This is a genomic window from Wenxinia marina DSM 24838 (genome assembly GCF_000379485.1).
GTDB lineage: Bacteria > Pseudomonadota > Alphaproteobacteria > Rhodobacterales > Rhodobacteraceae > Wenxinia > Wenxinia marina.
Genome location: NZ_KB902295.1, coordinates 1 through 41,479 on the forward strand (window position 1 = coordinate 1; position 41,479 = coordinate 41,479).

Genomic DNA, 41,479 nt, shown 5'->3' on the forward strand with positions numbered 1-41,479 from the left:
AATCGAACCCACCCGAGCGGGTCGCGGCGTTGCATCGGACCTCCCGCGAGATTGTCGAGGCTGCCCGCCGCAGGCGGCGGGCGATCTCGCGCAAGCCGACACCCCGCGCCAGCAGCAGCGCGATCTCTTCACGTTCCTCAAGGCAGAGATAGCGCCGAGATGGCGGCGGCGCCGATGGCGCCAAATGCGAAGGGGGCATGCCGCCAGCCTCTCGAAACCACCGTGTTCCGACCGGCTGCGAGACACCGGCCCGCACGGCAGCTTCCTCGCTGGGAAGACCAAGAGCAATCAGGACCCAGAAGCGCTGGCGTTCAAACCGCTGCGCCACTCCGGGCCGCCCAGGAGAGCGCAGCTTTCGCCCCGTTGATCGTTCGGATTTTCGTCTGCTTGTCGTCATCGCAACCTCCTTTAACAAAGGTGTTGCGACGACCGGTTGAGACCGCCCAAGACGGCGCGCTTCGCCTGGGCCGTGATGGCCCGAAACGAGGCCTATCTGGCGAGCGCGCCGGCATGAGCTGAGACAAGATCCGCGGCAGGCGTCTGCCGCGGCCATGTGAGGATGATGATCAGCGGAACCGCAGCCAGGACACCCCGTGGTACTGTCTGGGCCTCTCAGCCCGCTCCTCTCTGATCAGGACCTCGTGCGCGGACTTCATCAAGGCCAGCGGTCATGCGAACCGCACCGAGGCCGGAGACATGACCGCACCGCTACGATCGGCACGCCGCCAAATCAGCACTTGCAGTCAGGGCCGTCCAGACATGACAGTCCCGTTAGGGCCATCCAGATAACAGTGCCCAGTTGACAGCCCATACGTGTACCCTCAACAGTTTTGAGGTTGGAGGGTGTCCACTCATGAGCACGCGGACAGATGGCGCCGTTGATCCGCCGGCCGCCCCGACCCCAGCCAATGGCATCAACGCCGAGGCGTCGGCCGGGTTCGCAGACGACGAGAACTGGATTGCCGGATTGCGATCTCGGCTGACCGCCGAAGTGGCCGTTCTCGCGATGGGGCCTGTGAATACCGGGCCATATATGCTCAGCGCCTTGTCGCCGCCCGACGCAACCCCGGGTGAAGGGTTGAGCGCGGCGCTCGATCATGCCGTCGCTCAGCGCAAGCCCATCGTGAAGAGCGGCTTTCTGGATCGCGGCGTGACCTCCTGCGCCATCGGGGTGCCGATCCTTCTCGACGGCGCGCTTCATGGCGTCGTCGCGGTGCAATTGCCGGTGCGGGCCGACCTCGACCTGCGCCGCGTCGTCGACGAGATCAGCTGGGCCCTGCCTGGCGTCCAGTTCGGCGTGCTCATGCGGCAGATGGCCGAGGGCGAATTGTCCCAGGCCAGGGCCCGGTCGGTGGTCGAGCTTCTCGCCGCGACCCTGGACGAGCCGCGCTGGACCGTCGCCGCCGCCACCGCCGTCACCGATCTGGCCAACCGGCTGGGCTGCGACCGGGTCGCGCTCGGCGTGCGCCGGCGGCTCCGGTCCAAGGTCGTCGCGCTCTCCCACTCCGGCGGCTTCTCCCGCAAGTCCGAACTCATGCAGCGCATCGCGGATGCGATGGACGAGGCGATCGACCAGGGCGGGCCGATCCTCCTGCCCGACGATGCCGCCGACAGGCTCACCCTCACGGCGGCCCATGACGCGCTCGGCGATCAAGGTGCACCGCGGGCGATCCTCACCGCGCCGCTTCGGCGCGACGGCCGGGTGACCGGCGCGCTCACGTTCGAGCGCACGGCGGCCAATCCCTTCCGGCCCGACGAGGTGGACCTCATCCAGGCGGTGGCGGGTGTGCTGGGGCCGGTGCTCGAGGAAAAGCGGCTGAACGACCGGCCGCTGCCGGTGAAGGCCGCGCAGAGTGTCGGTAACGGACTGGCGTGGACGATGGGCCCACGCAACGCTGGGCTGAAGGCAACGTTCGTCCTCTTAGCGCTAGCGGGGGTGCTGGCCTGGAACACCACCGTGCCGTTCCGGATCACGGCCGACGCCCGCGTCGAGGGCGCGATCCGGCGCGTGGTCGCCGCGCCGCTCGACGGTTACGTCTCCGCGGCTGCGGCGATCGCGGGCGACATCGTGCGCGAGGGCGACATGCTCGCCCAACTGGACGACCGGGATCTCCGGCTCGAACTGGCCCGGTGGGAGACGGTGCGCGCCCAGCGCCAACGGGAATACGAGACCGCCCTCGCCGAACGGGACCGCGCCGCCATCGGCATCGCCGCGACCCAGATCGAGCAGGCAGAGGCCGAGATCGCGCTTCTGAACGAACGCATCGCGCGGACCCAGATCCGCGCCCCCTTCGACGGCATCGTTCTGTCCGGCGATCTCGACCAGTCGGTCGGAGCGCCGGTCGCACGCGGCGAGGTCCTCTACGAGATCGCCCCGCTGGACGCCTACCGGATCGTTTTGTCGGTTGACGAACGCGACCTCGCCCTGGTGGAGCCTGAGCTGCGCGGCGAGGTGGTCCTGTCCGCCCTACCCGGCCGCGAATTCGCCATCGAGACGGGGCGCGTGACCTCGGTCGCGGGGGTCGAGGACGGCCGGAACGTGTTTCGCGTCGATGCCGAACTGGCCGAGCCCACGGACCTGCTGCGGCCCGGCATGGCGGGCGTGGCGAAGATCGGGATCGGCGAAAGGCCCTTCCCCGTGGTCTGGACCCGCGGCGTGGTCGACTGGCTGCGCCTGACCCTGTGGCGCTGGGCCCCGTGACGGAGTCGCTGCAAAGTCCCTCCTGGTACCGGGTCGCCGACCTCACCCCCCGGCTGCGCAGCCATGCGCAGGTCCACCGCGCCGTGTTCCGGAGCGAGGTCTGGTACGTCATCGAGGACCACGCGAGCGGCGCCTACCTGCGCGTGTCCGAGGCGGCCTGGCAGATCATCGGATTGATGAACGGCCGGCGCCGGATGGAGGACATCTGGCGCACCGCCGCCGAGGCGCTTGGCGATGACCTGCCCACGCAGCACGAGACGATGCAGCTTCTGATACGGTTGCATCGGGCCGACGTGCTGCACGCGGACATCCCCCCCGACATGGGCCGGCTGGTCGAACGGGGCGCACGGGATTCTCGGACCAAGCGGCTCGCCGGCCTGCGCAATCCACTGGCGATCCGGGTGCCGCTCTTCGATCCCGACGGGTTCGTGCGGGCGACCCATTGGCTCGTGCGGCCGCTCTTCGGCTGGTTCGGCCTCCTGCTCTGGCTGGGTGTCGTGGGCACCGGTCTGGTCTTGGCGCTGGCCGATATCGACGCCCTGCAGAACAACGTGGCCGACCGGGCGCTCAGCGCGGGCAACCTGCTTCTCGTCGTCGCGCTCTATCCTTTGGTCAAGGCCGTCCACGAACTCGGCCACGCCTATGCCGTCCGCCATTGGGGTGGCGAGGTCCACGAGATCGGGATCATGCTGCTGGTGTTCATGCCCGTTCCCTACGTCGACGCCTCCGCCTCTTCGGGCTTCCGGAACAAGTGGCACCGGGCGGGGGTCGCGGGCGCCGGGATCGTGGTGGAACTCTTCCTCGCCGGACTCGCGGCGATCCTCTGGACGCAGCTCGAGCCGGGATTGACGCGCGCGGCGGCGATGAACGTCATGTTGCTTGCGGGGCTGTCGACGCTGTTCTTCAATGGCAACCCGCTGCTGCGGTTCGACGGCTACTACGTCCTGGCCGATCTGGTCGAGATCCCCAATCTCGGGACGCGGTCGACACAGCACCTGAAGTATCTGGCCCAGAGATACCTCTTCGGGCTGAAGGACGCGCGCTCCCCCGCGATGGCGCGGGGCGAGGCGACCTGGTTCGTCGCCTACGGTATCCTGTCCCTGATCTACCGCTATTTCATCATGCTCGCGATCCTGCTCGTCGTCGCGAACCTGTTCTTCGAGATCGGCCTGGCGCTGGCGCTCTGGTCGGCGATCCTGCTTCTCGTCGTGCCGCTGGCCAAGGGGTTCTGGTTCGTCGTCGCCGACGGCCGGCTCGACGGGCGCAGGGGCCGGGCCGTCGCTGCCTCGGCCGGGATCGGCGCGATGTTCTTCTGGCTGATCTTCGTCCAGCCCGTGCCCTCGGCCACCATGGTGCAGGGCGTTGTGCGCGCACCCGATCAGTCGCTCGCCATCGCCGGGGCCGAGGGTTTCGTGGTCGAGCTTCTGGCCGAGCCGGGCCAGGATCTCGTGGCGGGCGCGCCGATCCTCAGGATTGAGGACCCCCTGATCGAAGCCCGGGTGGCCCTGGTCGAGAGCCAGATCGAGGAATTGCGGCTCCGCCGGATCCAGGCTCTGGCCGCCGACCGGGTGCAGGCCGATCTGATCTCGCAGGAGCTCGGTCTGGCCGAGCAGGCGCTCGCGCTCGCCGTCGAGCGGAGGGGCGAGCAGATCGTCACCGCGCCGATCGACGGCCGTCTGCTGATGCCCTCGGGCGAGGAGCTGATCGGCCGCTTCGCGCGCAAGGGCGAAACGCTGGCGTGGGTCATGGGCGACGCGCCTGGCCAGATCCGCGCCGTGATCCCCGAGGCCCGGATCGACCTCCTTCGTCTCGGCGTCGAGGACGTCCGCCTTCGCCTTGCGAGCCATCCCGACGAGGAGATCGCCGCGACGCTGAGCCGCGACCGTCCCGCGGCGGCGACCGAACTGCCGAGCCCGGCGCTGGGGCGGGCCGGCGGCGGGCCGATCCCGCTCGACCCGCGGGCGACGGATCGAGTCACGCCGGTCGGCATCGTCTTCACCGTCGATCTGACTCCCGCGGACGGCCGGCCCCTGACGGCGGTGGGGGAACGGGTCTACATCCGCTTCGACCACGGCGCGCGCCCGCTCGGCGAGCAGCTCTGGCGGGGCGTGCGGCAGGTCTTCCTGCGCGACCTCAATGTCTGAGCGCGCGCGCCGTGGCTAGCGGATGGCCGGCCTCGCCGGAAGGCGCCTTCTATCCGCGCGCGCCCGCGGCTCCCGCCCCCTCCCGGTTCGATCGCATGGTGGAGCGCGTGACGTCCCGCCCCCGCAGCGCCCTGCGGGCCCGTCCCTGGCGGACCTTCACCTGGCGGGTCCGTCTGCGACTGTCCCGCCTGGGACAGCTCGACGAGGCGGCCTTCGACGCGCATCTGACGGGGCTCGCGCACCGCCTCCGCCGCGCCCGGGCGCATCCCGGAGAGCGGCTGCTGGCCGAGGCGCTGGCCACGGTCTGCTCCGCCGCCGAGCGGACCCTCGGCATACGCCCCTACTGGACGCAGATGCTGGGGGCGCGGGCCGTCCTAAACGGCGCCGTCGCCGAGATGCAGACCGGCGAGGGCAAGACGCTGGCCCTCGCCCTCGCCGCCGGCTGCGCCGCGCTCGGCGGGCGAAAGGTGCACCTGATCACCGCCAACGACTACCTCGCCGGCCGCGACGCCGTGACGATGCGCCCGCTCTACACCCGGCTCGGCCTGACGGTGGACGCGGTGGAGGAAGGCATGGACGCCGAGAGCCGCCGCCGCGTCTTTTCCAGCGACATCGTCTATGCGTCGGGCAAGGAAGTGGCCTTTACCTTCCTGCGCGACCGGGTCGCCATGGGGTCGCGCACGGGCGATCTGGACATGCGGATGCGGGCCTTTCTCGACGACCGCGCCTTCCTCATGCCGGGGCTGCAGTTCGCGATCGTGGACGAGGCCGACAGCGTGATGATCGACGAGGCGCGTACGCCCCTGATCCTCTCGGTCCCTCCGGGCGACATCGAGGTCGAGGCCGAGACGGCGCGCGGGGCCGACCGGATCGCCGCCACGTTAACCGAGGGCCGCCACTTCCGTCTCGACCGGTCGCGACATCAGGTCGAGCTGACCGATCGAGGGCGGGCCGCCGTGGCCGACGCCGCCGACCAGTTGCCCGAGGGCTGGCGAGTCGGGCCGCTGCGCGAGGACGCCGTGCGCACCGCCCTTTCGGCCCGGCACATGCACGCGCTGGGCGAGCATTACATCCTGCGCGACGGCAAGGTGGAGATCGTTGACGAATACACCGGACGCGTCATGCCCGACCGAAGCTGGTCGGCGGGTCTGCACCAGGCCGTCGAGGCCAAGGAGGGGGTGGAGATCACCGCGCGCCGCGTCACTCTCGCGCAGATCACCTTCCAGCGCTTCTTCCGTCGCTACCTGCATGTCGGCGGCATGACCGGCACCGCGCGCGAGGCGGCCGGAGAGTTCTGGGAGGTCTACCGCCTTCCCGTCGTCTCGATTCCCACCTACCGCCGCTCCCGCCGCGAGACGTGGCGGACCCGGATCGCCGCGCAGGCCGAGACGAAATGGCGGCGCGTCGCGCGCCGGGCCGAGCGGCTGGCCCGGGCCGGCCGACCCGTCCTGATCGGCACACGCACCGTAGCAGCCTCGGATGCGGCGAGCGCGGCCCTTCAGAGACTGGGCGTGCCGCACCGCGTACTCAGCGCCGAACAGGATGCCGACGAGGCGGCGATCGTCGCCGAGGCCGGGCGCGCGGGCGCCGTGACCGTCGCCACCAACATGGCGGGGCGCGGCACCGACATCGTGCTGGACGCGCGGGCGCGGGCCGCGGGGGGTCTGCACGTCATCATGACCGAGCGCCATACCGCCCGTCGGATCGACCGGCAGTTGGCGGGCCGGGCCGGCCGCCAGGGCGATCCCGGCAGCTGGGAGGCGATCCTCTCCGCCGAGGACCCGCTGCTGATGGAGTTCGGCGGACGACTCGCCCGGCGAATGGCGCGGTTCGGCGGCGCGGCCGCCGCCCGCGCCATGTCGGCCGCCCAGGCCCGGGCCGAGACGCGTCATGCCCGCGCCCGCCGGCAGCTTCTCGAGCTTGACGAGAAGATGGCGGAGCACCTCTCCTTCACCGGAACCCCGGAATAGGAAACGGCGCCGCCGAGGCGACGCCGTTCTCAAATCCAAGAGCCGCTGCCGTTACAGCCCGTAGGTCGTCATGCTCGTCGTGCCCTCGGCCCGCCGGAACTGGCCCGACTCCGCATCATAGACCAGATAGTCGTCCGCGTCGGGCGTCGACCTGTCGGCGAGGAGCCAGGGGACATAGATCTCCGAGCGGGCGACGATGTCGAGATAGCTCGGGCTGACATTGTGCTGATCGAGGTCCGCCCCCCGCTCGTTCCATCTCGCAAACCTGTCCTTCTGCTGCGTGATCTCGCTCTTGCTGCCACTGGCCAAAGCCGTCTCGGTCCAGTCGATGACCTCCTTGGCGAGCGCCGGGTAGGCGACCGCCTCCCTTGTCGCGTTGAGCAGCGCGGCGACGGCGTGACGCATCAGCGCGTTCGCGCCTCCGCCGTTCAGGTCGAGCGCCTGCACGAGGGTCAGGTCGGCCAGCGCGGCAAACTCGGCCGGCACGTCGAAGACGTCGCCCACGCGCTGGCCGGGCTGGTAGATGAGCGCGCCGCTGTCGTCGCGCGGCCACGCCGACGCGCCCCAGCTCTGGGCGTTCGTCTTCCAGAAGCCGGGGGTGAGGCCCGCCGCGTCGCCATTGGCGACCCCGTGATGATGCGCCAGGTCGGTGTCGGTGACCACCTTCCCCTGATAGCTGGCGAATGCCGCGGCGGCGTTGCCGTAGTCCCCCACCGCGACCTTCGCGTCGACGACGCCCTCGGACGTGAAGAGCCAGGTCTCGCCAACGTCGAGCCTGCCGTCCCTGTCGGCATCGCCCGAGACGTAACGGGCGGCGAAGTCGTCGCTCACGTCGTCCGGGGTGCCGTTGTCGTCGATCACTGCGCTGGCCGGGTCGATCGTGAGTTCGACGTCTCCGGTATTGCTCAGCAGGTAGGTCCAGACGAGGTCGGTGCCGGCGAGGAAGAGCGGGCCCGGCACCGCGTTGGCGTCTTCGATCGAGGTCGGCGCCAGCACGTTCACGGCGTTGACCGCCTTGACCAGCTGGATCGACGCGGTCGGCGGTTCGATGCCCAAGATCCTGGCGATATCGCTGTCGGTTGCGACCCGACCGTCCTCGGCGTGGGCCACGGCGTTCGCGGTGTTGACGTAGCTGCCCACGCCGGCCGAGGCCGTCACCGCCCCCTGCGAGGTGAAGAGCCAGGTCTCTTCCGTGTCGAGCATGCCGTCGTCGTCGAGGTCGCCACCGACATAGACGGGCGAGAAGTCGTCCGACGCATCGGTGGTGCCGTGATCGTCGACGATGGCCGTGGCCTTGTCGACGGTCAGACCGATCTCGCCGGTATTGCCCAGCAGGTAGGTCCAGACGAGGGCCGTCCCTTCCCGCAAGGCGAGCGGGGTGTCATTGGCGTCCTCGGCCGCAGTCGGGTTCAGGGGATCGGCCGCATTGACGGCCTTCTGGAGCGAGATGCCGATGGCGGGCGGCGGGGTCAGCAACCCCCGGTAATGGGCGAGGTCGCTGTCCGTTGCCGTCCGGCCTGCCAGATCGGAGACGGTCACCACGGCCCGGTTGACGTAATCGCCCGCGGTCACGACACCGGTCGCCCGGAACAGCCAGGTCTCGCCGGCGCTGAGGAAGCCGTTGCCGTCGACGTCGCCCGAAACGTAGGTCGGGGCGAAGTCGTCCGACGGGTCCGAAACGGTCCCCGCATCGTCGACCAGCGCGTCGACGGTCAGCTCGCTCGGGCCCGTGTTCTCGACGCGGTAGGTCCAGACCGCATCGCTGCCGACGAGCAGGAGCGGCCCGGGTCCGATGTCTGCATCCTCGGACGCGGTCGGCGCGAGAGGATCGACGGCGTTAATCGCCTTTTCCAGGTCGACGGACGGCAGGGGTCCCACGACATAGCCGTAATGGTGGTTCCTGTCGCTGTCGCTGGCGGTCCGCAGATCCGCATCCGCGACCACGACTGTGGCCTCGTTGGCGTAAGCGCCCGTCGCCGCGATCCCGTCGAGACCGAAGAGCCAGGTTTCGGCGGTATCGAGCAATCCGTCCCCGTCGACGTCGCCCGAGACGTAGACCGGCGTGCGATCATCGACGGTGTCGGGGGTGCCCATGTCGTCGGTGAGCCGCGTGATGCGGACCGGGTCGCTGCCGAGGTTGTTGACCAGATAGGTCCAGCGCACCGTGCTGCCCGCCACGAGTGACGGACCGGGTCCGGTGTCGGCATCCTCCTCGTGGGTCGGGGCCAGCGGATTGACGGCGTTGATCGCCTTCTCGAGCCGCACCACCGGCGGCGGCGACGTCAGCGTCGTGCCGAAATGGTAGTTCATGTCGGTATCGCTCACGCCGCGCCCCGTCGGGGGCCGCGCGCTGACCGTGACCTCGTTGCTGTAGAGGCCCGACGTCACCTGCCGGTCGCCCACGCCCTCCGAAGTATAGAGCCAGGTCTCGCCGATATCGAGGATGCCGTTGGAGTCGATATCGCCCGAGACGTAGACCGGCGTGAAGCTGAAGGTGCCGGATTCGTCGGTGATCTTGACGTTCTTCAGCGCCTCGGAGCCCACGTTGCTGACCAGATAGGTCCAGCGCGCCGTGCCGCCCACGGCGATGCGCACGGCCTCGGCTTCGGTGTCGGCGTCCTCGGCCAGGGTCGGGAACCACGGATCGGCGGCGTTGACGGCCTTCTCGACCAGGATCGCCGGAGTGGTCTGTCCGGGCCGGCCCCGGCCCTCCGCCGGAGCGGTCGGAGTGGAGCCCGCGGCGGTCTGCAAGGGTTGACGTTGGGTGTCGTCCTCGGGCCCGCCGGCGCTGTCGAAGGCACCGCGGCCGTTGCCGGGCTGCGGATCGCGCGGTGCGCCGGTCTGGTCCTGCCAGGCCGGGTCGCGCTGGGTCACGAGGCCGATCGTGTCGATGATGTCGGCCCGATCCATGCCCGCGCCGGTCCCGCCGGCGAGGTCGATCAGGAACTCGACCACGTGGGGGGACGGCAGGCGGTTCACCGTCGGCGCGCCGAAGCGCGAGAACGGCACGATGTAGCTGTTGAACTCGCCCACCCAGTCGTACATCCGGTCGGTGCCGCTGTTGGCGATCAGGACGTCGCGCCCCGCGCCGCCGAAGCCGAAGTCGGCCGCGCCGCCGGTCGTCGCGGGCGTCAACGCGCTGTCCGACGTGTCGTTCAGCCCGCCATTCGTGCCGAGGTTGTCGTCCAGCTGGAGGTAGTCGTCGCCCCAGCCGCCGAACAGCCGGTCGTGCCCCGTGCCGCCGAAGATGGCGTCGTTGCCGTAGCCGCCGAAGATGGCGTCCTTTCCGTCCTCGATCAGCGTGCCGCCAGCGTCGAAGGTGAGGAAGTTGAGGTAGAAGTTCTCGATCCGCGGCCGCGGGTTTTCCGGGTCGTAGAAGGGCCGGTAGCTCGCCGTGATGACGTCGTAGAAGCCGTACAGGATTCCGGTCGAGGCATCGTAGGCCAACGGCGCGGCGTCGATCGGCCGGGTATCGAGGTAGAAGACCTCCAGCGCCTCGGCACCCGAGGCGGCATCGTCGCCCGCGCCGCCATGGACGAAGTCGTCGCCGAGCCCGCCGTAGAGGATGTCGTCGCCACCCTCCTGCGGCAGGATCGCGTCGACGGTGATCTTGAGCAGACCGTCGATGTCGATCACCGCGCCTGTCCAGGGACCGGGCAGAGCGATCGTCTGCTGACCCTCGGCGTCGATCCCGTTCAGCGGCTCGGCGATGCCGTTGCGGCTGACCCGGATCACGCCGTCGTCGCCGAGGAGACCGTCCTCGCCGGTGCCGCCGAAGAGCCGGTCATCGCCGATCCCGCCCTGGATCTGATCGTCGTGGCCGTTGCCGTAGACCACGTCGTTCCCGGTCATGGCGTGGATGACGTCGTCGCCGTCCTCGCCGAAGATCAGGTCGGACGCTCCGAGGTTGCCCGTCGAATTGCCCGGAGCGTAGTCGAGAAGGACCGTCGCCCGCGGAATGAGGCGCAAGGTCCCGCGCGAATGCGGATCCAGCGGATCATCCGGATCATTCCCGATGTCCGCCGCCTGATCGTAATTGTAGATCAGGTAGCCTCCGGCGGCGTTCACGAGCGTGAAGATGTTGCCGTTGTCGCCCAGAATCGTATCGGCATCGCGGCCATGGACCGCGATATCGGAGACCAGGCTGTCGGCCCCGGTGCCGAGTTCGTTGATCTCGATCTGCGGGCCCGACCCGCCGAAAACGATGTCGGACCCGTCCGGCCGCTGTCCCGGCGCCGTGAGCGTGTAGAGCGATGAGGAGCCGCCGATCAGATCGTCCTGGCCGAGGTTGCCGAAGATGACGTCGTTGCCGCCGCCGCCCTCGACGTAGTCCGAGCCGTCGGTGTCGCGCGAGAAGCTCGGCACATGGACCAGCCGGCCCTGGGCGTCGCGGCCCGCGCCGACGCGCGCCGCCAGGATTGCGCCGTCGCCCTGCACCGTGTCGTTGCCGAGCTGGGCGAATATCTTGTCGTGCGAGGCGCCGCCGGCGATGTCGTCGTCACCGTACTGCCCGTCGTTGCGCGCCTCCTGTGCCGTGTCGTGATAAAGCGCCCGTATCTCGAACCGGCTCCACGGCGTGCCGACGTGGCGCGGATCGCTGAAGCGGGTGGCGAGGTCGAGGTTCGCGCTGCCGTCGGCATCGTAGATGTTGCTCGCCGTGAGCTGGACGATACGTCCGTCCTGGCTGCGGACGTCGATATCGGCCGGCCGCTGGGTGAGACGCGCGTTGTCACCGAAGATCAGGTCCTGGGCTTCGCCGCCGTCGATCCGGTCGCCGCCGCGAAGTCCGCCTGCCGTCACCCGGTTGGCGCCGCCCATGAGCATGTCGGCCCCGTACCCGCCGAAGATCATGTCGTCGCCACCCTTGTCGATCTGCTCGGTCGAGACAGCGGTGATCACGTCGTACGAGGTGGTGCGGATGCGCAGCGGGGGTTCCGTGACATCGACGCGGCCGTGGTCGCCGAAGACGATATCGTCGCCCACGCCCGCGCGGATCGTGTCGTCGCCCACCACCATCCTGTCGCCGGAGGGTGACAGGAGCGCCCCCGAAACGGCCACGGTCAGGACCGGACCGGCGCGCAGGCGCTTTTGCGCCTCGGTCAGGCTGTCGTCGCTGTAGACGTCGAGATCGCCGAAGATGTCGACGTTGAAGCCGGAATCCCCCCAGATCTGATCGTGGCCGCCGCGGCCGAAGATCCGGTCGTTGCCGCCGCCGCCCGCGAGGTGATCGCCGAAATCGGAGCCCATGATGAGGTCGTCGTCCCCGCCGCCGAACGCGGTCACCTTGCCCACCGCCGCCCCGGCGGTGGCGAAGCCCTCGACGGTCCCGTCGGTCATCGCCGCGCCCGCTTCGACGCGGATGGTCAGCCCGTCGCCCGAAATGGCCTCGATCCGGTAGGTGCCGATCGCTCCGTCCGCGTCGCTGAGGATCACTTCCCGGCCGATGCGGAAGCCCGACGCGGCCCAGCTTTCCTCCGCCCGGATGGTGCGGTTCGCGGCATCGACCGTCAGTGCGCCGCTGACCCGAGCCGTCACGAGGATCTCGTCGCGGCCCGCCACCAGGAAGGGACCGGCCAGCGGCAGGACGAACCGGCTCTCGCGGTCCTTGTTCTTCTCCGAGGTGAAGGGCGGGAAGGGCTTCTTGCCGAAGTCGCGGCCCTGCGTGTCGTCGGGATCGCCCGAATAGAAGACGCCGTCCTGCGAGGTATCGCCATAGAGCACCAGCAGCGAGTCCGGGCCACCGCCGCCATCGACCATGATGCGGTCGCCGCCCGCCAGGCCGTCGTCGCCGATCCGGTTGCCGCCGCCGTGGATCGTGGTCAGGCGGCCGTAGATCGCGGGACGTCCCGCCTCGCCCTCGTCCGCGCCCTGCAGCGTGCCGTCGATCCGCAGGATGTCGTTGCCCTGCCCCATGAACAGGTTCAGCACCTCGATGCTGCTCTTGACCGGGTCGGTGACGTAGTTGCCGTTCGAGTCCACCCGCTGGGTGCCCCAAGAGATGCCGCCCGGCACAGTGGTCGGCTGACCGAAGGCCGCGTCCGGATTGGTCAGGTCGATGGCCATGCCGAAGCCCTTGAGCCCGGTCGAGGTCATGACGCCCGATTTGTCCTCGCGCGAACCGTCGTCGAAGATGTTCACCACGTCGATCTGCGCCATCTCGTCGGGCTGCGCGCCGATGCCGACGGGGGTGCCGGGGGTCTCGCCCGGCAGGATGATCGCCTGCACCAGCGTCCGGTCGGCCCCGCTCGATCCCCCCTCGATGCTGAGCGGTCCCTGGATCGCGGTCAGCAGATGCGGCCGCGAGGCGAAGGATCTCTTGTCCTGCAGGTTCGCAGGCAGCTCGTAGCCGTCGTTGGCCCGGACCGTGATGGTGACCTCGGCATCCCAGTTGGTCGCGTCGAAGCGGATGGCGTCGGCGACGCGAGTGACCTTGGCGGTCGCGGTCCCCGCGGTCACGCTGTCTCCCGGCACGAGGCGCAGGAACTCGCGATCCTGGTCGTCACGCTCCAGCAGCGCGATTTGGTAGATGCCGGCATTCGCCCCACTGTCGATCCGGATGCGATGCCCGGGCAGGAACCCGTCGGCGAGCCAGCTTCCGCCGTCGAGGCGAGTGATCGTGTCGCCCAGCGCCGAGTCGCCGAAGGCCAGATCGCCCAGATAGAACCCGTCGACCGACGCACGGGCGAGCTCGACCGATCCCGTCGTCTCGGCCGTCAGTCCGGCGGTCTCCAGCACCAGCCGGTCGGCGAAGACCCCCGCGATCGTCAGCGGACGCCCCTCGCCGGTGTCGTTGGCGGTGGTGCCGGAGATCGCGAGAAGGTCGCCGATCTCCCAGCCGTCGTCGAGGAACGACCCCTGGTCAGTCCGCTGGATCGTGTCGCCCGAGAAGGCGAAGCGCCCGGTCGAGACCTCGACGGTCTCGTAGACGCCCGCATCCACGTTGCGGATCAGGCGGTCCGCGCCGAGCGGGCCGATGGCCGAGACGATCTCGGTCTGGCCGTCGTCCAGCAGCGGAATCGTCACGACCTCGCCCGGCTCCGGCGCCTTGGCGAGCCGCAGCGTGTAGGTGTCGGTGGTGGTGGGCGTGACTCGGGTCTCGCCGCCGCTCTCGGTCACGACGACGCTCGGCGTGTCGTTGTCCAGGACCTTCACCGCGGCCTTCGCGGAGGCTACGTCCTCGAACGCGCCGCCGGTGGAGCTCACCGTCGCTTCGATCTGGAGCCCGCGCGGATCTTCGGGTGTGCTGTCGTCGATGGCGGTGATCTGCACCATCTGCATCGTCGCCCAATTCGTCGCATCGAAGGTGAGCGTCGTGGCCGAGAACGACAGCTGCCGCGCGGTATCGGGCGCGAGAAGCTCGGCCAGATCGACGGTGACGATCTCGCCCGGCTCGGGCGCCCGGCTGAGCGAGACCCCGATCTGATCCGTGAAGCCCCGCGGCCCCTCGAGGACGCGCGTGTCGGGGCCGGTCGGCGTCAGGATCACGTCCGCCTGATCGTTGTCGAGGACCGTGACCTCGACGTTGCGCACGGCCAGTTCGTCGTAGGTCGCCAACGCCTCGGCATCGCCGTCGGTGGCGGGCACGACCTTGACGGTGTGGCTCACCACGATCTTGCGCGTGCCTTCCGCCATGTCGTCGTCGACGGCGGAGAGCCAGACCGATTGGGCCTGGTCGTAGTTGGTGCTGTCGAACCGCAGGACGATGTCGCGGTTGGGCACGCTCTCGCCCGCGCCGTTGACCGGAACGGTGTGGAAGAAGCCGCTCGACGACTTGCCGAGCAGCACGCTGTCGCCACCGTCCGGCCGGCCGTTGCGGTCGGCGTCGACGAAGACGCGCGCCGCGCTCCTGGGATCGGAGGCGTCCTCGTCGTCGGACGAGCGGGACGCCGAAACGGTGACATAGACCACCGTTCCCGCCTTGATGGCCTGGTTCAGCGATATCTCGTAGCGGTCGAGGAAATCCCCCTCGCGGACGATGGAGGAATTGTCCTCCTCTCCGGCATCGTCGACCTCGCGGATGTCGATGGGGCCCGCGGTGGTGCCGCCGACCGTCAGCTCGACACCCTCGGCGGTCACGCCGGCATAGCTGCCGTTGCTGAGGACGCCATGGTTGATGACGCCGCTCGTGCCTTCGAGGCCGACCGACGTGATCGCCTTGGTGACGTCGCCGGCCACGTTGATCGTGTCGCTGCCGAGATTGCCGATGACCCGCACGGCAACGCCGATCGGCGTGCTCTGGACGAAGAACTCGTCGTCCCCCTCAAGCCCGTCGACCTCCAGCACCTCGACGTTCTCGAACGACACGTTGACGCCCGCGCCGAAGACGCCGTCTTCGCGGATCACGAAGGCGTCGCCGAACTCGGTGCCGAGGATCACGACCTTGTCGAAGCCCGTCCCGCCGTCGATGCTGACCGGCGCGTTCAGGTTGTAGCGGACAAGATCCTCGCCGGTGCCGGTGTTGATGATGTTGCGGCCCTCGACGGAATATTCGTCGATGATCTCCTCGAAGTTCTCGTCGGCCAGCGCGAAGGCCCGGACCACGAAGAGATCGTTGCCCGCGTCGCCTTCGAGCCGGATCTCGGCCTTGTTGGAATAGACGGTGAACGTGTCGTCGCCGTCGCCGCCCTTGGCGACCAGCGGCGACAGCGCACCCGACGTCAGGTAGCCGCGAGTCGTGCGGACCACCTCGGGCGGGGTGTCGCCCGGCGCAGCGCCGAGATGGAACGGCAGCCCGGCCGGATCGGAGGGGTCGGAGACGCCGTGCAGCTGGCCGATCTGGAAGCGGTCGCTGCCCATCCCGGCATCCAGCGTCGTGGTCGTGGAGTTGCCGTCGACGGCAAACATGTCGTCGCCGCCCAGGCCCAGCACGGACAGCCGCCCGTTGACCGCGCGGTCGTAGTTGATGCGCTGCACCGCACTCGGCCGATCGCTCGACGTCTGTGCCTGGCCGATCGCGTTGTCGAGCGACTGGTCGCCGCCGTCGGCGTCGGCGTGGAGCAGCGCGACGAAGGAGGGGCCGTCCGTCGTCCGCCCGGCGATCGAGGTGATGCGCCGCAGCAGGAACACGTCGGCGCCGTCGGATCCGGTGATCGCCAGCGTATCCGCGCCGTCGCCCGGCGCTCCGGTGTCGAGCACGTTGATCACGTAGTCGCGCTGGAGGCCGTAGGTGCCCGTCGTATTGACGACGACGACGTCGGTACCGGCCTGACCGTCGATGTCGAGCGCGTCCCGCAGGCCGTTGGCCCGGCCGGTGGTCATAGTCCGCAGGGTGTTGACGACGATCTCGTCCTCCTGCCCGCCGGTCCTGATGTAGCCTTGGGTGTCGAGCTGAAGGTCGTTGACGGTGACGAGGTCGACGTCCCGTCCGCCCCGCAGCAGGAAGCTGTCCCCGTTCTCGGTCCCGCGCGTCCTGATCTCGCCGCGCAGATCGACGTTGCTGCCGAAGCCGGGATCGGCCTCGGTCGAGGCGCGCTGACCCGTGCCCGTCCGGTCGGTGTCCACCTCCATGGTGATGGTCGTGCCCGCGATGATGCGCGAATTCGACTTCATGGCGACGTTGTCGCCGACCCACATGGCCGCCCAGAGGGCCGCGTTGACCTGGGCGAAGTCCACGCTCTCGGTCGTGTCCTGCCGGAGCAGGCGGCTGCCATCGGTGTCGAAGAGCAGGTCGTCCGCGGGGCTCGTCGTCGCGTTGGGCAGGCCGCGCGGCAGGATCGGCGTCGCCGCCTCGTCCGGGACGGTCAGTCGGACACGGCCGGTGATCGCGATGGCGCCGAGGAGTCTCATCTCGTCGGCCGTCTCGGTGATGAAAACGTCGCCCGTCGCGAAGGCATAGAGGCGGCCGCTGAACGGACCGACGATGCCGGTGTCGACGTCGAGGTCGTTGGCGAAGAGGCCGATCGAGCCGCCATTGGCGAATAGGTCGATATCGACGCCCGAGACGTCGGGCCGGACCGAGTTGGTCGCGTCGAGGATCGATCCGGATTCGGTGGCCAGGGTCACGTCGTCGGAAAGAGAGGCCACGTAGTTCAGCCGCAGGTCGCCCGCCGTCTCGCGGATGCGGATCTCGCCCGCGGCCGTGGCGGTGAGGTGGCCCGTCTGGGCCACGCCCAGCACCGTGTCGTGCAGGTTGGTCTCGACGAAGTCGGCGCGGCTGCCGATGGCGCCGGTTCCGGCCGTCATCGTGATGACGGTGCCGACCACATCCGCCGGATCCGCCGCCGAGGCGGACGCGTCGGTCGGGTCGCCGTCGAAGATTCCATCCGGAGCCGTCAGCGTCACCGTGCTCGCGGAGGAAACAACCTTGCCGATCAGCAGATCGTCGCCATCGGTGCTCCGCACCGCGTCGATCTCGGTCAGTGTGATCGCGCCGTTGGTGGCGGCATCGATGAAGTTGCCGGTCGTGCCGGTTGTGACGAGGTCGCCGATGATGTTGGTCGACGCGACGAGCGAGACACTGTTCTCGCCCGGATCGCGAAGGTCGAGACCGTCGGGGTCGATGCCCGCCAGGGTGATCCGGCTGCCGGCCTCGGCCAGCCCGACGCTCCAGGTGGTCGAGGCCAGTTCGACGGCATCGACATCGTAGCCCGACCCGCGGCCGAGCGAGGTCGAGACGCCGGACCGGTCGTCGTAGAAGAAGTTGTGGTAGGTCCCGTCGTCGCCGCTGTCGCCGTCCACCAGGACGCCCCGGCCGTTCAGGCTGGCGTTCTCTCGCAGGGCGGAGCGCATGAACAGCGTCAGCTCCCGCGCCGCCGCGATGACGCCGATGCTCACCGATGCCGACGACGCCGTCAGCGAACCGGTGCGGACGCGCAGGCCGAGATCGCCGAAGAATTCGTCGCCCGCGGCACCGTGGAACGCCTCGCTCTGGCTGTCCTGACGGACCAGATCGACACGCAGCCGCCCGGCGTCGCTGCCGACGTCTCCCTTGGTGGCCTCGACCCCGTGGAACAGCGAGACCGATTGGACCGACGTTCCGATCGCGAGGCTGGCGGCGCGCGTCAGGGTCAGGGTGTCGCCCTCGACCAAGGCCACCTGGAAGACCTCTCCGTCGGCCGCGAGGCCCGGCGATCCCACCCGGATCAGGCCGCGCTCGGCGACGCCCATCGCCGCCCAGTCGGCACCGTCGGTGCGCCGGATCGTCACCGCGCCGCTCGGTCCCGTGCCGACGACGATCTCGGTCTCGACCCGAGCCTCGGGCAGGAACTCGAAATCCTTGAAGCTGAGCGCGCGGCCGCCGTCGCCCATCGTGTTGGTCCGGATGATCGCGCCGTCCTCGATCCGGAGGTCGCCGTTCGCGACGAGGATGCGGGTCTCGCCGAACGGGTTCTCGAACGACGCCTGATCCACGTTGTCGCCGGACAGGATCACGTCCCCTGCCCCGAGCGCCCTGATGTCGATGAGGCTGTCGCCGAAGCCCTCCTTGATGGCGAGCTTCATGGCGCTGTCGGCACTGTCGCGATCGATGAGCCTCAGCCGTGCCTGGCCGGTCTCGTTAAGCATGTCGATGCGATTCACGATCAGGTCGTGATCCGACAGGTTCGTCAGCCGCACTTCATCGAAATTGCGCAGCACGCGCAGCTCGCCCCAGAACTTGGTCGCGCTCTCGTTCGTGAAGTCCTGCTCGATCCGGCCGTTGCCGATGTCCATGACGACGGAACCGGCATTCGTCGGCACGATGTTGGCCACCTCGATGACCGTCTCGCCACCCGAGGTGTAGCCGGCCGCGGTCCCGGATTCCTTGAAGACGAAATTGCCTGCCGCGTCCTTCAGCTTGACGTTGATCGCGCGCAGCACGTTGCCGTTGGAATCCACCACCAGTTCCGGCGAGGGGCCGGCGCTGATCTCGATGTCGCCGTCCCATTCGATGGTGGAGGCGATCCGGTCCTGACCGCTGTTGATGTTCGAACCGCCATTGGTGCCGGTGTCGACGCCGACATAGACCGCCATGTCGTTGTACCCGCTGAAGGTCCTCAGCTTGGTGAGGGGCACGTCGTTCGGGTGGACGTTCACGTTGCCGACGAGGCGCGGCGCGGCGAATACGGTGACGCCGGCGTCGGCGTCGACCAGGGAGTTGTTCCAGAGGGTGTTGTCGAACTCCTTGGTGCCCGCGCCGATGCCGTAGAAGACCGCCTTGCCGTCGGTCGTCATCGAGGTATTGCGCTGATCGACCTCGAAGTCGACGCCGTAGCGGCCGCGGATCAGCGTGCCGTCCACCAGCGCGTTGTTGCCCGTGACCCCCTCGACGAAGACGCCGGTCTCGATGTCGAGCTCGTTGTCGATCGTGGCGCGGGTGCCGCCGAACAGCCCGCCCGCCTCGGCGCGGGCGTAGCTGTACATGCTGGTATTGCCGCCGAGATCGGCGCTGCTGCCGAGGGCCGGCACGATGCCCAGATTGGCGGTGACGTCGACGGTGCCGGCGTCGATCTCGGCGCCCACGCCGATGACCGAAACGGTCTGGATGTCAGCGATGTTGTCGCCGTGCGCGCCGGCGCCGGCGATCAGGCCGCCGCCGTCCGCGATGGTGGTGTTCGACGTCTCGAAGTCGCTCTGCGAGAACTGACGGTAGTTGCCGGTCGCGTTGATCGTGACGTGCTGAGCCTGGACCTGGGTCGAGGGCTCGGTCGATTCGTTGCTGCCCCCCTGCGCGAGAAGCTGGTGGTTGGTGCCGCCGGCGGCGCTGGACGTCAGGCGTTGAAGTCCGCCGATCGCGGTGGTGCTGAAACTGTCGAGTTCGACGTCGCCCTCGGTGTTGGCGACGTAGATGCCGCCGCCCCCGCCGTTCGAGGCGTAGCCGAGGGCGTCGCTGTCCACGAGCGACGACAGCGTGACGTCGCCGCGCGCGGTGACGAGGTCGGAGTCGATGAAGGCCTGCGCCTCGTTCACCACCTGGACGTCGATGGAAGGGAAGGCGAAGGCCAGCGCCCCGCCGCCGCCGCCCCGCGCATCGGCCTTGGTCTGGCCGTCGAACGCGACGAAGACCGTGTCGCGCAGCGACAGACCCTCGTCGGACTGCAGGCCGAGGTCGGTGTCGTCCGTCGGATTGTCGGGAAGAAGGTCGAGATCGAGGATGAACTCGTGGCGGGCCGCGGCGGCGGAGGTCAGGTCGATCTCCACCCGGTCGAGGGTGTGCGACCCGGTCAGGTTCACCGGAACGACGGTCCCGCCCTCCAGCGTGACGGTGGTCGAGGACGAGAAGGTGACGGCGTTGCCGTCCTGATCCACGAGCCCGAACCCGTCGGCGAGAGCCTGCGATCCGGTCTGGTCGATGTAATAGGTCTTGCCCTCGGTCAGCCCGACCAACGCCTGCGACGAGGCGCGCGTCAGCGAATGCACGGTCGTCTTTTCGTTCGCGCTCGCGTCGGCGGGGATGACCGGACGGACGAGCTCCTGCGCCGTGACCGGAATGATGACGTTGCCGGCATTGTCTTCGAGCCCGACCGCCTCGTGATAGGTCGCGGCGAGGCGCAGCGAATAGGCGGTGTCGGCGATGACGTAATAGCCCCGGCCCGACACGAGGCCGCCGATCGTCTCGCCCTTGACCGCCTCGTAGATCACCAGTTCGCCAGTGGTGAAGCCGTGGCCAACGTCGAAATCGCCGTCGCCGTCCGTGTCGCGCCCGGTGAAGATCGTGTTGTTGTCCGTCTCGACCGTGTCCGGGTTGTCGCCGCCGGTCAGTTCGACCTCATTGCCGCTGAACGCGACGTCGACGAGGTTGTGGGCGAAGGTGCTGGCATGTTGCGCGGCGTTGTAGGTGACGGCCTGACCGTCGTCGAAGGGCACCGTGCCGGTCGGATCGATCTGGTTCGAACTGACGACCGAGCCCGAGAAGCTCAGCCGGTCGTCGGCCGCGTTGAAGACGGAATCCGCCGCCGCGACCCGGATCGTGTAGTCGTCGACCACCCGCACGCGATAGCTGCTGCCGTCGACGAGGCCGCCGATATCCGCGCCATCGACTGACCGGTAGACGACCGTGGCATTGTCGGTGAAGCGGTGCTTGGTCGCGAAGGTGATGGTGTCGAAATCGAGATCGACGCTGTCCGAGTTCTCGCCGGACGCCCCAATTTCGACCACCGCGCCGAGCCGGAAATCGTTGGTGCTGGTCACGCCGGCGTCGTTGGCATTGACGCTGACGACGGCGTAGAGACCGTTCGCCCCGCCCGCGTTCACGAGTTGGACGGTATCGCCGTCGCCGAGCCCGTGCCGCTCGTAGGTGACGGCGTTGGTCGACGCGCTCATGCCGACGGCTTCGGAGGGCGCGGGCAGGTTGCCGGGGATGACGTCGGCGCTGACGAGGACGTTCGACGCCTCGACCTGGCTCATGCTGCCGAGGAAGGCCTCGACGTCGTTGTTGGCCTCGGCGTTCGAGATCGCGGCGCCCACGTCGATGCCGCCGCCGCCGGAGGCCTGCGACTTCGACTTGGCCTCGCCGATGACGTTCACCGCGGTGATGCGCAGATCGCCCGAGAGGATGGCCTTCGCCCCGGCGTCGAGGAACGAGGCGGTCTCGGTATTGGTGAGGGCGTTGGTCTCCACCCCCCGGCCGCCCAGGGCCGCGGCGGAGACGACGAGGTTCTCCGTCCCCGATCCCGCCTGGCTCGTCGTCTCGACCGTGAGGTTGCGCGCGGCCACCTCGGCGTTCGCGCCGACCCAGGCCATCGAGGTGGCGTTGACCGTGGAATCGGCCAGCAGCACCGCGACGGCGAACCCGCCGCCGGAGCCCACCTCGCCCTCGCCGAAGGCGTAGTCGCGCAGCGTGTCGGACTTGACCGTCACGTCGTTGGTCACGTCGACTATGGAATTCGCGCCGAGATAGGCTTCGGCGGTCGCGTCGGCGGTCCCGTCGTCCGAGCCGACCCAGGCGGTCGCGGTGGTCCCCGCGCCGCCGCCGATCTGCACGCTGACGATCAGCATGTCGACCGTGGCTTCCCGCTTGGTCGCCTCCACCTCCACCGTCAGGCTGTCGCCCACGATCTCGGAGGAAGCGCCGGTATAGGCCGCGAGCGTGGTCTGGACCGTCGCCGTGGGCAGGAGCGCGGCGATCGCAATCGCGCCGCCCGACCCGCCGTGGGCATAGGCGAAGGCATCGCTCGATTCGGTCGCCTTGATCTCGACGTCGCCCCCGTCGCGCAGCCAAGTCGCCGCGCCGCCTGTTGTGCCGTCCGTGCGCCCGAAGATCGCCTCGGTGTAGCCGCTGATGAAGGCGTCGGCATCGCCACCGCCGCCCGCCCCGAGGGAGACCGCCGCCGCGAGCGTGTCGGTATCGGCGTCGCGGAAGGCGTCCGCCGTCACCTCGACGTCGCCGCCGGTGATCTGCGTCCCGCTGCCGATGACGGCGCTCGTGTTCCGGCTCACGTCGGTTTCGGCCAGCATCGCGGCGATGGCCACGGTGAGGCTGCCCGACACGCCGAGCACTTCGGCCTCGGCGGTGCTGTCGGCCTCGGCATGAACCCGTGTCCTGCCGGAAACGGTGAGCGTCGTCGCCTCGCTCGACGTCGCCCCGCGGGCGGCGCCGATATAGGCCGCCGTGGTGCCCGAGACATCCGCCTCGGCATTGGTCCCGACACCGGTGACGCCGAGGCTGAAGCCGAACGGACGCCCTCGGGCATAGGAATCCTCGAGCGAATCCGCCTGAACATCGACATCGTGGGCGATAATGGTCGACCCGCTCTGGATCCGGGCCGTGGTGTCGCCGCTCACCGTCGCGGGGCTGACCACCGCGGCCGCGCCGGCCGTCGCCGTCACCGCGATCGCGATGCCTTCGGAATTCGCGTAGTGGGACGACGTCGCGTGCACGTCGATCTCGCCCGTGCCGTCGCCGTTGCGAACCGCCGTCACGCTCGGCCGGGAGGTCACGCCGCTCTCGTGCCCGATGGAGGCCAGGGTGCTCCGGCTGTAGGTCGCCTCGCCACCGGCGCCGCCGCCGCCGTAGGACCCGACCGCGACGGAGACCAGATCCTGGTCCACCGTTCCGGAACTGTCGGCCGTCACCCGGACGTTGCGGCCGGTCACGTTGGCGCCGCCGGTGATCGCGCCGGTCACGGTCCCGGACACGATCGCGTCGGCCAGCATGACCGAGATCGACAGCGCGCCGAGCGATCCGCCCTGCGCTTCGGCCTTGGCGTCGCTCGTCGCGTCGGCGTCCACGAGGACGTCGCCGCTGACGGAGATCTCGCCGCCGGTGATCCTGGCGATCGTGTCGCTCTTGACCTCGGCCGAGCTTTCGACGCCCGCGCCGCTCGCGAGGATCGAGAGCGACGCCGCGACGCCCTGCGCCTTCACCACGTCCTGATCGGAATCGGCGATGACGGAGAGTGTCTGGCCCTTTGCCACGTTGGTGCCGGTCATCGTCGCCGAGACGTCGCGATCGATCTCGTTGTCGATCAGCACCACGGCCCCGGCGACGCTGACGACGCCGACGGCGACCGAGGCGCCCACGCCGATGGAGGAGAGGGACGTGGTGTCGATCGCCTTGACCGTCACGTCTCCCGTCGCCGCGATGTCGCTGGACGCTGTCTCGGCCTTGACGGTTCCACTGGCCTTGTTCTCGACCGACACGACCGCGCCGGAGACGGCGACCGAGATCAACGAGGTCGTCACCGAGATCGCCGCCGCGACCGTCACGTCGGTCATCGTCGTGAGGGAGGTCGCCGCGACGCGGACGTCGCCGCTGCGGTTGTCGGTGCCGTCAGTGTCCTCGTCCGGGCCCGTCGTCTCCACGTTGGAGCCGCTGATCTTGGCGAGGACGTCGCTGCCGACCTCGTTCTCCACGACCGCCGCGGCGGCGGAGACGGCGATGGACACGCCGGACTTGGGATTTGTGATGGCGAGCGCGAAGGACGCGGCCACGGCCACGCCGTCCACCGTCGCGGTCTCGTCGGCGAGAACCTCGACGCTGCCGCCGATGATCCGGGCTACGCTGGTGTCCGGCGCAATCTCCACCGTTCCATCGGACTCGACGATCTCTGCGGTCACGTCGTTGTCGATGTCGTTGCTCGAATACCCGCCGCCGAGCGCGACGGCGACCGAGACCTCGGCGCTGCCGGCGATGGACGCCGCCGCGCCGACCGCGATCGATTCGACCGAGGCCGTGCTGTCCGCCTCGACCTTGACCGCGTTCGTGGCATGGACGGTGCTGTCCGAGACCCGGGCGCTGATCGTATTGTCGATGTCGCTCTCGCTGACATAGACCCCGATCGAGATCGAGACCGAGCCGGTGCTGCCGACCGACACGCTGAGCGCGGCGCCGACCGCGCTGGAGAAGATGCCCGCCGCATCGATGGCCTGGATGGTCACCGAACCGGCCCTCGCCCCGCCAGAGCCGCCGGTGATGGAGCTGTCGCCCGTCACCTCGGCGGTGATCGTATTGCTGATGTCGTTGAACGCGAAGCCGCCCGCGAGCGCGACGCCCGCTCCCACCGCGCCGGTCGAGACGCTGACCGCGCCCGAGATGCCGTAGGCATAGGCGTTGATCCTTGCCGGGCGGTCCTGGGCGACGGCGCTTTGGTTCGCGGCCTTCACCTCGATCAGGTCCGCAAGGAAGGCGGAGGCCGTCTCGCCCGTGGCGGGAAGGGTCGTGGCCGTCACGGTCACATCGCCCGTCGTGGCGATGTCGCTATCCGTCACTCGGGCGATGATGCCGTTGTCGATCTCGTTGACCGAGATCGAGGCGGCGAGGCTGAAGGCCACGGAGGCGTTGCTGCCGAAGCCGAAACTGAACGTACCCGCCAGCGCGAACGTGTCGATGGAACTGTCGTCGCGGGCGAAGATCGCGACGTCGCCGCCGCCGGTGCTGGTGACACTGGTGCCGTCGAGCTCCGCCGTGGTGTCGAAGTCGATGTCACTGATCGCGATGCTGCCCGCGCCGGCGAAGCCGACGGACGTGCTCGAACCGACGTTGACGGCCACCGACACGCCGAGGACGAACGTGTCGATCTTGGCCGCGCTGAGCGCGCCGACGGTGACGTCGCCGTCGTCCGTCGTGACGGTGGTGTCCTCGACGGTGGCGCCGACCGCGGGCGTGGCGGCCCCCTCGAGACCGCGGATCTTGTTGACCGAGACGGCCACGCCGAGCGAGACGCTCGCCGTGGACTTGATGCCGACCGCGACGGCGACGCCGCCGGCATCGGCCTTGATCTCGGCAGTGTCGGTGATCGCCCCCTGGATGAGGACGCCCTTGTCGCCGCCGGTAATGGTGCTGTCGCTCACGTCGGCGAGCGACCTCATCCGGATGTCGTTGCCGGACCCGGTCCCCGCCAAGCCGACATTCGCATCCCCCGCGCCGACCGCGCCCGCCCCCGCGATGGTCAGCGCCTGGACCTTGACGCCCACGTCGGACGTGATGACGACGTCGTTGTCGGCGCCGTTGGAGGTCGTGCCGCCGGTCACCGTGGCGTTCGACACCTCGGCCTTGGAGTCGACCGTGAGGTTGTTGATCCCGATGGACAGGCCCATCGCTCCGGTATTGGAGCCCTTGGTGCCCAGAGCGATCCCGAAGCCGCCGGCATCGGCGTCGATCTCGGAGTCCTCGGTCGAGGTGATCGAGACCTGGCCCTTCACGGCGGAGACCGTGCTGCCTGCGGTCGCCCGGGCGCGCAGGGTCGTGTTGATGGTGTTGACCGAGATGGAGCCCGCACCTCCGAAGGCGAAGCCCGATCCGCTGCCGCCCGAAATCGCGAGCGCGACGCCGTAGGTGTAGTTCTCCACCTTGGCCTCGTCCTCGGCCACGATCTCGACGTCGCCGTCGGCGGTCTTCACGGTCGCATTGTCGGCCGCGGCGGTGACCTCGAAGGTCTCGGTCCCGTTCCCGATCTCGTTGACGGAGATCGCGACGCCGACCGCGGCGGAGTTGGACTTGCTCGGACCGCTAGACAACGAGAACGCAAGGGCGCCCGAAATCGACAGCACATCCGGGGTCGCCTTGGCCTTGATCGAGATGTCGCCGGTGGCGCCGTCGATCCCGGAATCCTCGACGATGGCCTGGACCTTGCCGCGGATCAGGTTGACACCGACCGAGATGGCGAGGCCGACGGCGGTCGCGCTCTGCGGCCCGTCGGTGGCCGCAGCGCCGAGGCTGGCGGCGAGCGAGAAGATGTCGCCCGTCCGCTCGGCCAGGATATCGGCGTCTCCCTCGACGTCGATCTTCGTGCCCAGCACGAGGGCGCGGGTGGCGCCCGCGATCGTGTTGGCGCTGATTGCGCCGGCAATGCCGATGCCGGTCTGGCCGCCGCTGCCGCCCTGCTGTCCGCTCGAAATGGCGATGCCGAAGGCGCCCGACACGCTAACGATCTGCGATTCGTTGAGCGAGGTGATCTCGAGGGTGCCCGCCGCCACCTCGCCCGCCGAGGTGATAGAGGCGAGCGTCGTGTCGTCGACGAAATTGAGCGCGACCGATCCGGCCGCGCCGACCGCGAGACTGGTGCGGTTGTCCGGCGGCTGATCGCCAAAGAGGATCCCGAGCGACTGTCCGTCAAGTGGATCGTCGGTCTGGGGCTCGCCGGGATCTGTCTTGGCCACCGCGCCCGCGATCGAGAAGCCCCAGATCGCCCCGTCGTTGATCGCGCGCACCGACAGTTGCTCGTCGAGATCGAAGTTCGTGGCCGTCCCGACCGTGTAGGCGCCGCCGACGACCGGGGTTTCGGTGCCGATCACCGCGCGGGTGTTGCGCGTGATATCGTTGACCGCGACCGACACGCCCACGCCAGTCGCCTCGGCGAGGAACAGGCCGCCGGTGATCCCGATCTGGGTGTCGAGCGAGCCTGCATAGAGCCGGGCGTCGCGTCCCGTGACGTTGGCAAGCGCGCCGAGCTGCACCAGCGTGTCGCTGTCCTGATAGAGCACCGAGATGGTGCCGCCGACCGCCCAGCCGCCGCTGGCCGCGGCCCCCGACTGGGCGAGGCTCAGGTTGAACAGCGCCTCCTCGGCCTTCATGTTGAAGCCGCCGCTGGCGCCGGAGTAGATCGCCGCGCGATCCTCGACGATCGCGTGCGTATCGTTGTCCATGATCTTGGCGTAGATCGTCGCGCCCACCCCGCCCCGGCCGGCGGTGTTGAAGCTGGCGCTCGGCTTGTCGACGTCGAAGGGGGTGCCGCCATCGAAGGCCAGACCGCTGCGCGTCGCATAGAGATCGTTGAGCCCGATGCCCCCCGGGCTCAGCCCGAAGATGCCGGCCATGTCGATCATCTGCATGTAGGAGGTGGCCTCGATCGAGACGACCTCCTGATCGACATAGGCGTTGTTCGGATCGGTGTGGAACGCGTCGTCCTGGTTGATCTGGGCGCCGTCCTTCACCGTGGACTTGGCGGTCGTGTTCTGGATCTGGATGTTGGCCGATCCGGCGATGGACAGGCTGTCGGAGCCCGACCCGCTCGTGGTCGCCGAGGACCAGCTGTTGAGGAACCCGGCGAGGCCGAAGGTGCCGTCGAAATACTGGGTGATCGCCTCGTAGCCTTGCGTCTTGAACAGGTCGAGCGCCTCGCCCGCGGTGGTGGGCACCCAGCTGTCGAGGGTCTGCGCGAACGGATAGGTCACGCCCGAGATGACGCGCGTGGCGCGAAGCGCGTCGAGATCCGCGCCGCCGTGCACCGTCGCGAGGGCGTCGTTGTTGGTGATCGTCAGGATGACGGCGGCGCTGATCTGGGTGTCCGCGCTCGGGTTCTGGCCGTTGTCCTCCTGGCTCTCGGTGGCGCTCTGGGCGAAGCCCTTGTTGATGTGGTTGATCTCCGCCTTGACCTCGAGATCCTCGCCGGACTTCAGAACGGCGCTGTCGTGCACGTCGGTGGTCACGTCGTGGTCGTTATAGGCGAACGCGAGAGAGACCGCCGCGGCAAGGTTGCCCTTCGACGCGCCGCCGGCGGCATCGATCGCGCCGCCGCCCGAATTGCCAAGCTTGCTGGTCAGGATCGAGAATATGTTGTTCGCCGCCGAACTGCTCAGGTTGTAGCCGTTCGGCGCATCCGACCCGTCGCTGTCCTGCGAACTCAATCCGGCCCCCGCCTCGGTGGCGGTCTCGACGTCGAGGCTGGCGGTCACGCCCACGCCGGTCGTGAAGCCGCTGTCGAGGATGTGCGCCGCTTCCAAACTGAACGCTGCTGTCTCGTCGAACTGGCCGGCCGGCCTGTCGATGTCGATGGCGATGCCCGCCAGGGCCTCGTTCTCGGTTTCGGCTAGCTGAATGGTCTGTCCGGTCCCGAAGTTCAGGCGCGATCCGCCGTCGAGGTTGAACTGGTTGGTGCCCGTGATGACGTAATACATGTTGCCATCGACGAGGCCGTCGATCTCGGCCCCCGGCTCGGCGTGGTAGAACACCGCCTGGCCCAGCCCGAACGTCTGGTCCACCCAGGTGAAGTTGGTGCCCGAGCCGGACCCTGCGCCGTTCGGCAGCACGATGGAGTTTTCGTCGTAATCGACGTCGCCCGCGGTGAAATCCTTGGTGTTGTTCGCGGTGTAGAGAGGTTCCAGCAGCGGCAGCCCGCCCAGCGGCATCCCCGTCAGCATGCTGCGGTAGCCGTAATCGGGCGAGACGCCGTTATAAGCGGTGAGGTCAACCGCCTCGCCGCGGAAGACGCTGCCCTCGAACCGCGCGAGCTGAATCCAGTGATCCTCGCGCTCGGGCGTCGCGGCATCGTCCGCTTCCTTGAGGACGTAATATTCCGCGCCGTCGACCAGGCCGCCGATGTTGTTGCCGCGGCTCGACGTGTAGGTGACCGTGTCCTCGGTCACGAGCGCGTTCTCGCCCACGTAGATCCGGTCGTTGACGATATCGACATAGCCGCGCTCGCCCGCCGCGGCCGTCGGATCGAACTCGAGCTTCACCGCCGGCGTGCCGATGTTCTTGCTGGTGACCGAACCGTAGATGTTGGTGTGGACGTCGGCGTCCGAAAGCTCGACCGACAGCGCCGCGCCCGCCGCACCGCTGGCGAAGAGGCCCGAGGTCGCGCTGGCGGTCGAATTGACCGTGCCGCCCGCCTTGAGGTTTGCCGTCTGGCCCGCCGTGACGGTCGCGCCTTCGGCGAGGGTCAGGGTCGAACTGAGCGTCGAACGCGAGACGGCGAGCGCGAGCGAGACCGCGTTCGACGAGGACGACGGGGTCAGGCCCGTATCGGTCGCGGCCGACATTCCGGCGGTGGAGGACGCGTCGGACGTGACGACGACGAAGCCGTTGTCGGACCGCAGTTCCGCCCCGGTCGCGATGTCGACGCGGGAGGTCGAGGTGGAATCCGCCCAGCCCGCGCTGAGATATTGGAATCCGGCCGACCCCTCGGCGATCGTCACCGCGTTGGCATAGACGCCGACCCCGGACGAGCCGATCAGCTTCGCGCCCGCCCCGACGTCGATCGTGGCCTCTGTCTTCTTCACGAGGACCTTGAACGGAAGCTCAATGATCGACGACACCTGGTCGAGAAGCGCCCCGGTCAGGTTCTGCGCCAGAGCGTTCGAGATCTCCAGTTGGTCGGTGAACGTCCGTTCCTCGGCCTGGGCGATCAGGTAGACGCCGCCGGAGGTGATCTGCGCGCGGTCGCCGATGTCGACCGACGCCGACTTCGACGACGGGAAGATCGGCGAGAGGTTCTCGAGGTCGGCGGTGCCGATGCGGCGGGTGCGGAACTCGACATAGGAGCCGCCGGTGCCGTCGTCGGCCGTGATCTGCACGTCGTCCGCCACCGCGATGCTCTCGACGATGACCTGCATCGACCCGCCACCGGTATCGATGCTGCCCGAGAAGGTGACGGAATCGGTCCCGCCATCCGCCGTCAGCAGATCCGCCCCCTCCACCTCGCCGTAGATGAAGAGGTCGGCGGCCCAATTGGCCGAGAGGCTGCGCACGTCGAGCGTGTCGTCCCCGTTGCGCAGGTTGATGGTGAGGCTCTCGGTCGGATTCGTGAACGTCACGTTCTCGAACGTGGGGTTGAGCGTGGCCGGGGTGGTGATCCGCATCGTGTCGGCGTCGATCGCGACCAGTTCGGCGACGTCGTTGCCGTTGCTAAGGTCGATGACGAGATTGTCGGTCGCGCCGTTGTGGGTGATCGGCTCCAGCCCGCGATAGCTCAGCTTGGCGCCGTCGAGGATGATTGCGCCGTCATGGCCGTCGATCGCCTCGAATTCCGTCGTCTCGTAATCGCCCTCGATGACGAGGCTGTCGAAGGTGCCCTTGCCGCCGACGACGGCCAGACGGTGCGAAATCGATTCGTCCCGGATGTGGAACGTGTCGTCGCCCTTGGTGCCGCGCAGGAAGTCGATGTCTTCAAAGCTGACCGTCATGCCGACGCGTTCGACCCCGTCCGTGCCGGTATAGGTCAGGACCACGTGGCCGTCGGCGCCTTTTCGGTCGACGTTGTCCACGTACCAGTCGGCGTTCAGGCGGCCGCCATCCGCAAGGTCGCCGCCGGTGATGATGAGCTTGTCGCGCCCGCCGTTGCCGTCGACCTCCAGCACCGGCAGGTGACTTGCCCGGCCGGCCTCCTCGAAGAAGCTCTTGGCGTCGATGATGATGACGTCGGCCCGCTGCCGGCCGACGACCTGGACGTGCGAATTCATCGCGACCGCGTCCCGGCCGGCGAAGGCCTGCGCGATCTGGCTCCCGGAGGAATTGAGCGCGCGCATCGCCCGCTCGGTCCCGTAGGTGATCGCGTCTATGCCGAGGATGCTCTCCTGATCGCCAAGGGCGTCCACCATCGACACGGTGAAGTCGGCCGCGAGGAGCAGCCTTGGCTCGAGCGGCTCGACGACAAGCTGTCGGCGTCCTGCGCCGGAGCGCCTGTTCCGGGAAACAATGCCCTTTGAGGGACGGGACCGCAATTTAATTGGAAAAAATGGAAACGACACGACCAACTCTCCCTTTGCCAGTCGCGCGTGCCCCAACCTATAAAAATATTCGACACGTGCGTATGTGTTGGTACGTATACCAGAAGTGCCTATTAAAAATCGAGTCCGTTTGTCGCGCGCCGGGCCGCCACGTTGCCGGGCATCTATCCACAGGAGACCCCGCATGCCAGTCCAACAGCTTTTCTACCGATCGGCGATACCGGTCAGCCCGCAGCGCCATGGAGACGTATCCGTCAAAACAGGCCACAGCTTTGCATTCGCCTCCCGCGCGAACTCGGCGCCGATCACAGCGGTGGAGTTCGGACCGGCGGCCGGCGATCATCCGATCGTCTTCGCGGGCTCCGGCGACGACGTCTTTCCCGCCGTCATCCTCGGGACCCGGGACGCCGAGAACCTGTCCGTCGACGCGGCGGGCCAGTGGAAAGGCAGCTACATCCCTGCTTTCGTCCGACGGTACCCCTTCGTCTTCACCCTCGACGAAGAGCGCAACCAGTTCACCCTGCTGATCGACGAGGAGTTCGAGGGGGTGAACAAGACCGGCCGCGGGGAGCGGCTGTTCGATTCCGACGGCGAGCAGACCTCCTACCTGAAGGGCATCCTGCGCTTCCTGCAGGATTTCCAGGCTCAGTTCGTCCGCACCCAGGCCTTCTGCCGGCGCCTCAAGGAGTTGGACCTGCTTACGCCGATGCAGGCGCAGTTTTCCTTGGCCGAAGGAGAGAAGCGGACCCTCAGCGGATTTCTTGTCGTCAACCGCGAGAAGCTCAAGGCGCTCGATCCCGAGACCGTCGCCGACCTGCTCGCCAAGGACGAGCTCGAGTGCATCTTCCTGCACCTGTCGTCGATGCGGCATTTCTCGCGGATGCTGGAGCGGACTCAGCCCGCTGCCGCGACCGGCAGCGCCACGCCCGGACCGGACGACGCGGCCGACCGGCCGGCGGACCGCGATGCAGCGCTCGACGAGGTCGAAACCGCGGGGAACGCCTGATCCGTGGTGCGGGCCGTTGGGACCCTTCTGACGCTCGCCGCCGCTCTGGCGGCTGCCCCGGCGCTGGCCCAAGAGGCTCATGATTGCGTCATCGACCCCTCTCTGGTCGTCGATGTCGCCGGGCCCTCCGGCGGTATCATCGCCGAGGTCCGTGTCGAGCCGGGCGACGAGGTCGCCAAGGGCGACGTCATCGCCCGGCTGGATTCGACGGTCGAGGAGGCGACGGTAGCCCTTCTCGACATTCGGGCGAACGACGACAGCGCGATCCGGGCCGAGCGCTCGCGCCTCGATTTCCTCGAGATGCAGCTCGCCCGGACTGAGGAACTGCAGGGACGCGGCGTTGTCACCAGCGAAGCTCTCGAAGAGGTGCGCTCTTCGGTCGAGGCGAGCCGGTCCCTCCTCGCTCAGGCCGAATTGAGCCAGCGCGTCGCGGCGGGCGAACTGCTGCGTGCCCGCGCCGCGCTCTCGCTGCTGGATATCCGCAGCCCGATCGACGGCATCGCGACGGCGCGCGAACTCGACCCCGGCGAATACCTGCCCCAGGAGGGCAGGGTCGCGACCGTCGTCCAGCTCGACCCGCTCGAGGTCGTAGCCTTCCTGCCAGTCGAGATTTATGGCAGCATCGCCATCGGCGACACGGCGACGGTCAACCCCGCCTCCCCCGTCGAGGGGACCTATTTCGCAACGGTCAGCCGGATCGACCGGGTCTTCGACGTGGCCAGCGGAACCTTCGGGATTGTCCTCACGCTTGGAAACCCGGACCTTTCGATTCCTGCAGGTCTCCGCTGCACGCTTTCGTTCGTCACGGACGGCTGAAGGACCTGCCGCCTATTCCGTCGTCTTGCCTGCCGAAGCCTTCGTGCTGGCCGCCCCCCCCTCCTCCTCGGTGCAGACCGGGAGGCACTTCGCGTCCTGATACTCCTGATCGGTCGTGCCGATCAGCGTGAAGTCGGTCTCAGAGCGGATCGCGAAGACGACCGGCCTGTCAGCGCCTTAGATGACTGGCATTTGGTGGTGCTGTAGAGGCGCGTCGTTACTAGTGGCTGCCCGGACGGGGCGCACGCCTTTGGTGGGGCTCACCCGCATCTCGCCAATCCGCGTTCCTTGAGCGCGATCCGCCGGCGCCCCGCTCCCGCTCGGCCGAGACAAGCGGGTCCGCCCTATGATCTCGGGCGCCCCGCGCCTGCGGCTACCCAGCACCGCGCCAAGTTGCATTCGACGAGTACGATCGAGCGTCTGAACGGCGAGATCAAGCGGCGCACCGATGCCGTTGGGCTCTTCCGAACGAGAGCTCAATCCGCAGGCTCGTCGGAGCGATCCTGATGGAGCAGACCGAAGAATGGACCGTCCAGCGCGGCCGCTACCTGACGCTGGAAACGCTCGCGCCAGTCTGCGATGATGTCATAGTCAATGTGCCTGCAGCGCAGCGCAACTGACCTACTCGGCCCGCACCAAAGCGCGAGGCCCGCCACCAGCTCGGTTATCACGCCGTCGCCGGCGACAGAGCCGCTGACGAACACATCAAGGCTCACGCTGGCGTGGCAGACGAGGCGCGCGCAGATGTCGGGTTGCCCGACAGCGCAAATCCGCGCCTCACCATCCTGGACCTCCTCCCAAGAGGACTGCTGGGCAGCTGCCGGACTGTTGAGACTAAGAAGGGCGCAAAAACGGTCCTGTCAGACTAGTGCGAACCAGTCTCAGTTCGTGGCGCGTGAGCTGCCCCTACCCCGCGTAGAGGCCGCGCCATTCCTCAAGTGCGGCAGTGCGGCTCGTTCTGAAAATGGATCGGCTGGAAAAGGCTGCGGTCGAGGTTGAAGTGGTTGTAGACGGTAGAATGGAACTGCGGCGAACTTCTGCCGACTTCGCATTCGCCGGAAGCGAAGCATCGCCCTCTCTCGTCGCCGGAGCGGCAGGTGCGAGTTCTCGGCCCTGTTGTTGATCCAGCGACCTTCCGACTGCTGCCTGTTCTGCAGGTCGAGTTGCCTTGAGGCTGCGCCGTAGGTCCGGAGCCTGTCGGTGACTAGGGCGTCGGCCGACCACGTCGGCGCAGCAGCTTCTTCAGGAAACGTAAGGCTGCGGTGCGGTCACGCGTTTGAGCGACGACCGCCTCCAGCAACTCGCCCTCGTCGTCGACGGCGGGCCAGAGGTGGTGCGTCTTGCCGTTGATCTTCACGACGACCTCGTCGGGGTGCCACCGCCATCTGCTGAACCGCAGGCTCTGGATCCGTCTTCGCTGCAAACATCGGCCCGAACCTGTTCCACCAGTAGCGGATCGTCTGGTGGCTGACCTCGATGCCTCACTTGTGCAGGAGGTCCTCAACGTTCCTCAGCGAGAGCGGGAAGCGGACGCAAAGCATCACCGCCTGGCGGATGATGTCCGGGCTGGACTTAAAGTAGCGGAACGGGTTCGGCTGGGTCATCTGACGAGGCTAGGTTTGCACCCTGCCCCGCTCAAGAAGTTCCTCTGACAACCCCACTTACGAGGCCGAGAGGGTCAGGATGATCTGCCCTTCATACAGACCGGGCAAAGCCAAGCCGCCGTCGACTGTCCAGGCCGGATGGGCCTCCATGTGGATCTCGCCGCGCCGCATGCCGCCGGTCGCGGTCAGATCGACCGAGAGAGCCGGGACCGTCGGCCCTTCCTCGAAGCCGGGAAGCCCTGCGTAGCCGACGGGCGAGCCGGGAAGTCCGGTGCGCGGGTAACGCAGTTCGACCTTGTAGCCGATCGAGTTGCCGCCGCTGATGGCCCTGCCCATGAAGCCCTCGTTCGGCACGGTGAGGAAGCTGTCAGGCTCCGCCTGCAGGGTCGCGGTGGCGTTCCCGATCACGTCGAAAAGCACCCCAGACGAGGGGATGGTCGATCCGGGCGGTGGCACCGAAAGGCTCAGGAGCGGAGTGCCGACGAACTGAAGGGACGCGTAGGGCACGACCATGATCTCGACAGGGGCGGACGCGCTGTCTCCCGATTGTGCGGCGCCGGGAGACGCCGCCCCGGCGGCGACCGCCCCCGCGAGCAGAACCGTTCTGAGCAATCCGTTCATTCCGCACCTTCCCCTCACTGGCGGGCCTGTCGCCCGTTCCGTCGTTCGACCCCGTCTTCACGGGGAGTCCTCACTCGTCCGCCGGGGCCTCTGTCGCCTCCGGATTGAAGTCTTCGCCCTCGAGAAGCACGAGGCGCATCGCGCCCCCATCCGGCCCGGCCTCCACCGCAGCGATCTGCTGGCCCGCCACCTCGACGCCGTCGCCGAGGTCGAGCACGGCGCGCAGGCCGTAGACACCCGGGTCCAGCCCTTCGAGGCTCAGCTCGCCGCCGTAGATGCGCCGGGCGAGCGGCAGCAGCATGCCCTCGTCCGAGGTCAGCCCGACATTCCGCACGGACTGCCCCTGCGGCGTGACGAGCAGGAGGCGGGCATTCGGCTCCAGGTGCACGTTGCCGGTGTTCACGAAACGGACCTGCACCGCGTAGATGCCGGCCTCCGCCTCGGCGGCGCCGAGCTGCTCGACCACTCCGTCGGGCATGGAGGGTACGGCCGCGTTCGACAGGTGTACGATCGAGTTCTGGCTACCGGCGCTCTGCCCGTCGGGATAGGTGCCTGAAAGGATCATGTTCGCGTAGAAGTTGCCGTGCTCGGCGGCGTCGCCGGGCAGGGCGCTGATCACCCGGACGTTCTGGCTGCCGCCGGCGCGGAGGGTGAAAGTCTCTGGCTGGATCCGCGTCCAGGACGCGGCCGAAATGTCAGTGCCGTCAAGCTCGCCCATGCGAACTCCCAACAGTTCGCGCGGGGTGGCAGAGGCAAGGCGTACCTGGACCGGGTTCTCGCCCGGGTTCTCGATCCGGAACACACCGGTGCGGGTCGCCCCCGGCACCACGTCGAGCTCTACCAGACCGGGTGTGAGACGAAGCTCGGTATCGTAGGCCACGCTGTCGATGGTGGGATCGCCCTCGAAGTCGATCTCGCGCACCACAGGGGCGAGGCGGCGACCGTCGACCGTCAGCTCGCCGCGCAGACGATATTCGCCCGACGGCAGGCGGCGCTCGAGGTCGGACAGGAGTTCCAGCGTCATGCCGGGGAGGATCGACCTCTCGCGCAATTCGCTCCGCGTCACGGTGCGCCAGCTATCGCCGGACCTGCGCTCGACGATGATCGTTCCCTCGACACGTGAGAGGGTCTGGCCGGCATTGGCGATCGTCATCGAGGCGACGGTCGTAGGGGCCTGTCCGGATTCATCAACGAACGCCATCGCCGGCTCTTCCAGCCGGACGTCCTGTCGGGCCGGGCGGCCCTGGATGTCGAAAATGACAGGGATCAGGAACCTTATGCGGACAACGACGCCACCCTCTATCTGCTCGGGCGCAGGTGTCTCCGCCAGTAGCGCCGCGACATAGGTGCCCCGCGCGTCGCGCGGTGCACGGAATTGAAGGGTCGCCGTGGCAGGTGACAAGGGCGCGATCTCAAGGCTGTCAGAGTCCAATTCGAGGAACGGCAATGCGCTCTGCTCGTACTCACCGGATTCCATTGGCTCGCGAAATGCCCAAGACCCGCTCGCAGTTTGCCACAATTCCACCAGCCGAAGCTCAATCAATCCCGGCCCATCTACGGCGGTACTACTAAACGTTACGGTCTGTTCGACCATCCCGCCACGTGGTGCGACTGCTTCGACCCGAATGGGCTCAGCCATGAACCCTTGGGCAACCGCCGAATGGTTCAAAGCTAGTAGGAATACGATCGCAACGATCGAACGGAAAACCGATAGTTTCACGAAATTACCTCTGCAAAGGCAGATGGCCTCCACACGGATTATCATATGCCGGGTCGCCCCCGGGGATTCCCCGGGAGCCATGGCGCTCTAATCGCCGATGATGACCGGATCAGTTGTCCGCAGCGATGGTGTAGGTCACGGTCAGGCTGTAGGGGGAACTGGTCACCGCGGGGGTGCCGCCCGGCGACGTGACGGCATAGAGCATGTTCAGCTGCCCACCGCCGAGATTGGGAGCGATATCGTCGAATACTTCCTGCGAAACACCCCCGGCATTGGCATCGGCCGGGGTCCAGCTAGCGGCCCCCGCCGGCGCATAACCATTTGCCTGCGTCGCCAGGGAAGCATCGTTCGCGGTGCCATTTGGGAAGATGTGGAAATGGATGGCGTCTGCCGACCCAGTGGGGAGGGGGGCGCCGTTCACAGCCACAGAGGCCGATACATCAGCATTGACGTTGTTGATGTAGGCGAGCGATCCCGGCGCGGTCGCCAGGTTGTTGCCGTCTGCGCCCGTCATGGTCAGCACGGCAGATGTGCCGCCCCAGACGCTGACGATCGGCGCGACGTTGATTTCGACGCCGACACCAAACGTTTGATTGTCGATCTGCTGTGCAAAAGCGGCACCGGCCAGGCCGACGGTGGCGATCGCAGCAAGCGCGGTGGTGGTTGCGAATTTCATCTCATTCTCTCCGTTGAACACGAACCAATATAGCCTGCGAAGCAAGGCTGGAACAAAAACCTGCATTCTCTGGATTGCCATTCGAGCAGCGCACCGACATTAGCCAAGAGGCGGTATACCGCGACCGGGACTGGCAGACCCGTGCGGCAGCGTCGAGTTGCGCATCCCGCGCCTGCGGACGGGTTCCTACTTCCCGTCCTTCCTCGAGCCGCGGCGCTAGGTTGAGAAGGCCCTGACCGCCGTCATCCAGGAGGCCTACGTCCACGGCATCTCGACACGGTCCATGGACGATCTGGTGCAGGCCATGGGTGGGACCGGGATCTCCAAGAGTCAGGTCAGCCGGCTCTGCGAGGAGATTGACGAGCGCGTCGATGCCTTCCTCACCCGACCCATCGAGGGGGAATGGCCCTACCTCTGGATCGACGCCACCTATCTCAAGGTGCGCCAGGGCGGTCGCATCGTCTCCGCGGCCGTCACCATCGCAGTGGGCGTGAACACCGACGGGCGGCGCGAGGTACTGGGCGTGTCCATCGGCGCTTCCGAGGCCGAGCCGTTCTGGACCGAGTTCCTCCGCGACCTCGTGCGCCGCGGCCTTGGCGGCGTGAAGCTGGTGATCTCGGATGCGCACGAGGGCATCAGGGCCGCGACTGCGCGAGTGCTGTCCACCACCTGACAGCGCTGCCGCGTCCACTTCCAGCGCAATGCCCTGGCTCATGCCGGCAAGAGCAGCCGTCGGGTGGTGTCAGCCTTCATCGCGACCGCCTTCGCCCAGCCCGACCACGCCACGGCCAAGGCCCAATGGCGGCTGGTGGCGGACCAGATGCGGCCGAAGCTGCCGAAGCTGGCCGCGCTCATGGACACGGCGGAGGAGGATGTGCTGGCCTACCTGACCTTCCAGGCCCAGCATTGTGCTAAGCTTCACAGCACGAACCCGATCGAGCGTCTGAACGGCGAGATCAAGCGGCGCACAGATGTCGTTGGCATCTTCCCGAACGAGAGCTCGATCCGCAGGCTCGTCCGCGATCCTGATGGAGCAGACCGAAGAATGGACCGTCCAGCGCGGCCGCTACCTGACGCTGGAAACGCTCGCGCCGGACTGCGATGATGTCATGGGCAGCCTGCCTGCTGCGCAGCGCGACTGACCTGCCCGGCCCGCAACAGAGCGCGAGGTCCGCCATCAGCTACACCACGAGATGGGACACCATCCTGGAAGGTCGGTGATATGCCTGCCTGGCTACGATCGCCATGCCGCCAACCAGCACCTGCAGTCAGGGGCCATCCGGACATGACAGCGCCGCTGAGGCACCACCACGAAGCGGATTGTTCGAACCCCCTGAGACCTCCGGCTCCCCTTGGGCCAAACCGCTTCTACCAGTTCGGATTGTAAGGCCCGTCATGGGTTTTGGAGCGGTGCAACCTGAGTTATGGAGGCTGCCGTAGGCGCATCCGTAGCGAGTTGAAGGCTTTGGTTTTGGAAAAGTCTGTGAAATACAGACCCGATGTTGACGGCCTTCGGGCTGTAGCCGTCCTCGCCGTGGTGCTTTATCACGCCGGGCTTTTAGGCTGGAGCGGTGGCTTCATCGGCGTCGACGTGTTCTTCGTGATCAGCGGGTATCTCATCACCGGCATCATTTACCGAGAGTCCATTCAGAACCGGTTCAGTTTTATCGATTTCTACGACCGGCGGCTACGGCGGATCATGCCTGCCCTGCTCTGCGTGGTCCTGTTCGTGCTGGCCGGCGCGAGCCTCCTCTTCCTTCCCCGCGAGATGCGCGTTCTGCCCGGGCAGGTCATCGGGGCCGTGACCTTCGTGGCGAACATCGTCTTATGGCGGCAGTCGGGATATTTCGCCCCGGCTGCGGATGAGTTGCCTCTTCTTCACATCTGGTCGCTCGGCGTTGAGGAACAGTTCTACATCTTCGCTCCGGTCCTAATTATCGGGATCTTGCGGTGGGCTCCTCGATTGCTGATCCCCTTCGTCGTTATCGCCACCATCCTGTCGTTCGCGTTGAGCGTCGTATTCTCATCCAGGATGCCCGACGCCTCCTTTTACCTGCTGCCGACCCGGGCGTGGGAGCTGGCCGCCGGTTCTCTCGTCTCGCTGGCGGTCCTGCCCCGACCGTCCAACCGGGTGGTTCGCGAACTGGCCACTGTTGCCGGCCTCGCCCTGATCGTTGGAGGCGTGGTCTTCATCGGTCCCGAAATGGCCTTCCCCGGCGCAATTGCCGCCGTTCCGGTCATCGGTTCGGTCCTCGTTATCCTGTGTGGTGACGGGACGAAGGCGGGAGCGGCTTTGGCTTGGCGCCCCGTTCGCGGGCTGGGCCTGATTTCGTATTCCCTTTATTTATGGCATTGGCCCCTCATCGTCTTCGCAGACTACGGTGGTTGGCTGGAGGGACGTTTGTCCGCCGTCCTCGTGGTCCTGATCTCGATCGTCATCGCGTGGCTGTCATGGCGTTTCGTCGAACGGCCGTTTCGTGACCGGACCAGGGTGCGGCGCAGCGGGGTCTTCTACGGGTCTGCCGCGGGCGTATTGGTGGCGGTCACTCTCGCCGGCTGGATCCAGACGACCGACGGCTGGCCGACGCGTTGGTCCGACACCATCCTGAGGTTCGCAGCAGCCGGAGAGGACGTAAGTCCTGCCCGCGACCGCTGTCACAGGATGTCCGGCCTCGGCGACATTGCCGAAAGCTGTGTTCTCGGCTCGGGCGTTCCGACGACGGCGGTCTGGAGCGATAGCCACGGCGTCGAGCTGGCCTATGGCCTCTCGGAATACGTGCCCGTCCAGCAGATTAGCTACACTTCGTGCGCCCCCGCGCTTGGCATGGACAGAATACGCAGCTTCCAGTGCCGGGAACACAATGATCTGGTGCTTGCCTACCTTCTGGATCCCGCCTCAGACATCGATACCGTGATACTCTCGGCTTGGTTTGAAGATGTTCTCGAGAAGGATGGCTTTCGAGGCGGTTTCGCCGACACGGTGGACCGCCTGACGGAAGCTGGGCTTCGCGTCATCGTCGTCAGCCAGCTTCCGAATCCGGGCTACCTCGTGCCGATCCACCTGGCCCGAGGCGGCGACGTCAGCTTCGCCTTCGATGAGTTCGCAGAACGCCACGCGGCGATCACGGCCTATCTAGAGACACTGGCAACCCCGTTGATCTTCGATCCAGCACCGCTCATCTGCGATGAGGCTTGCGAGCTGTTGGTCGACGGGGCGCCGGTCATTTTCGACCGGCATCATCCGAGCATGTCGATGGCAACGGTGATCGCCGAGAGCCTGGTGGAGCGCTATGACCTCAAGCCATAGGACGTCGCGCCAACATCTTTGACCGGCCGAAGGGCTTGCCGATCCACGCGCAGAATGGAAATATGGCCATATGTTGGCAATTTTGAGCAGTTCCAGTGGCTCGGCCCGACCTGAAGCAGGCTGCGAAGCCGGCAAAAAAACAAGTTGTTTCAACGGTTTAATTTACAAGAGAGGCTCGTCGAATGGCTCTTGCCCCCACGCAGGATAGGGCGATCGTCGCCGACCTCGAATCCGGTAACGGCTACCTGGTTCCCCGAATCATGCCGCTAGGCGACTCGATCACCTATGGTGTGGTCGGCGCCAACGACACCGAAAGCGGTGGCTACCGGACCTTCCTGGCTCGACGGCTGGATGGTGCTGGAATCGCCGTCGACTTCGTCGGGAGCCAGTCCAACGGGCCAGACGACATCGATAATGACCACGAAGGCCGTCGTGGCTGGTCTATCAACCTACTAGACGAAGCATCCGACTCGATCGTCGCCGCCGCGGACCCAGACGCGATCATGCTGATGGCGGGAACGAACGACACCTCGACGGACACCCCCGAGATCATGATCGCCGACCTCCGATCGCTGATCATTAGCTTGTCTGAAGCGGCCACGGAGGCTGTGATCCTCGTTTCCTCGATACCGCCGATCATCGCCGAATTGAAAGGCGAGGATCGCTCGGCTACCGCCGATGCGTTCAATGCCCTCCTTCCCGATTTGATAGCGGAGCTTGCGGCGGCGGGGATCAACGTTGCCTACGTGGACATGAGTTCTCTGACAGAGACCGATATTTCCCGGCCCCCCGTGGATAGTGGTCTCCACCCCAACCAGGCGGGCTACGAGCACATCGCCGACCTTTGGCATCAGGCGCTCGAGGATAATCTGGGACTGGACTCGAATGGCATCGGGTCCCGACTCGATCTGGCGGGTCTGACGGACCTACAAGGGTCGGCGCTCGGCGACCGCCTCGCCGGGGATGTGCGAAGCAACATCCTCGCCGGTTTCGGCGGCGCGGATACGCTGGACGGGCGCGGCGGCGACGACACGATCATCGGCGGAACGGGCGACGACGTGCTGCTGGGCGGGACGGGCATTGATCTGTTCGTCTTCCGGGACGGCGACGGC

Annotated in this window: 12 protein-coding genes and 3 pseudogenes; 9 read left to right on the plus strand and 6 right to left on the minus strand. The window is 67.6% G+C overall.

Annotation, left to right across the window (positions count from 1 at the left end; translation table 11 throughout):
• The coding region (locus A37W_RS24325; RefSeq protein WP_254656012.1) for a helix-turn-helix domain-containing protein at positions 1 to 397 on the minus strand (397 nt) is incomplete at its 3' end.
• A 402-nt stretch (positions 398 to 799) separates the two neighbouring features.
• On the opposite strand from A37W_RS24325, the gene A37W_RS0112330 reads away from it, so the two are divergent.
• The 3 genes from A37W_RS0112330 to A37W_RS0112340 all read left to right on the plus strand — a co-directional run bounded on the left by A37W_RS0112330 (position 800) and on the right by A37W_RS0112340 (position 6,815).
• Positions 800 to 2,701, plus strand: coding sequence for an efflux RND transporter periplasmic adaptor subunit (locus tag A37W_RS0112330; RefSeq protein WP_229666035.1), 1,902 nt, complete (start codon positions 800 to 802; stop codon positions 2,699 to 2,701).
• Positions 2,698 to 4,845: a peptidase M50 gene (locus tag A37W_RS0112335; protein WP_026198467.1), complete on the plus strand. Its 2,148-nt coding sequence runs from the start codon at positions 2,698 to 2,700 to the stop codon at positions 4,843 to 4,845. The genes A37W_RS0112330 and A37W_RS0112335 overlap by 4 nt, the downstream gene beginning before the upstream one ends.
• Positions 4,846 to 4,952: 107 nt before the next feature.
• Positions 4,953 to 6,815 carry a preprotein translocase subunit SecA gene (locus tag A37W_RS0112340; protein ID WP_229666036.1) on the plus strand — a complete coding sequence of 621 codons (1,863 nt, stop codon included), beginning with the start codon at positions 4,953 to 4,955 and terminating at the stop codon, positions 6,813 to 6,815.
• A 51-nt stretch (positions 6,816 to 6,866) separates the two neighbouring features.
• On the opposite strand, the gene A37W_RS0112345 is transcribed toward A37W_RS0112340, so the two are convergent.
• Positions 6,867 to 30,803: an LEPR-XLL domain-containing protein gene (locus tag A37W_RS0112345; protein ID WP_081617116.1), complete on the minus strand. Its 23,937-nt coding sequence runs from the start codon at positions 30,801 to 30,803 to the stop codon at positions 6,867 to 6,869.
• On the opposite strand from A37W_RS0112345, the gene A37W_RS0112350 reads away from it, so the two are divergent.
• The 3 genes and pseudogenes from A37W_RS0112350 to A37W_RS23760 all read left to right on the plus strand — a co-directional run.
• The gene (locus tag A37W_RS0112350; protein WP_026198469.1) at positions 30,802 to 31,623 is read left to right on the plus strand and encodes a SapC family protein; all 822 of its coding nucleotides are present in this window, start codon (positions 30,802 to 30,804) and stop codon (positions 31,621 to 31,623) included. The genes A37W_RS0112345 and A37W_RS0112350 overlap by 2 nt on opposite strands.
• Before the next feature lie 3 nt (positions 31,624 to 31,626).
• A complete protein-coding gene (locus tag A37W_RS0112355) occupies positions 31,627 to 32,439 on the plus strand; it encodes an efflux RND transporter periplasmic adaptor subunit (protein WP_018303350.1) in 813 nt (270 codons plus the stop codon).
• 378 nt (positions 32,440 to 32,817) lie between these two features.
• Positions 32,818 to 33,059: pseudogene (locus tag A37W_RS23760) on the plus strand (transposase); the annotation flags it as partial.
• A gap of 286 nt (positions 33,060 to 33,345) precedes the next feature.
• Here the strand turns inward: A37W_RS23760 and A37W_RS23285 are convergent.
• The 4 genes and pseudogenes from A37W_RS23285 to A37W_RS0112380 all read right to left on the minus strand — a co-directional run bounded on the left by A37W_RS23285 (position 33,346) and on the right by A37W_RS0112380 (position 37,060).
• Positions 33,346 to 34,043: pseudogene (locus A37W_RS23285) on the minus strand (IS6 family transposase).
• A 57-nt stretch (positions 34,044 to 34,100) separates the two neighbouring features.
• The gene (locus A37W_RS0112370) at positions 34,101 to 34,664 is read right to left on the minus strand and encodes a hypothetical protein (protein WP_156169350.1); all 564 of its coding nucleotides are present in this window, start codon (positions 34,662 to 34,664) and stop codon (positions 34,101 to 34,103) included.
• A gap of 70 nt (positions 34,665 to 34,734) precedes the next feature.
• Entirely contained in the window at positions 34,735 to 36,141 is a 1,407-nt protein-coding gene (locus A37W_RS0112375; protein ID WP_156169351.1) for a hypothetical protein, read from the minus strand.
• A gap of 352 nt (positions 36,142 to 36,493) precedes the next feature.
• Positions 36,494 to 37,060, minus strand: coding sequence for a hypothetical protein (locus tag A37W_RS0112380; protein WP_018303355.1), 567 nt, complete (start codon positions 37,058 to 37,060; stop codon positions 36,494 to 36,496).
• Between the two features lie 116 nt (positions 37,061 to 37,176).
• Here A37W_RS0112380 and A37W_RS23290 point away from each other — a divergent pair.
• From A37W_RS23290 to A37W_RS24330, 3 genes and pseudogenes are all read left to right on the plus strand, one after another.
• Positions 37,177 to 38,202, plus strand: a pseudogene (locus A37W_RS23290) (IS256 family transposase); the annotation flags it as partial.
• A gap of 341 nt (positions 38,203 to 38,543) precedes the next feature.
• Positions 38,544 to 40,367, plus strand: a complete 1,824-nt coding sequence (locus A37W_RS0112395; protein ID WP_026198470.1) for an acyltransferase family protein — start codon at positions 38,544 to 38,546, stop codon at positions 40,365 to 40,367.
• Positions 40,368 to 40,549: 182 nt separating this feature from the next.
• Positions 40,550 to 41,479, plus strand: a 930-nt coding sequence (locus A37W_RS24330; RefSeq protein WP_018303360.1) for a GDSL-type esterase/lipase family protein, incomplete at its 3' end; no start/stop codon positions are given.

Coding starts and splice junctions, on each gene's coding strand:
- A37W_RS0112350 (WP_026198469.1), top strand. CDS start 30,802: ATGCCAGTCCAACAGCTTTTCTACCGATCGGCGATACCGGTCAGCCCG.
- A37W_RS0112345 (WP_081617116.1), bottom strand. CDS start 30,803: ATGCGGGGTCTCCTGTGGATAGATGCCCGGCAACGTGGCGGCCCGGCG.
- A37W_RS0112370 (WP_156169350.1), bottom strand. CDS start 34,664: ATGAACGGATTGCTCAGAACGGTTCTGCTCGCGGGGGCGGTCGCCGCC.
- A37W_RS0112375 (WP_156169351.1), bottom strand. CDS start 36,141: ATGGAATCCGGTGAGTACGAGCAGAGCGCATTGCCGTTCCTCGAATTG.
- A37W_RS0112380 (WP_018303355.1), bottom strand. CDS start 37,060: ATGAAATTCGCAACCACCACCGCGCTTGCTGCGATCGCCACCGTCGGC.